Source organism: Escherichia sp. E4930 (assembly GCF_005845405.1).
Classification (GTDB): domain Bacteria; phylum Pseudomonadota; class Gammaproteobacteria; order Enterobacterales; family Enterobacteriaceae; genus Escherichia.
This window is the reverse complement of the sequence record NZ_VCDZ01000001.1, coordinates 56,688-114,358: the sequence shown is the minus strand read 5'-3', so window position 1 is coordinate 114,358 and position 57,671 is coordinate 56,688. Positions and strand designations below refer to the sequence as shown.

Sequence of the window (57,671 nt, the reverse complement as noted above, 5' to 3'; positions counted from 1 at the left end):
AGTTCCGGAAAGCTGGTTTATTCCAGCTGATGCTCTGCAAGGTATGGTTCTCGGTTATTTGAGTCATATCCTTGCTGATATGCTGACCCCTGCTGGCGTTCCCCTACTCTGGCCGTGCCGATGGCGTTTCCGTCTACCAATTCTGGTTCCACAAAAAGGCAACCAGTTAGAACGTTTTCTCTGCATGGCGTTGTTTGTCTGGTCAGTGTGGATGCCCCATTCACTGCCCGAAAACAGTGCCGTGCGTTGGTCATCGCAAATGATTAATACCTTGCAGATCGAGTTTCATCGCCTTATTAAGCATCAGGTTGAATACTAAAAAAACAAAAATCGCTTTTCTGGAATAAGCCATTCCATTTGAATATAAGAGCCAGCTCACAGTTCTGTTAATCTTGCTTCAACACTATGGCTACTGCGTAGCGATAGAAATAATAAGATCAGGAGAACGGGGATGAACTTTCCATTAATTGCGAACATCATAGTGTTCGTTGTGCTGCTGTTTGCGCTGGCCCAAACCCGCCACAAACAGTGGAGTCTGGCCAAAAAAGTGCTGGTAGGTCTGGTGATGGGGGTGGTTTTTGGCCTTGCCCTGCATACCATTTATGGTTCTGACAGCCAGGTACTTAAAGATTCTGTTCAGTGGTTTAACATTGTCGGTAACGGCTATGTTCAGCTACTGCAAATGATCGTCATGCCGCTGGTATTTGCCTCCATTTTAAGTGCGGTTGCCCGTCTGCATAACGCGTCTCAACTAGGAAAAATCAGTTTTCTGACTATTGGTACGCTACTGTTTACCACGCTGATTGCGGCGCTGGTCGGTGTACTGGTCACTAATCTGTTTGGTCTGACAGCTGAGGGGCTGGTTCAGGGTGGCGCTGAAACTGCGCGTCTGAACGCTATCGAAAGCAACTATGTCGGTAAAGTCTCTGACCTGAGCGTTCCGCAGCTTGTCTTGTCCTTTATCCCGAAAAACCCGTTTGCAGATCTGACCGGCGCCAATCCGACGTCAATTATCAGCGTGGTAATTTTTGCGGCTTTCCTGGGCGTTGCAGCACTGAAACTGCTGAAAGATGATGCGCCGAAAGGTGAACGAGTCTTAACCGCTATCGATACACTGCAAAGCTGGGTGATGAAACTGGTTCGCCTGGTCATGCAACTGACGCCATACGGCGTTCTGGCACTGATGACCAAAGTCGTTGCTGGCTCCAACCTGCAAGACATCATTAAACTGGGTAGCTTCGTTGTCGCGTCCTACCTCGGTCTTATCATTATGTTTGCAGTGCATGGCGTTCTGCTGGGCATTAATGGCGTAAGCCCGCTGAAATACTTCCGTAAAGTCTGGCCAGTGCTGACGTTTGCCTTCACCAGTCGCTCCAGTGCTGCGTCTATTCCGCTGAATGTAGAAGCACAAACGCGTCGTCTGGGTGTTCCTGAATCCATCGCCAGTTTCGCTGCCTCTTTCGGCGCGACCATTGGTCAAAACGGCTGTGCCGGGCTATATCCGGCAATGCTGGCAGTGATGGTTGCGCCTACGGTTGGCATTAATCCGCTGGACCCAATGTGGATTGCGACACTCGTTGGTATCGTCACTGTGAGTTCAGCAGGTGTTGCAGGCGTTGGTGGCGGTGCAACATTCGCCGCACTGATTGTACTCCCTGCGATGGGCTTGCCGGTAACGCTGGTGGCATTGTTAATTTCCGTTGAGCCACTTATCGATATGGGCCGTACGGCACTGAACGTCAGCGGTTCTATGACCGCAGGTACACTGACCAGCCAGTGGCTGAAGCAGACCGATAAATCCATTCTGGATAGCGAAGATGACGCCGAACTGGCTCACCGTTAACCCTGGCTTATAACGCAAAACGCCTGTCATCCCGACAGGCGTTTTTTTACTCTTCGACCTCATTCTCTTGTCGAATCTGATTCGCCCAGCGCTGGGCCGCCTCCGGCACACTAAACGCCGGTGAGCGCAAGAATGACTCCCCCACCAGAACAAACGCCACATATTTGCTACGTAGTATCCAGACATCACGAAACGAATCCATTTTAATCGCATGCTCCGGCGGCGCAGGTTCCGTGCGCGGGACATAGCTAATAATCGGGCGGTTTTGCTGACGTAGCGGTTTCTTCATTACTGGCTTCACTAAACGCATATTAAAAATCAGAAAAAATGTAGTTTAGCCGATTTAGCCCACGTCCGTCCTGCTTTGCGTACATCTTCAAATACTTTCGCCGACACCACTTCCAGAGCGAGACATCCCCGATGGTCTATAGTTAGAGGGTTTTTTGACCAAAAAAGCGGCCCTTTCAGCAATGAAATAAGGAGACGAGTTCAATGTCGCAACATTACGAAAAGAACCCACATCAGCACCAGTCCCCCCTGCACGACTCGAACGAAGCGAAACCAGGAATGGACTCACTGGCACCTGAGGACGGCTCTCATCGTCCAGCGGCTGAACCGACCCCGCCAGGCGCGCAGCCTACCGCGCCAGGCAGTCTGAAATCCCCTAATACGCGTAACGAAAAACTCAACTCCCTGGCAGATGTACGTAAAGGTAGTGAAAATTATGCGCTGACCACCAATCAGGGCGTGCGCATCGCTGACGATCAAAACTCACTGCGTGCCGGTAGCCGTGGTCCAACGCTGCTGGAAGATTTTATTCTGCGCGAGAAAATCACCCACTTCGACCATGAACGTATCCCGGAACGTATCGTTCACGCGCGTGGCTCTGCCGCTCACGGTTATTTCCAGCCGTATAAAAACTTAAGCGATATTACCAAAGCCGACTTCCTGTCAGATCCGAACAAAATTACCCCGGTGTTCGTGCGTTTCTCTACCGTTCAGGGTGGCGCTGGTTCGGCAGATACTGTGCGTGATATCCGTGGTTTCGCCACCAAGTTCTATACCGAAGAAGGTATTTTTGATCTTGTGGGTAACAATACGCCTGTCTTCTTTATTCAGGATGCGCATAAATTCCCCGATTTTGTTCATGCGGTAAAACCGGAACCGCACTGGGCGATACCACAGGGAGGTAGCGCCCACGACACATTCTGGGATTATGTTTCCCTGCAACCGGAAACGCTGCATAACGTGATATGGGCGATGTCGGATCGCGGGATCCCGCGCAGCTACCGTACGATGGAAGGTTTCGGCATTCACACTTTCCGCCTGATTAACGCCGAAGGGAAAGCGACGTTTGTGCGTTTCCACTGGAAACCACTGGCCGGTAAAGCCTCGCTGGTATGGGATGAAGCGCAGAAACTCACCGGACGTGACCCGGACTTCCACCGCCGAGAGCTGTGGGAAGCCATTGAAGCAGGCGATTTCCCGGAATACGAACTGGGCTTCCAGTTAATCCCGGAAGAAGACGAATTCAAGTTTGATTTCGACCTTCTCGATCCAACCAAACTTATCCCGGAAGAACTGGTGCCGGTACAGCGCGTCGGCAAAATGGTGCTTAACCGCAACCCGGATAACTTCTTTGCCGAAAACGAACAGGTAGCTTTCCATCCAGGGCATATTGTTCCCGGTCTGGATTTCACTAACGACCCGTTATTGCAGGGGCGTTTGTTCTCTTATACCGATACACAAATCAGTCGTCTTGGTGGGCCGAATTTCCATGAAATTCCTATTAACCGCCCGACCTGCCCTTACCATAATTTCCAGCGTGACGGCATGCACCGCATGGGAATCGACACAAATCCGGCAAACTACGAACCAAACTCGATCAACGACAACTGGCCGCGCGAAACACCGCCGGGGCCGAAACGCGGCGGATTTGAATCATACCAGGAACGTGTAGAAGGCAACAAAGTCCGCGAACGCAGCCCATCGTTTGGCGAATATTATTCCCATCCGCGTCTGTTCTGGCTAAGCCAGACGCCGTTTGAACAGCGCCACATTATCGACGCTTTCAGCTTTGAATTGAGCAAAGTTGCTCGTCCGTATATTCGTGAACGCGTCGTTGATCAACTGGCACATATCGATGTCACTCTGGCGCAGGCTGTGGCGGAAAATCTCGGTATCGAACTGACTGATGAACAACTGAATATTACCCCGCCACCGAACATCAACGGTCTGAAAAATGCCCCAACATTAAGTCTGTATGCCATTCCTGACGGTGATGTCAAAGGCCGTGTGACAGCGATTTTGCTTAATGATGAAGTGAGATCGGCAGACCTGCTGGCCATTCTCAATGCGCTGAAAGCCAAAGGCGTTCATGCCAAACTGCTTTATTCACGAATGGGCGAAGTGACCGCCGATGACGGTACGGTATTGCCTATAGCCGCTACCTTTGCCGGAGCGCCTTCGCTGACGGTGGATGCGGTCATTGTCCCTTGCGGTAATATTGCGGATATCGCAGACAACGGCGATGCGAACTATTACCTGATGGAAGCCTACAAACACCTTAAACCGATTGCGCTGGCGGGAGACGCCCGCAAGTTCAAAGCGACAATTAAGGTGGATGACAAAGGTGAAGAAGGGGTTGTGGAAGCCGACAGCGCCGACGGTAGTTTTATGGATGAACTGTTAACGCTAATGGCGGCGCACCGCGTCTGGTCACGTATGCCTAAGATTGACAAAATTCCGGCGTAAATATGGGTGGCGCAACTGCGCCACCTTTGCCTGATGCGCTGCGCTTATCAGGCCTACCGGATGTTCATAATGCTATGAAATTTCAATATATTGTATGCCGAATAAGGCATTTACGCCGCATCCGGAAAAACAGCCTTACCTACACATCCAGATAACTACCCAACCGATAACCACGCTCGGCAATGGCATACTTCAACGACGCCGACGTTAACACATCCAGTTCCGCTAACCGCGGGAAACAGTAAGCACTCTGGCGAATTGTATTATCGACAAACGCAGGATGGCACATCACTTCCAGTGAGCGTTCACCGCGATGACTGGAATCATCCAACACTTGCAGGAACAGTGATTCACTGATCTCTTCACCATAGAATGCACTACTGAAGCCCTGTGAACTGCGCAGATTAGCGGGTAAATCACCGTCGTTAAATACTGGCTGGCGATCAATACGCAACGCAATCCCCTCTTCAGCCGCAAACTTCGCCACAATCGGGAAAATCTGCGGGAACATATGCACATGATGATGACTATCAAGATGTGTTGGTTTGCGGCCAAACAATTCAATGAATCGCAGATACTGGCGGGCGAGTTCCTGAGAAATTTCTTCCAGTGGTAAGGCATCGTCTTCTGCCAGCTGCCAGATCCATTTCCCCAGCACACCTTGCCGGGTCAGCCCAGGCATTTCAGTCAGCGGCTTGCCCAGTGTAAGGACAAAGTGCATCCCAACTGCCAGACTCGGTTCATCACGACTTAACCGCACCGCATGGTCGATAGCTTCCCCATTCACCAGCGCCGTCGTTGAGGTGACAATACCATTACGACAGGCCTCGATAATGCCGTAGTTCTGGCCTTTACTTAAGCCAAAGTCATCAGCATTAACAATCAGTAAGCGTTCCATAATCAGCCTCAGTTAATGTGCTTTTTTGAGTTCTGCAATGCAGTCAGCAAAGTTTGGCAACCACTTCTCATGCGCCAGAATCATCTCTCTTGCCAGCAGTTCCGCGTCACGATCGGAATGCACCAGCGGGCTAAGGTTGAGCGCCAGTAACACATCGTTAAATTCACCGCTAAGGGCTGCGTGGCTGGCGGCAATCTCAAAACCTTTGATGGTATGAATCAAGCCCATCACTTTGTCATCGAAGTGTGTAATGCGTGGATGTGGCGTCGCGCCATCGCGCCCCAGTGTACAGGTCATTTCTACCGCCCAGTCTGCCGGGATATTATCAATATGCCCATGATGCGGGATATTAACGTAATGTTCTGCTTGCTTGTCGTTGTAGATAGCATTAATCACTTCACACGCCGCATCTGAGTAATATGCCCCGCCGCGCTGTTCCAGTTCTTTCGGCTTAACTTTCAGGTCCGGATTTTTATACAGGTCAAAGAGTTGTTTCTCGACTTTCTGTACCACCTGTGCACGTGCGCCGCCTTTATAATACTCACCCATTTCAATCGCCAGCATCTCTTTTTGCTTGAAGTAATAAAGCAGATACGAGCACGGCAACAGATTCAGTGAGCGAATTAAGCCTTCGCTAAACGGCAGATCGAAAATATTTTTTACGCCAGACGCTTTTAACTGCCCGGATGCCACACCATCAAGCAATTCGGCAAAGCGAGACTTGCCATTTACCAGCACATCTTTAATAAACACCATGTGGTTCAGCCCGAAAAGATCGATAGATAAATCATCGTTCTCATTCAACGCTAAAACATCGCTGATAAACATCTTCATGCCAATCGGAATATTACACACGCCGATAAAGCGTTTAAATCCGGTATGACGATAGACTGCTTCGGTGACCATTCCCGCTGGGTTCGTAAAGTTAATCACCCAGGCATTGGGGCAGAATTCTTCAACATCTTTGACTATGTCAAAAATCACCGGAATAGTACGCAGACCTTTAAACAGGCCACCGGCACCGTTGGTTTCCTGGCCGAGATAACCATGACTTAACGGAATACGTTCATCGAGCTCGCGTGCTGGTAATTGACCTACGCGCAGCTGGGTGGTGACGAAATCGGCATCTTTCAATGCTTCGCAGCGATCGAGCGTTTTATAAAGCTTCATTGGTACACCAGCGTTATCAATCATCCGCTGGCAGAGATCGAAAATAATATCCAGCTTCGCTTTACCCTCTTCGACGTCCACCAGCCATAATTCACTCACCGGCAATTCGTGATAACGTTTAATAAACCCTTCCAGTAATTCCGGGGTATAGCTGCTCCCGCCACCAATAGTGACGACTTTTAATTTCTGGCTCATAATTTCTCCCTTCATTAGGAAATACTGATATTCGTCGTGCCTGCCGCTAAGTCAGGAATAACCCGGAAATACCAGGTTATACAGAGCAAGCATGTAAATTTAGTGTTCTGACACAATGGCTACTGATTAAATTCAGTCAATTTTTTACGATAACTATTGGGTGTAAACGAGGTCAGTTTCTTAAACGTTTTAATAAACAAGCTTGGGCTACTATAACCGGCTTCAAATGCAATATCCGTTACCGAATAGTTGGTCATTTCCAGTTGTTTTTTGGCAAAATTAATGCGAATTTCATTAATAATCTGCATTGGTGTTTTGCCATAATATCGCTGGGTCGCACGCGTCAAATATTCCTGCGATTTCGCCGACAGTATCACCATATTTTCCAGCGCATTTTCACTAAACTGCTCTTTATCATGCATCTTTTCAACCGTGCCTTTCAGCCACTGCGGCACATCATCAATTACCTGTTCTTCACGGTAATGACGTAAGCGGTTGATAACATAAAAAGTCACTGTCTCAACAAACTCTTCCAGCCCGGTTTCACGGAAATTCAGTGAAGAGATGACCGTTTCCACATAGGTGAGAAAAGCGTTATTGGTCCGGTATACCTGTGATGCGACGAAGCAATAAGGCAACAACGGCAGATAATGTTGCTCAAAAAAACGTTTGCTGATCCCAACATTTAATATACGCGTGGCGCCAAACTCATAAAAACTTTGATGGTGCGAGCCCAACGGAATAAAGACAAAATCGCCCCGCTCCAGCAACACGCGTTTACCGTTTATCTCCTGGTAATAACGCCCCGTTAACACCAGGGTGAATTCATAATAGTCGTGTTGATGCAGCCCACTGATACTCTCAGTTTTGTTGTAGATAAACACATGGAAGTTTTTGCCATTAAACAGTTGTTGTTCACGGGCTGTGGCAATTTCCGGCGCGTTAATCACTGGCTGCATCATCAACTCCTTATGCCTTCAATTTTTCATGAAGCTCAATTAATTCGCTAATCAGTTCACGTGCAAGCATTGAGGTCATTAAATGATCCTGGGCGTGGACCAGCACCAGACTCACTTTCATCTTACCTTCGCCCGCATCGCCTTCAATCAGTTTCGTCTGTACCAGATGCGCTTCATTCAACGCCATTCGTGACTGATCCATCATCGCTTTTGCTGCAGCAAAATCGCCCTGCTTTGCCTGTTTCAGCGCCGCATACGCCAGACTGCGCGCCTGCCCGGAATTGATGATAAGCCCCATCACCACTTCTTCCAGTTCTTCGGCTTCGGTTTGCGTATCCGGGATATTGTCGAGATCCATCATACTCAGTTCCTCACTTTCCTTACCCGGCACAGCGTTACCTGTGCCGGTATCGATTAAAATTTCAGCGCGTTAGCAATATCTTCTTCACTCTCTTCTTTATCAATCACGTTTTGTGCTTTGTTAGCCACCACAACAAATGGCAGATAAATCAGCGTGGCGATACCGAGGTTGAAGAGTGCGACCAGTAAGGCGGCAACGCTACCGTTGGTGTTAAAGAAGGCTCCCAGACCGGTTGGCATGGTCCACGGCGCAATGTTGGTCACTGGTGGAATAATGCCCATGTAATATGCCGCCAGGGTGATCGCCGCCAGAATCGGTTGTACCAGCACAAACGGGATAAACATCACCGGGTTCATAATAATCGGCAGACCAAACAGAATCGGTTCGTTAATCTGGAAGATGCCGGACGGCAGTGCCAGTTTTGCCACTTGACGATAATCAGCACGGCGAGAAGCAATAAAGATAGCCAGAATCAGGCCCAGGGTCGCACCACTACCACCGAGGAAAATAAAGGAGTCCAGCATCGGCTTGGCCCAGATATGGAAGGTCTTACCGGCAGCTAATGCCGCTTCGACGGAACCATATTGCTGGTAGGTCGCGATGTTTTCCAACGCCCACGGCGTCATGATGCCGTTGTCCAGTGCAGTCAGCGCCAGCGCGCCGTGAATACCGAAGAACCACAGCAGTGGAACAAAAATCACATACGCCCAGCCAACCACACTGCCCAACGATGCCAGCGGCGTCGAGATAGTATCCATAATGATCTGATGGAAGTTTGTACCCCAGGTCGTCAGCGCCCAGGCAATAATCCCCATCACGGAAAGAATAATAAAGCCGGGAATCAATGCAGAGAAAGAACGCGATACCGACGCAGGTACGCTATCAGGCAGTCTAATTACCCAGTTGCGGCGGACAATAAAGGTAAACATTTCTGCCACCACCAGGCCGATAATAATCCCGGAGATGATATTTGCGCCGCCTAACCAATTAGCGCCGACGGCATAAGCCTCGCCGACGCTATAAGGCGTGACGGTCATAAACGCCGCAACGGATAACAATCCCGCTGCCAGCGCATCGACTTTACGCTCTTCTGCCAGCGCCATGCCGATAAAGAACGGTGCCATTAAAGACATAATCCCCAATGTTCCGTTATAAACATTTCCGCCAATACCTTTCAGACCATTGAGTGTTTCAATGGTCGAGGCGTCGAGGCGAATACCTAAGGAATAAAAAAAACGACCCCTCCCCAAAGCTAAGGAAAACGTTATTAATTAATACAAACATAGCCCCTGCGAGGGTTAACGGCATTAAGCGAATAAAACCGTTTTTGATTGCATTAACGTGCGGTTGCTTTCCTATTTTAACTGCAAAAGGGATGAGTACCTTTTCAAGCGATGCAATAACATTACTCATAGAAAAATACCCTTAAAAACCGCAATTCAAATATTGCGGTATAGATTTATGAAATAACTCTTTGACGGGAAAATTTAAAAATTAATTTGCTGCGGCTTTTTTAATTGCTGCAACTGCAGCCTTAAGCACGCCTAAACCATCGACTTTGCCATATAACAACGAGTCAATTACTTCCACCGGTTTGTTGGGTAACAAACGCTGAATTTCGGGCAACATATAAGCAATCTGCGGCCCTAATAAAACAACATCGGCATTCAGCCCTTTTTCACCAGCCAGCGTTTCTGGAAATGCTTCAATAATGACCGGAACTTCATATTTTTCTGCCTGAGCGCGCATTTTTGATACCAGTAAAGAGGTAGACATGCCCGCAGAACAAAACAGATAAATGTGTTTCTTTTCCATAAAACTGCCCTCATCAACGATTATCTGTCAGCCAGACACTCCGCAAGCCTTCACCTGCTTCCATGCTCTGGGTAACTTGCGAAACCAACATGACTTTTTTTGGTGGCTGAAAAGAGTATACGGTATTGACCTGAGCAATAGTATTTCTTTGACTATACAAATTGTCTCTCCTTGACCTGCTGTTATGACCACCTTCACATTTCGGTTAAATAATTCGCGTCAACAAATAAGAACACGCGCATAAAAAAACCGGCACAATGGCCGGTTTTCGTTGTGACTCAAGCTTTCAGATGAAGGAATTACTTCGCAGCCTGCGGATCAGTGTCGTATTCGGCACAGGTCTGATAGCCGGTGTTGATCACATGCCCGGTATCATCTAACGCGACAAAATAGGTTTCTGCTTTACCATCACGTTGACCCAGAATGTAGGTCTGGCAAGTACCACGAGCATGGATCATGCTCACTTCAGACGAAGGTTTACCCGCAATTTGTGCAACCTGCGCCCGGCTCATGCCTTTTTTGACGTCTTTCACCACAGGCTGTACAAACTGGTCTTTGGTACGATCATACGCCGTACAACCTGCCAGCATGGTTAATACCGCCGCTGCACCCAGAATTCCTGCCATATTCTTGTTCATATTCCGTCCTCTTGTTTATCAGCGTGTTAGATAAGCCTGGAATACATCGGGGGCTTTTTCAAGCCTGAGAGCGAAACGGTGTCGCTTTCAGAGGATTCCTGTATGACGTTTTAACCACCATTCAACCTGCTGTCGCTTGTCGTTTCTGTAGCAACGGGTTAGCTTTAAGGAAGTTTTATTTTTTTGTCTGGAGGGGTTCAATGACATTGCAGCAACAAATAATAAAGGCGCTGGGCGCCAAACCGCAGATTAATGCTGAAGAGGAAATTCGTCGCAGCGTCGATTTTCTGAAAAGCTATCTACAAACCTACCCGTTCATTAAATCACTGGTACTCGGCATTAGCGGTGGTCAGGACTCTACCCTTGCCGGTAAGTTGTGTCAGATGGCAATTAATGAACTGCGCCAGGAAACCGGTAATGAATCACTGCAATTTATCGCCGTGCGCCTTCCCTACGGTGTTCAGGCCGACGAACAAGATTGCCAGGACGCCATTGCCTTTATTCAGCCGGATCGCGTATTAACCGTCAATATCAAGGGCGCGGTACTCGCCAGTGAACAGGCATTGCGGGAAGCAGGTATCGAACTGAGCGATTTTGTGCGTGGCAATGAAAAAGCACGTGAGCGGATGAAAGCGCAATACAGCATTGCGGGTATGACTAATGGCGTCGTAATTGGCACCGATCATGCGGCAGAAGCCATTACTGGATTCTTCACTAAATATGGTGATGGTGGCACAGACATTAACCCTCTGTATCGTCTAAACAAACGTCAGGGTAAACAGTTACTGGCAGCGTTAGGTTGCCCTGAGCATCTCTATAAGAAGGCACCCACAGCCGACCTGGAAGATGACCGCCCGTCACTGCCAGATGAAGTCGCGCTCGGCGTAACGTATGAAAATATCGATGACTATCTTGAAGGGAAAAATGTCCCGGAACAGGTCGCCAGAACGATTGAGAACTGGTATCTGAAAACCGAGCATAAACGCCGCCCACCCATTACGGTTTTCGATGATTTCTGGAAAAAATAAACAGTGCGGCCTCCCCGCCTGAGATTGTCGACACCAAACACTTTATACATGCCGGATATGGCGTAAGCGTCTTATCCGGCCTGTAAAACTTTGCAAATTCAATACATTGCAGGAGTCGAGTAGGCCTGATAAGCGTAGCGCATCAGGCAGTGTTAGCTTTGTCATCGGCCTTGCCTCTTTTTTAATCGCCACCCACCCGCTATACTGGATAAATGACCAGCATTCGGAGTAAACAGTGGTACGGCGTTTAACTTCCCCGCGGCTCGAATTTGAAGCGGCGGCAATTTATGAATATCCCGAACATTTACGTTCATTTCTTACTGACTTACCCACCCGACCCGGTGTGTATCTGTTTCATGGTGAAAGTAACACTATGCCGCTCTATATCGGCAAAAGCGTTAACATCCGCAGCCGCGTCCTTTCCCATTTACGTACCCCGGATGAAGCGGCCATGCTGCGACAATCCCGACGCATTAGCTGGATATGTACCGCGGGCGAAATCGGCGCCCTGCTCCTTGAAGCGCGTCTAATCAAAGAGCAACAGCCTTTGTTTAATAAACGGTTGCGCCGCAACCGTCAGCTCTGCGCCCTGCAACTGAATGAAAAACGCGTGGATGTGGTGTACGCCAAAGACGTGGATTTTTCTACTGCGCCAAACCTGTTTGGCCTGTTTGCCAATCGCCGCTCGGCATTACAGGCATTACAGACAATCGCCGATGAACAAAAGCTCTGTTATGGCCTGCTCGGGCTGGAACCGCTGAGCCGCGGTCGTGCTTGCTTTCGTTCAGCGCTAAAACGTTGCGCCGGAGCGTGCTGCGGAAAAGAGAGCCATGAAGATCATGCTCAACGTCTGCTCCAGTCGCTGGAACGTTTGCGGGTGATCTGCTGGCCGTGGCAAGGTGCGGTGGCGTTGAAAGAACAGCACCCGGAAATGACCCAATACCATATTATTCATAACTGGCTGTGGCTGGGGGCGGTTAATTCGCTGGAAGAGGCGGCAACGTTGATCCGTACGCCTGCTGGATTCGATCACGATGGTTATAAAATTCTTTGTAAACCACTACTTTCCGGTCGCTATGAAATTACTGAACTTGATCCGGTGAATGGCCTGCAAGCCAGTTAATTTCACTGAACAGCAGTTTGCCTTGCGGTTGCAAAAGCCGCAGGGTGTGTTTGCCATCGTACCAGCACGCGCCCTGGTCGGTGGTTAACAATTTTTCGCCCAGTTGCCATGCCCCGCTAATCACAAACACCACCCCACCGCGTGAACCAAAAGTGGTGAACGTGCGATCGGCAATTCTGACTTTCGCCTTACAGGCATCCAGGCGCGTCATAATGTTGAAATCCATCGACATCTGCCCTTCCGTCAGTTTCGCTTTTACCACCTGGTCCGCCGCAAAAGCAAAAGGCTGTAACGGCTTTAAGGTATGACTAAAACGGTCTGCGCTTTCAAGAAGCATCTCACCGCCTTCCAGCAGCGTCACACTTCTTTCCATCCCAGGAAATAAAGAAAATTCACCATTGGCCGCAATGGACGCAATGCTGGCACGCCAGTAAAAATCACGTTTCGCAGGGGGAAAACTACAGATCTCACGAGTTTCACCGGCAGCGTTTCGCCACAGGTTCACCGACATTTTACGCATATCAAAGTATTCCATACTCGCTCCGGGCATGCTCTTTTCATTGTTATCGCTCAGGCAACCGTGGATTGTTATCGGCAACTCGTATGATTTACCTTAGCGTTTTTGCAAAAATGACAGGCACAGGCGCATAAAAGAAAACCGCCGATCCTGTCCACCGCCTTACTGCAAGGTAGTGGACAAGACCGGCGGTCTTAAGTTTTTTGGCTGAAAGATTATTCAGCAGTTGCAGGCATTTTACCTTTTCCCGCTGGGCGTTCTGTCAGACGCTTCTCAAAATTAGCATTAAATTGCTTTTTCTGCTCCGGCGTCAGGATGTTGTAAATCTTGTTCTGGGTTTCCATGTGCGCCAGCATGTTAGCTTTGCGCTGTTCTTCCATTTTAGCAATCTGCGCTTCAGCTTTTGCTTTGTCGAAAGTATCGCTGGCGATGATGTCATGCATTGCGCGGCGTTCTTCCAGCGGCGGACGTTTCATCTGGTCACGCTGGCCTTTCATGATTTCACGAATCTGCTGTTTCTGCGCGTCGGTCAGGTTCAGGTCTTTGAACATCATGTCCTGATGCGGACCGAACTTGCCTTTATGATGCATCATCGGCTTCGCGTCAGCCGGTGCTGCGGTAGTGGTGTCAGCGGCGTGGGCCAGGTTAGCCGCGCCAAGAGCCAGGGTAGAGGCAACAAACAGTGCAGTTAATTTACGCATATTCTATATCCTTCCTTTCAGTTATTTATTACGGCTTTCTTAAGTAACTTGCCGTGTTGACGAGATTAACTTTACTGAGTTTAGCGTCAATTAATCAGAGCAACGGTAAATCAATGAAAGTATAAAAAACATTTTCTCGCCAATTATGGAGAAAAAAAGAAAAATTGAAGGAAAGTGATGAACAAATATTACAACACAATGATTTTGCAGAAATTATGAAGGACTATACCTGATAAATGGTGATAAATAAAGCAAACACCCAGGATTAATCCGTATTATTCCGAAAGCCGTTATTAAATACCCGCAGAAACCTTTCTGCGGGCAAGTGCTAGGTTATTTTTTCCAGCATTAATCCCGCGCGTAATCCCAACGCCACCAGTGGATTGGGGAATAACACATATTCAATATCATGAGTCACGGTAAAACGTTCCTCACCATCCTGCGCCAATAACGTTCCTTTCTTAAACGGCGTGAAATTCAGCGTCTCGCTCGCCATATGCAACTCGAAAGCAGCAGTGTGACGGGTAATCTGCGAAACCACCCGGTAACGCTGGGGCAGTTTTCTCTCTATACCGACACTTGCCCCTGCTAACAGCGTAGCAATTGCATTGGTGGTTGGCGCAAACTGACGAAGCTCGTTTTGCCCAAACGGCAGTGCTTTGCCTAGCTCCAGCGTACACGCCAGTGCGCCAAAATGTTTGCAGCTGAAATGGGTAAACGTGCCGCCTGGCGCCTGATGAAACACCAACGCCTCCAGCCCTGCCGCGCCCAGCCATGTCAGAAAACTTTCGTCCCAGGGAAGTTCTCGTTGCGGTAAAACACCAAACCGCTGGTGATACGAACCGCGGATGGCGGTATGCAGATCAAGATGCCAGCGCACAGACTCCTTCCCCTGCTGATAAAAATCTTCCAGGCACTGTTCCAGCTCGCGGGCGCGGCAGGTTTCGCCGCTTTCGGCAAATTGCTGCCAGCGTCCGCCAAACATCCGGTTCATATCGCTATGGCAATAGCGCTTTCCTTGCTTGAGCGCAGGGGGATTTCCGAGGATTGCCAACAAGCGCCAGCGTAACTTAATTTCACCGTGATAAATTGCGCCAAGTAAGGCGTCCAGCATTTCTACAGGCGCCGTTTCATTACCGTGGATCCCCGCCGAAATCACCAACGCGCCTTGCGGTGGGGTTAATGGCGTCAGTTCCAGCACGCCATCCCCCAGCCAGCGCCAGCGAATGCCGTTGATTTCTCTCTCGGTGATGACAGGTTTTTTACCCTTTAATGTCAGAGTGAGAAAATTATCCATTCTCCCCTCCCTCGCGCTGGAACGGGTAAACCGAACCGAGATTCAGTAATTGAGTCAACGCATCCAGCGCTTCCCGCCCTTCACGCAGCAATTGCGGGTCGGCCAGATCGGCAGCAGTAAGACGATCGCGGTAGTAACGATCCACCCAGTCATTGAGCGCATTAAACAACGTATCGTTCATCATCACCGCCGGATTCACCGCCTGACGTTCTTCATCCGTCAACACCACGCGCAACCGCAGGCACGCAGGGCCTCCGCCGTTTGCCATACTTTCGCGCAAATCAAAAACTTTTAGTGAGCTTATCGGGTTGTCAGCAGTAAGGAGTTCATTGAGATAACGCCATACTCCTGCATGTTCCCGACACTCCTGTGGCAGCACCAGCATCATCGAACCATCATCGCGACTCAGCAGTTGGCTGTTAAACAGATACGTAGACACCGCATCAGACACAGAAACCTGCGACGCCGGAACTTCTATCGCCATAAAACCATTGACCCGCGCACGCAGGTTTGCCAGTAATTGCGCCTGGCGAGCAAATGCCTGCTGATGGCAAAACAGTACCTGGCGGTTGCTCACGGCAATCACGTCATTATGAAAAACGCCCTGGTCGATAACGTCCGGGTTTTGCTGGGCGAAAATCACCTGTTGGGGATTCACCTGATTCAGCCTGGCCACCGCCTCGCTGGCTTCGCGAGTCTGTCGCGCCGGATAGCGGGAAGGCCGCGTACCGTTACCCTCTTCTCGCCCGTAAACAAAAATCTGCACACCGGGTTCGCCGTAATGACCGCCGAGGCGATTGTGGTTTGCCGCTCCCTCATCACCGAGTAATGCCACCTGCGGCAACGCCGAATGGAGGGTGAATTTCTCTTTATCGTTAAAAATGGCGTTTAACAGCGATTCGGTGACGGGGGCTTCCAGCGAACGGTGAAATTTATTGTTCAGGTTGGCGACCGTGAAATGCACTTTGCCATCCAGCGTATCAGCGGATGGCGCGACCGTGGCCGCATTAGCTACCCACATTGGCGATGCTGAACTGACGCTGGAAAGCCAGTGTGGTGCCTGGCGGGCAACCTTTTCCAGTACCTGTTCATCGCTGCCGCTGAATCCCAACTGACGCAGCACCGGAATAAACGGACGCTCGTGCGGCGGGATCACCGCCTGGGGAAATCCCGCATCGGCAAGGGCTTTCATTTTCAGTAAGCCCTGCTTCGCCGCCAGTCGTGGATTAGATACCTGAAAACGATGGCTGGTGGAGGCTTCATTACCAAACGATAGGCCAGCGTAATGGTGCGTCAGCCCCACCAGTCCGTCGAAATTGACTTCCCTGGCATTCATCGCGCCACCTCATCGGAAAAATCCAGCCCGGGGTTAAGCGTTGCGGGCAACGTTAACGAGTCCGACTCCAGGCTTGCCATCGGCCAGGCACAATAATCTGCGGCATACCAGGCGCTGGGGCGATGGTTGCCGGAAGCGCCAATGCCGCCGAATGGCGCGGTACTGGCGGCTCCAGTAAGCGGTTTGTTCCAGTTAACAATCCCTGCCCGCGCTTCCAGTAACAGTTGCTCGAACTTTTCCCGTTTTGGGGAAACCAGCCCACAAGAGAGGCCAAAGCGGGTGTTATTCGCCATCTTAATCGCCCCATCAAAAGTGTCATACCGCCATACGCGAAGTAGCGGCCCAAACACTTCTTCATCCGGCACGCCTGAAACGCCCGTCATTTCAACGATCCCTGGCGTCAGCAACGATGCTCCCGCTTGTAGCAAACGTGGCGCAAGCAGCGTTTGCCCGCCCAATGCTTCCAGTTCCTGCCAGGCAGTAACCACCTGCTGTGCGGCCTGTTCAGAAATCAGCCCGCCAATAAACGGCTGCGGTTCGTCATCCCATTTCCCCGGCGTTAACCGCTGGCTGACGGCAACCAGGCGAGCAAGAAACGCATCGCCCTGCGCCCCGCTTTTCACCAATAAACGGCGGGCGCAGGTGCAGCGTTGCCCGGCAGTGACAAATGCCGACTGGATAGTCAGATGGACAGCGGCGTCGATATCCACCACGTCATCAATAATCAGCGGGTTATTGCCGCCCATTTCGAGGGCAAGAATTTTTTCCGGCTGACCGGAAAGCTGGCGATGTAACTGGTAGCCGGTATTGGCGCTGCCGGTAAACAGCAAGCCGTCGAGATCCTCCAGTGCACTGAGTGCCTGACCGGTTTCGCGCCCACCCTGCACCAGATTCAGCACGCCCGACGGCAAACCTGCCTGCTGCCATAAACGCATGACTGCCTCGCCGCTCCAGGGGGTTAGTTCGCTGGGTTTAAAGATTATCGTGTTACCTGCCAGCAGCGCCGGAACGATATGCCCGTTAGGCAGATGTCCGGGGAAATTGTACGGTCCAAACACTGCCAGCACGCCGTGTGGACGATGGCGCAAGCTCGCTGCTCCATCGGGCATTTCACTGCGCTGCTCTCCCGTACGAGCGTGATACGCCTTGATTGATATCGCGATCTTATTGATCATCGCCGTCACTTCGGTTGCCGCTTCCCAACGCGGTTTGCCGGTTTCTCTGGCAATAATCGCGGTTAATTCGGCTTTGTTGCTTTCCAGCAGTGCGGCAAATCGTTCAACTCTTACCTGACGATCGCCAAAGGAGAGCCGCGCCCAACGCGGAAACGCTGCACGAGCAGCCCGACAAGCCTGCTCAACCTGAGCAGCATCGGCATCATTGCCCTGCCATAACACCTCGCCCGATACCGGATTACGCTTCACGCGCTGTGCGCCCTGGCCCGTCACCCAGTCACCGTTGATCCATAAAGTCATGCTGTTTTCTCCTCTGCGCACAGGCGCACCAGACGAACGCGATCCCCGGCGTGGCATTTGAGGGCATCCAGTTGTGCGGCGGTTAAAATCAAACGTTCGGTCGCCGGATCGACTCGCACCAGCAACACGCGGAAATGGTGATAATTTTCATTGGCGACCAGGCAAGCCGGAAAATCGCCCTGTGCAGGTTGTCCTTCCGCTACTTCCACCAGCCGACTTTTGCGGATAGCGCGAACGCGGTCAATGTCACACTCCAGCGTCGGCCCGCCGTCGAAAATGTCGATATAGTTGCGGTAGCGAAAGCCCTCTTTTTCCAGCACCGCCCGCGCGGGCGCGGTTTGCGGATGTACCTGACCGATGACGTCCTGTGCTTCCTGGGATAAAAAGTCCGTATAGATCGGATGTTTCGGCATCAGTTCTGCAATAAATGCCTTTTGCCCTGTGCCGCAGAGAAAATCGGCGCGGCTAAAATCCATCGAAAAGAAGCGTTTACCGAGGCTTTGCCAGAACGGTGAATAGCCGTGTTCGTCAATCACCCCGCGCATTTCCGCGACCACTTTGTCATTAAACTTGTCGCGAAAAGCCGCCATAAACATAAAGCGCGATTTCGACAGCAAATAGCCGTTGCCCTCTTTGCGCCAGTCCGGGTCGAGAAACAGCGTGCACAGCTCGCTGCTGCCAGTGTGATCGTTACTGAGAAACAGCGTCGGCAACGCGTTATAGACATTCAGCTCTTTCGAAGCGTGAACCAGCGTGCCGACGCGATAGTTGTACCAGGGATCGTTCAGCCCAACCGCTACCTCTATGGCGCAAATCCCCGCCACAGTGCCTGTCTCGCTCTCTTCCAGCACAAACACATAGCCCTGCTCGCTTTTGGGCAGTTCGCCCTGCCAGGTTTTGATTGCCCTTTCGATACGCGCCGAAAGCGTGGCTTCATTGGCGGGAAGCGACGTCAGGCCGCCGCCCGTTTTGCTGGCAAGCTGCATCAGCGCCGAGACATCTGAGCGCTCAACGGGACGGATGACCATCATGATGAACCTCGGCTAACAAAGTGTTCGCAGGCCGCAGCAAAACGATCCAGGCCGGTCGTCACCTCTTCTTCGCTGACATTGAGCGCAGGCGCAAAACGCACCACGTTGCCACCCGCAATCAGTACCATCACGCCCGCTTTCGCCGCTTCCTGAGAAATTTGTTTCGCTTGCCCGGCGTAATCCGCATTCAGCACACAGCCAATCAGCAGACCTAAGCCGCGAATTTCACTGAACAAACCGCAGCGGTGATTAATGGTATTAAGACGTTCAACAAACCAGTCGTGACGCTGCTTAACACCGTTAAGCATTTCTGGCGTGTTGATAAGTTCGAGCACTTTACCCGCCACCGCCGAGGCCAGCGGATTACCTCCATAGGTGGTGCCATGAGTGCCAACGGTCATCACGCTGGCGCATTCTTCGGTTGCCAACAGAGCGCCAACGGGGAAACCGCCGCCCAGCGCTTTGGCGGTAGTTAACAGATCTGGCGTCACGCCGTAGTGCATATAGGCATACAGTTCCCCGGTGCGCCCGACGCCCGTTTGTACTTCATCAAAAATCAGCAAAGCATTGTGGCGGTCACACAATTCACGCAGACCTTGTAAAAACGCGTTGCTGGCTGGCACCACACCGCCTTCCCCCTGGATGGGCTCAACAATCACCGCACAGGTGGAGTCATCAATCAGCGCGCTGGCAGAGTTAATATCGTTATACGCGGCATGACGGATATCCGGCGGCAGTGGCGCAAAATCCTGTGAATAGGCTGGCTGCCCACCTGCGCTGACGGTAAACAGCGTGCGCCCGTGAAACGCATTTTTGAACGCCACGATACCGCTCTTATGGCTGCCGTAGCGGTCGTGAGCGAATTTACGCGCCAGTTTTAGCGCCGCTTCGTTGGCTTCCGCACCGGAGTTACAAAAGAAAATGCGATCGGCAAACGTTGCGTCGATCAATTTTTTCGCCAGTCGCAGTACCGGCTCGTTGGTGTAACCGTTGCCGGTATGCCAGAACTTACTCGCCTGTTCGTTCAGCGCCTCGCGCAGTTCGGGATGCGCATGACCCAATGCGTTTACCGCAATGCCACCCGCGAAGTCGATATACTCTTTCCCCTGCTGATCCCACAAGCGCGAACCTTCGCCACGTACCGGTATAAACGGTGCCGGAGCGTAAACAGGTATCATCCATTCATCAAAGTTTTCACGCGTAATTGGCTGAGACATAGCGACCTCTACAGTAAATAATTCGTTATTTATATGTTAATTATAAGTAATGTTTGCGCTGTAAATGTAGATTGCAGGGTTCATGCCAGCCAGGGGGAAAAGTGCATAAATGACGGTCACTAACTGGAAATCAATGTGTTACAACCGAACGATATGCACCTTAAGTGCATATAAAGTGAATGTGTTTGCCATGTGGATGAATAAATAGAATAAAAAACGCAATGTTATGCAGAAGTAAAATATAATTCTGGAATTGTGATCTTTGACGAAATTTACTGGAAATTACTGCGCCATTCTGACGCAGCGCGCACCAAAAGCGGGCATTTTTTGCGCCATCGTTGACATCATTAACAACCATCGATCAAATCACTTAACAACAGGCAGTAAGTCAGACGAATTTCTGCTAACATCCACGCACTCATTATCAGAATAAATGGCAGCGACTATGAAATTTGTCTCTTTTAATATCAACGGCCTGCGCGCCAGACCACACCAGCTTGAAGCTATCGTCGACAAGCACCAGCCTGATGTGATTGGCCTGCAGGAGACAAAAGTTCATGATGATATGTTTCCGCTCGAAGAAGTGGCAAAGCTTGGCTACAACGTGTTTTATCACGGGCAGAAAGGCCATTACGGCGTGGCGCTGTTGACCAAAGAGACGCCGATTGCTGTGCGTCGTGGCTTCCCAGGCGACGGCGAAGAGGCACAACGGCGGATTATTATGGCGGAAATCCCCTCACCGCTGGGCAATGTCACCGTGATCAACGGCTACTTCCCGCAGGGCGAAAGCCGCGACCACCCCATAAAATTCCCGGCTAAAGCACAGTTTTACCAGAACCTGCAAAACTACCTGGAAACCGAACTCAAACGTGATAATCCAGTGCTGATTATGGGCGATATGAATATCAGCCCCACCGACCTGGATATCGGCATTGGCGAAGAGAACCGCAAACGCTGGCTGCGTACTGGTAAATGTTCTTTCCTGCCGGAAGAACGCGAATGGATGGACAGGCTGATAAGTTGGGGGCTGGTCGATACCTTCCGCCATGCGAATCCGCAAACAGCAGATCGCTTCTCGTGGTTTGATTACCGCTCAAAAGGTTTTGACGATAACCGGGGTCTGCGTATCGATCTGCTGCTTGCCAGCCAGCCGTTGGCGGAATGCTGCGTAGAAACCGGCATCGACTATGAAATCCGCAGTATGGAAAAACCGTCAGATCACGCACCTGTCTGGGCCACCTTCCGCCGCTAATTTCTCCGTTCTCCTGGCTCGCACGGGGTCAGGAGAATTAACCTTGAGAAAAATCAACAAACTGTCAGTAATGATTTGTTGCCCGCCGTCCTTTGTTATACCGTCACTGCGTTTTTTAGTTGTCTGACCACTTCTCTATTATCAAGTTTGATATAGGAAACTCCACGATGAACGCTGAGCGTAAATTTCTTTTTGCCTGTCTATTTTTTGCGCTGGTCATTTACGCTATCCATGCTTTCGGTTTATTCGATCTACTCACCGATTTACCCCACTTACAGACATTCATTCGCCAGAGCGGATTGTTCGGTTATAGCCTCTATATTCTGTTATTCATCATCGCCACCCTCTTTCTGCTACCGGGTAGCGTACTGGTGATCGCCGGTGGAATAGTTTTTGGTCCGCTAACTGGAACCCTACTTTCGTTAATTGCCGCCACGCTAGCCTCGTCGTGCTCATTCCTGTTGGCGCGCTTTCTGGGGCGTGATTTACTGCTGAAATACGTTGGCCATAGCCACACTTTTCAGGCTATTGAAAAAGGCATTACGCGTAACGGTATCGATTTTCTTATTCTGACCCGCTTAATCCCGCTATTTCCATACAATATTCAAAATTACGCTTACGGATTAACCGCCATCGCCTTCTGGCCTTATACCCTTATTTCGGCATTAACCACTCTGCCTGGAATAGTGATTTATACCGTGATGGCCAGCGATCTTGCCAGTGAAGGCATTACGCTGCGCTTTATTTTACAACTCTGTCTGGCGGGCCTGGCGCTGTTTATTCTCGTCCAGCTCGCCAAACTCTACGCTCGTCACAAACACGTGGATCTGTCTGCTTCGCGCCACAGCCCACTTACTCACCCTAAAAATGAAGGATAGAACGATGTTGCAACATTATTCAGTGTCATGGAAAAAAGGACTGGCTGCACTGTGTTTACTGGCCGTTGCGGGGCTTAGTGGCTGCGAGCAAAAAGAGAATACGGCGGCAAAAGTGGAATACGACGGGCTTTCGGACAGCCAGCCGCTGCGTGTCGATGCCAATAACCATACGGTAACCATGCTGGTGCAAATTAATGGGCGTTTCCTAACCGACGATACCCGCCACGGTATTGTGTTTAAAGATGGCTCCAACGGACATAAATCGCTGTTTATGGGTTATGCCACGCCGAAAGCATTTTATGAAGCCCTGAAAGAGGCCGGAGGTACGCCGGGCGAAAACATGACGATGGATAATAAAGAAACGACTCATGTCACAGGCAGCAAACTGGATATTTCAGTTAACTGGCAAGGAGCGGCAAAAGCGTATTCCTTTGATGAAGTGATTGTTGACAGTAATAGCAAGAAACTGGATATGCGCTTTGGCGGTAATTTAACGGCAGCTGAAGAGAAAAAAACGGGCTGCCTGGTATGTCTGGATAGTTGCCCGGTCGGTATCGTCAGCAATGCGACATACACTTATGGTGCGGTGGAAAAACGCAGCGAAGTGAAATTCAAAGGCAATGCCTCGGTTCTCCCGGCAGATAACACGCTGGCAACGGTTACCTTTAAAATCACCGAATAAAACCAGGATAAAGGATGATGAAGATGCAATCGCGTAAAATCTGGTACTACCGCATAACCCTCATCATCCTGTTGTTCGCTATGCTGCTGGCATGGGCGCTGCTTCCCGGCGTCCATGAGTTTATCAATCGCAGCGTTGCGGCGTTTGCCGCCGTGGATCAACAGGGTATAGAACGCTTTATTCAGTCTTACGGCGCACTGGCGGCAGTTGTTTCGTTCTTGTTGATGATTCTACAGGCCATTGCTGCACCGCTACCTGCGTTTTTGATCACCTTTGCCAATGCGTCGCTGTTTGGCGCGTTCTGGGGCGGCTTGCTGTCGTGGACCAGTTCGATGGCCGGCGCGGCGCTGTGCTTTTTTATCGCCAGAGTGATGGGCCGCGAAGTGGTGGAAAAATTAACCGGCAAAACCGTGCTTGACAGTATGGACGGCTTTTTCACTCGCTACGGCAAACACACCATTCTGGTCTGTCGGTTATTGCCTTTTGTCCCTTTCGATCCAATCAGCTATGCTGCCGGTTTGACTTCAATACGTTTTCGCTCGTTTTTTATCGCCACCGGGCTTGGTCAGTTACCGGCGACTATTGTTTATTCCTGGGCGGGCAGCATGTTAACAGGCGGTACTTTCTGGTTTGTCTCCGGACTGTTTATTTTGTTTGCCCTGACCGTGGTGATTTTTATGGCGAAGAAAATATGGCTTGAGCGCCAGAAGAGGAATGCCTGATGGGTTTACCGCCGCTTAGCAAAATTCCTTTCATTTTACGTCCGCAGGCGTGGCTGCACCGTCGCCATTACGGCGAGGTGCTAAGCCCCATTCGCTGGTGGGGGCGGATCCCGTTTATCTTTTATCTGGTGTCGATGTTTGTTGGCTGGCTGGAGCGCAAACGCTCACCGCTCGATCCAGTGGTACGATCGCTTGTCAGCGCGCGTATCGCGCAAATGTGTCTGTGTGAGTTTTGCGTGGATATCACCAGTATGAAAGTCGCCGAGCGTACCGGCAGCACCGATAAATTGCTGGCGGTAGCTAATTGGCGACAAAGCCCGCTCTTCAGCGACGAAGAGCGGCTGGCGCTGGAGTACGCCGAAGCCGCAAGCGTAACGCCGCCAACGGTCGATGATGCCCTGCGCACCCGACTGACTACGCATTTTGACGCCCAGGCGCTCACCGAGCTGACGGCATTGATCGGCTTGCAAAATCTGTCAGCCCGTTTTAATTCTGCCATGGACATTCCCGCTCAGGGGCTGTGCCGTATTCCTGACAAACGTTCTTAAGGAGAGATGATGCGCCATTGTGTATGGTTGCTGGGATTGTTATCGCTGTTTTCTTTGGCAACACATGCCAGTGACTGGCAGGAAATTAAAAATGATGCCAAAGGGCAAACCGTCTGGTTTAACGCCTGGGGCGGCGATACCGCAATTAACCGCTATCTCGACTGGGTTAGCTACGAGATGAAAACCCATTACGCTATAAACCTGAAAATCGTCCGTCTGGCGGATGCCGCAGACGCGGTGAAGCGCATTCAGACCGAAGCTGCTGCCGGACGTAAAACGGGCGGCTCGGTGGATCTGCTCTGGGTGAACGGCGAAAACTTTCGTACCTTAAAAGAGGCTAATTTACTGCAAACTGACTGGGCGGAGACTCTGCCCAACTGGCGCTATGTCGACACACAGCTGCCGGTGCGGGAAGATTTTTCAGTGCCGACACAAGGTGCGGAATCGCCCTGGGGCGGCGCGCAATTGACGTTTATCGCTCGCCGCGATGTTACGCCACAGCCACCACAAACGCCGCAAGCCTTGCTGGAATTTGCCAAAGCCACCCCTGGTACGGTTACCTATCCGCGCCCACCAGACTTTACCGGCACCGCGTTTCTTGAACAGCTGCTGATTATGCTGACGCCCGATCCCGCTGCATTAAAAAAAGCGCCGGACGATGCCACTTTCGCCCGTGTCACTGCGCCCTTGTGGCAATATCTTGATGCGCTGCATCCGTATTTATGGCGTGAGGGAAAAGATTTCCCCCCCTCGCCCGCGCGAATGGATGCCCTGCTGAAAGCCGGCACATTGCGCCTGTCGCTGACTTTTAATCCTGCTCATGCGCAGCAAAAAATCGCCAGCGGCGATTTACCCACCAGCAGTTACAGCTTTGGCTTTAGCGAGGGAATGATTGGCAACGTGCATTTCGTCACCATTCCAGCCAACGCAACTGCCAGTGCTGCGGCAAAAGTCGTCGCCAACTTCCTGTTGTCACCTGAAGCACAACTGCGTAAAGCGGATCCCGCTGTCTGGGGCGATCCTTCAGTTCTCGATCCGCAAAAACTACCTGCCGGGCAGCGTGAAACATTGCAATCAAGAATGCCGCAGGATCTGCCGCCGGTCCTGGCGGAACCGCATGCTGGTTGGGTAAATGCGCTGGAACAAGAATGGCTACGCCGTTACGGTACGCATTAATTTCTTTGCTGTGGGTGGTGATGGCGGTGATTTACGCACCGCTGGTACCGTCGGCTTTCACGCTGATAACACCTGCCATGTCGCTGACGCACTGGCAGGCGTTATTTGCCGATCCGCAGCTACCGCAGGCATTACTGGCAACACTGGTGTCGACAAGCATTGCGGCGGTCGGCGCTTTGTTTATTGCCCTGCTGGTGATAGTAGCGCTATGGCCTGGGCCGAAATGGCAGCATCTGTGCGCCCGTCTGCCGTGGCTACTCGCCATCCCCCACGTGGCTTTTGCCACCAGCGCCCTGCTGCTCTTTGCTGACGGAGGGCTGCTTTATGACTATTTCCCATATTTCACTCCGCCAATGGACAAATTGGGTATTGGGCTGGGCTTCACGCTGGCGGTGAAAGAAAGCGCATTTCTGCTGTGGATCTTATTGGCAGCACTGAGTGAAAAACGCCTGGTACAGCAAGTTATTGTACTGGATTCGCTGGGCTACAGCCGCTGGCAATGCCTGAACTGGTTGTTATTGCCCTCCGTCGCGCCTGCGCTGGCAATGGCGATGCTGGCGATTGTCGCCTGGTCGCTGTCGGTCGTGGATGTGGCGATTATTCTTGGGCCAGGTAATCCACCGACGCTTGCGGTAATTAGCTGGCAGTGGTTAACCCAGGGCGACATTGACCAACAAACAAAAGGCGCGCTTGCCAGCCTGCTGCTGATGCTGTTACTCGCCGCCTACGTTTTGCTTGGTTATCTGTTATGGCGTAGCTGGCGGCGTACTATTCCCCGCGTAGATGGCGTTCGTAAGCCTGCCACGCCTTTATTGCCAGGCATTACGCTGGCGAGTTTTTTACCCTTAACCGGTGTGCTGTGTGTGGTTCTGCTGGCGATCCTCGCGGATCAGTCGACGATCAATAACGAGGCGCTGCTCAATAGCCTGACGATGGGACTGGTGGCAACATTCATCGCTTTGGTTCTGTTGTTGCTGTGGCTGGAATGGGGGCCACAGCGTCGCCAGTTGTGGCTATGGTTGCCCATATTATTACCCGCCTTGCCGCTAGTGGCGAGCCAGTACACGCTGGCGCTATGGCTGAATCTGGATGGCTGCTGGACTGCGGTGGTGTGGGGGCATCTGCTGTGGGTGATGCCGTGGATGCTGTTCATCCTGCAACCGGCCTGGCGTCGCATCGATTCACGATTAATATTGATTGCGCAGACGCTGGGCTGGTCACGGGCCAAAATCTTCTTTTACGTGAAATGTCCGCTAATGCTGCGCCCTGCGCTGATTGCCTTCGCTGTCGGATTTTCAGTCAGTATTGCACAGTATATGCCGACGCTGTGGCTGGGAGCAGGACGTTTCTCGACGCTCACCACCGAAGCGGTAGCGTTAAGTAGCGGCGGTAGTAACAGCATCCTCGCCACCCAGGCCTTATGGCAACTGCTATTGCCACTTATTATTTTTGCCCTGACCGCGTTAGTCGCAAAATGGGTAGGTTATGTCAGACAAGGACTCCGCTAATGCTCTGCGTGAAAAATGTTTCGCTGCGTTTGCCTGAAACCTGTTTACTGGAAGACGTTAACTTTACAGTCAATAAAGGTGACATTGTCACGTTAATGGGGCCGTCTGGCTGTGGAAAATCTACACTGTTTTCATGGATGATTGGTGCGCTGGCCGGGCAATTTTCTTGTACAGGTGAGCTATGGCTCAATGATCAACGTATCGATACCCTGCCTACCGCCCGGCGTCAGATTGGCATTCTTTTCCAGGATGCGCTGTTATTTGACCAGTTCAGCGTCGGACAAAATTTACTGCTGGCGCTACCGGCGACACTTAAAGGGAATGCCCGACGTAATGCCGTGAATGATGCACTTGAGCGTTCAGGCCTTGACGGAGCTTTCCATCAGGATCCTGCCACTTTGTCTGGCGGTCAGCGAGCGCGGGTGGCCCTGCTGCGCGCCCTTCTCGCACAGCCAAAGGCATTATTGCTTGATGAACCGTTCAGCCGTCTTGACGTAGCTCTGCGCGATAATTTTCGTCAGTGGGTATTCAATGAAGTTCGCGAGCTGGCGATCCCCGTCGTTCAGGTAACCCACGATCTTCAGGATGTTCCTGCCGATAGTCCCGTTATGGATATGACGCAGTGGTCAGAAAATTACAACAAACTGCGATAACGCAAAGTTTTTCCAAATGCGTCAGTTCAGAATGGCGCACTCAAAACTACAATGTCGGGATTTTCGATGAAACGTGTTTCTCAAATGACCGCGCTGGCAATGGCTTTAGGGCTGGCTTGCGCTTCTTCGTGGGCCGCTGAACTGGCGAAGCCTCTTACACTTGACCAGCTTCAACAACAAAATGGCAAAGCGATTGATACTCGCCCCAGCGCGTTTTATAACGGCTGGCCACAAACCTTAAATGGCCCTTCCGGTCATGAACCTGCCGCCTTAAACCTTTCTGCTAGCTGGCTCGACAAAATGAGCACCGAACAGCTCAACGAGTGGATTAAGCAACATAACCTGAAAACCGATGCTCCGGTGGCGCTGTACGGTAATGACAAAGATGTCGATGCCGTCAAAACGCGACTGCAAAAAGCAGGCTTTACGCATATCTCCATCCTGAGTGACGCACTGAGCGAACCTTCCCGACTGCAAAAACTGCCGCACTTTGAGCAGCTGGTTTATCCGCAATGGCTGCATGACCTACAACAAGGTAAAGAAGTTACGGCGAAACCTGCGGGTGACTGGAAAGTCATTGAAGCGGCCTGGGGCGCTCCTAAGCTTTACCTTATCAGCCATATTCCCGGCGCTGACTACATCGATACCAACGAAGTGGAAAGCGAACCGCTGTGGAATAAAGTCTCTGACGAACAGCTTAAAGCAATGCTGGCGAAGCACGGCATTCGTCATGACACCACGGTCATTCTCTACGGGCGTGATGTTTACGCCGCAGCGCGCGTGGCGCAAATTATGCTCTACGCTGGCGTGAAAGATGTGCGACTGCTGGATGGCGGCTGGCAAACCTGGTCCGACGCAGGTCTGCCCGTTGAGCGCGGTACGCCACCGAAAGTGAAACCGAAACCGGATTTCGGCGTGAAGATCCCGGCGCAACCGCAACTGATGCTCGATATGGAACAGGCCCGCGGCCTGCTACATCGCCAGGATGCCTCACTGGTCAGCGTACGTTCCTGGGCGGAATTTATCGGCACCACCAGCGGCTATGACTACATCAAGCCAAAAGGTGACATTCCGGGCGCACGTTGGGGCCATGCGGGCAGCGATTCAACGCATATGGAAGATTTCCATAACCCAGACGGCACCATGCGTACTGCCGATGACGTCGCGGCCATGTGGAAAGAATGGAATATCCTGCCGGATCAACAAGTCTCGTTCTACTGCGGCACCGGCTGGCGCGCGTCCGAAACCTTTATGTATGCGCGCGCAATGGGCTGGAATAACGTCTCCGTTTATGACGGTGGCTGGTACGAATGGAGCAGCGATCCAAAAAATCCGGTAGCAACTGGTGAACGCGGCCCGGACAGTAGCCAATAACACGGCAATTACTGACGCTGAAGCGACTTCAGCGTCAGATACCCACTCCAAATCCGCGTTAATGTCGTCATCCAACAAAGCGCGCCAAAAATCCAGGCAAACCACGGGAAATATTCCGGAAAGAGACAACTTAAAACAAACAGCAAAATCGTCTCGCTGCCTTCTGTTAACCCGCCCAGATAGTAAAACGATTTGTGCGCATAACCGGGATTATCAATCTGATGTTTCGCCGCCAACGCAGCAAATGCGAGAAAACTGCTGCCCGTGCCGATAAACGCAAACAGCAGCCAGCCGCCCGCCAGCGCATTTTGTTCCGGTGCGGCGAGAATAAACCCGAACGGTACCAGCGCGTAAAAAAGAAAATCCAGCGAAATATCGAGAAAGCCCCCCGCGTCGGTTAACCCTCTGCGCCGCGCCAGCGCACCGTCCAGACCATCAAGCAACCTGTTCAGTAAAATGGCAATCAGCGCCGCCAAATACCAGCCCAGTGCCAGAAACGGCAGCGCCAGCACGCCGATGGCAAACCCCACTAACGTTAAACCATCAGGTGTAATGCCCGGTTTATCCAGAACTCGCACGCACTGATGCAACAAAGGCTTAATTCGGGGATGAAGATGGCGGTCTAACACGGGTACTCCTTAAGAAATAAAACCCTTCAGCTCGGGCAACACTGCGGATATTATGGCATTTTTCCTGTATTCGACCGTGTGTAATTTATGGAAATGATTGATGTTGTTGCCGCCATTATCGAACGGGATGGCAAAATTTTAATCGCGCAACGCCCTGCGCATAGCGATCAAGCGGGATTATGGGAATTTGCTGGCGGTAAAGTCGAACCTGGAGAAAGCCAGCAACAGGCGCTGATACGCGAGCTGCGTGAAGAGCTCGGTATCGATGCTATCATCGGGAAATATGTAGCCAGCCACCAGCGGGAAGTTTCAGGGCGGATTATCCATCTTCATGCCTGGCACGTACCCGACTTCCACGGGAAGTTACAGGCACATGAACATCAGGCGTTGGTCTGGTGCTCACCTGAAGAGGCAATGCAATATCCGCTGGCCCCTGCTGACATTCCGCTTTTACAGGCGTTTATGGCTTTACGCGCCGCCAGACCAACGGATTAGTGCTAATGGTTTTATCATCCCGCTGGCATTGCAACAGTATTCCCTCTGCTTTAATCACTGCCCCTTCAGAATAGTTTTGATCCTGATAAACGCAGCACTGGCTACAGGGCTGCGCCGACTGTCCGCCAGAATTAAACACTTCCGGCGGCACATTCACTTCCACATCCGGACGATAATGCTGATTAGCCAGCGCAAAAAACGGGAATACCAACGCTACGGCGAACAATGCTCGACTCACTGGAAACTCCTTATATTTCGTTGCCTATGTACTGATATCGGTAGGCTGACGGCAAAACTTAAGCGTCTGGTTGCCGGATGCGGCGTGAATGCCTTATCCACCAAATGTCCCCATTTTGGTAGGCCGAAGAAGATGTATCCGACATTAGGCGGCGTTTATAAATTCCTCACATTATTAATTTGCTTTCCGGTGTCATTTTTTACTTGCTTACCGTCACATTCTTGATGGTATAGTCGAAAACTGCAAAACAAACAACATACGCACAATCGTCTTAATATATAAGGGTTTTATATCTATGGATCAGACATATTCTCTGGAGTCATTCCTCAACCATGTACAAAAGCGCGACCCGAATCAAACCGAGTTCGCGCAAGCCGTTCGTGAAGTAATGACCACTCTCTGGCCTTTTCTTGAACAAAATCCCCAGTATCGTCAGATGTCATTACTGGAGCGCCTGGTTGAACCGGAGCGCGTGATCCAGTTTCGCGTGGTATGGGTTGACGATCGCAACCAGGTGCAGGTCAACCGCGCATGGCGCGTGCAGTTCAGCTCCGCCATCGGCCCGTACAAAGGCGGTATGCGATTCCATCCGTCAGTTAACCTCTCCATTCTCAAATTCCTCGGCTTCGAGCAAACCTTCAAAAATGCCCTGACTACCCTGCCGATGGGCGGTGGTAAAGGCGGCAGCGATTTCGACCCGAAAGGGAAAAGCGAAGGCGAAGTGATGCGTTTCTGCCAGGCACTAATGACTGAACTGTATCGCCACCTGGGCGCGGATACCGACGTTCCGGCAGGTGATATCGGCGTTGGAGGTCGTGAAGTTGGCTTTATGGCAGGGATGATGAAAAAGCTCTCTAACAATACCGCCTGCGTCTTCACCGGTAAGGGTCTTTCTTTTGGCGGCAGTCTTATTCGCCCGGAAGCCACCGGTTACGGTCTGGTTTATTTCACAGAAGCGATGCTAAAACGCCACGGTATGGGTTTTGAAGGAATGCGCGTTTCCGTTTCTGGCTCCGGCAACGTCGCCCAGTACGCTATCGAAAAAGCGATGGAATTTGGCGCTCGCGTGGTCACGGCATCAGACTCCAGCGGCACAGTGGTTGATGAAAGCGGATTCACAAAAGAGAAACTGGCGCGTCTTATCGAAATCAAAGCCAGCCGCGATGGTCGAGTGTCAGATTACGCCAAAGAATTTGGCCTGGTCTATCTCGAAGGCCAACAACCGTGGTCCGTACCGGTTGATATCGCCCTGCCTTGCGCCACCCAGAACGAACTGGATGTTGACGCCGCGCATCAGCTTATCGCCAATGGCGTTAAAGCCGTCGCCGAAGGGGCAAATATGCCAACCACCATCGAAGCGACTGAACTGTTCCAGCAGGCAGGCGTACTGTTTGCTCCGGGTAAAGCGGCTAATGCTGGCGGTGTAGCAACATCGGGCCTGGAAATGGCGCAAAACGCTGCGCGCCTGGGCTGGAAAGCCGAGAAAGTTGACGCACGTTTGCATCACATCATGCTGGATATCCACCACGCTTGTGTTGAACACGGCGGTGAAGGTGAGCAAACCAACTACGTACAGGGCGCAAACATTGCCGGTTTTGTGAAGGTTGCGGATGCGATGTTAAGCCAGGGCGTGATTTAATCGTTATTACAATCGTCTGGTTTTCCTTATAACCAGACGATTTTCCCTGAGTTAATTAAATCCTTAGCAGACGTTTGCAATTTGCAGCCGTTTGTTCTGCATCCTGAATATCCTGTTCAGACATTAAGCATCGCAACGCATCTTTTTCAATCCAGGGGTTGTTATTTCCGGCAATTGTTAACCACATCCATGCTTGTTTATTATCAATTTTAGTGCCTGTCCCCTGAGCATACATTGCCGCAGTCTGGTGTTGCGCTTCGGTCGACCCTAAACGCGCCGCTTTTTCGTACCAGTGCAGCGCATGATTTTCATCTTTTGCGATATCTGTTGTACCGTAGAGATACATTTCGGCTAACAAAAATATCGCCTCTATTCGCCCACGCTGCGCTGCACCAGTAAGCCATTGAATAGCCTCAGCGTTATTTTCAGGATCATCATTGTTGGTTAAATAATATTTCCCCAATTCATACATGGCATCCCCGGAACCATTTTTTGCAGATCTGGTAAACCAGTACAGTGCTTTTTCCGGATCCTGAGGAATTTTTTCACTTTCACTATACAACCTGGCAGTATGATATTGTGCGTCAGGATGGTCCTGTTCCGCCGATTGCAAAAACCAACGATGGGCCTGTACCTCATCGCGCTCCACGCCAATACCTTGTATATACATTTGTCCCAACTCATATTGGGCCAGTTCATGTCCTTGTGTGGCGGCAGATAAATACCACCGTAATGCTTCTTCATAATTTCGTAATGGCGCAACAGCAAAGCGGGAGATACAGGCAAGTTCATATTGCGCAGATGTTTTGCCATTTTCGGCTGCAAGTAAAAACCATTTTCTTGCCTCACTAATGTTCTTGTCCGTCCCCTTTCCATCGTTATACATAACGCCCAACGCATACTGAGCATCGATAACATTATGCTGCGCGGCGCGGGTAAACCAGTTAAAAGCTAATTTTAGATCCTGTGAAACTTCATCACCTTCGTAATACATTTTGCCAAGAGAATACCAGGCAAGTGAATAGCCTTGCTCTGCAGCATGTAAGCAAGACTGGAATACAGAAGATGGATAATAATAAAGACCTTTTAATTTTATAGCATTTAACAACTTTTCATATCCACTATGATGTTGCATTGCTAAATTATTGAAGCGTTCAGTTAATTTCCACTTGCGAATCATTTTTTCTTTTCGCCAGGAGTACGATAAATGCTCTATTAACAATGCCATATAGTTGTCTGACAGTTCAAATTCAGCAACTTTATTTAATACTGCGATATCAAACCATTTCAGGCTCTCTTCATTATCCTTTAATGATTGATAAATCGTAGCCATTTCCTTCCCGTTTTCCATTTCTTCCAGTGGAGACAAGTTACTGGCAAAGAAAGGGGTAATTTGTTTTTCGATGCGATAATAAAGAAGACAACTTTCGTTAATTTCTGTCTGGATTACGGGTTGACGACTGCCTGCAACTAAATGCCATCTGAACGTTTGTGATGCAGCGAGAGTTAATAGTGGCCGGAATACCCGATGAAGATGCAGTAATAACGCTTCTTCAAAGCACATTCGTGAGCTGAGATCTTTATGCTCAAGGAAAGATAACGCCTTAGCAAGTTGCATGGGGGCGTGTTCGGGAATAGCTTCATTCTCCTCAAAGAGCATATCCAGAACGGCTTGCCAGGTGAGTTCCCCCTCTGATTTAATAGTGACATCAGGAAGTGGATGACCAGAAAAGGTGTTGGGTGCGCGAAATGTCATCACAGGACGAGGATGAACAATACCCCTGGACATGTTGATCGGTTGCTCTTCTTCCTCTTCTTGCCACTGTTCTTCTTCATCTTCTTGCCACAGCTCTTCGTCGTCATAACGTAAAGCCTGTTCATAGGCATCGTGCAATTGTTGCCAGGCTTCGGGAGAATCTTCCGGGCGGCAATTTTTTACCAGTTGCGCATAACGACGCTTAATATCTCGTTCTTCCACGCCAGGTTGTAAACCTAATATTTCCCAGCAGTTCATTGCAGACGCTCCCATTCCAGAGAGTCTAATGTCGGTTCAACTTTAGCCCGAAAATCAGCAAGTTGATCAGGATCCTGCTTCTCGAGTAGATAACTGAATTGACGAGAGCAATTGCTTATCCAGTCTCGTGTTTCCGCAAGCGTAAGTTGATAGAGGTTATCAAGACGGGCAATAAAGGCCTGGTTTATCTGTTCATCGCGTGGGTGAATTTTTAACAGGCTTAATTTGGACAACGACTGCTGTATTTGTTCTTCCGTTAATGCCCCTGGATTCTGTTCAATAACCAGACTATTTTTAACCCCTGTCAGTGGCACGCTGATATCAACATCAAGAATACCGTTAATGTCGTACGTAAAACGAACATCAATACGCACAACACCGGCCGGTTTTGGGGGAACATTCACTGACAACTCCGCAAGGAAAATATTATCAGCCACCATCCTGCTTTCACCCTGGTAGATTTTAAAATTAACCTCTGTTTGTTGATCATGTGCCGTGTAAAAGGCACGAACGCGACTACAAGGAATACTCCTGTTACGCTCAATAACGGGTGCAAAATAGCCTGATTCGCGGGTATGCCCCAGCGATTTAGAGGTATCAACGCCCAGCGTATAAGGGCAAACATCGGTCACTACTACATCTTGTAATTCGCTGTGGCGCGCTTTAAGTGCTGCCTGAATAGCCGCACCCTGAGCAATGACTTCATCAGGGTTTAAATGCATTGCCGGTATACGACCAAAAAGTCGTGTCACAAGTTTGCGAATCAGCGGCATACGTATAGTGCCACCCACAAGAACAACCTGGTCTAATTGGCTAATATTAATTTTGGCATCGCGAATTGCCCTCTCCAGTGGCATACGGATTCGCTCGAAAAAGGTCTGTAATAAAAATTCAAATTTTTCTGTGGTCAGATGCCAGTAATATCGCCTTCCTTCAATCTCCATACTGAAAGTAGCTTCGTCGCGCATACTTAGCACGCGTTTGACACGCTCAGCCTCGATGCGTAAATGGCGCTGGAGTGTCGGTTCACGCCATTCAATATTTTCAGGAAGATCCATACGTGAGCAATATGCATCGATCAGGATATCGACAATATCTTCACCACCTAAAAAGTTATCCCCGGCACTGGCACGTACTTCCATAATATTGTCAAACAACTCCAGTATGGAGACATCGAATGTACCGCCACCTAAATCAAATACCAAAAATTGATGTTCATCATCTTTATTATGCAAACCATACGCCAGTGCAGCGGCGGTTGGTTCGTTAATTAAACGTTCGACGTTTAAGCCTGCCATTGAAGCTGCCAATTTTGTTGCTTTGCGTTGCATATCACCAAAATATGCGGGAACGCTAATCACCGCTTCAGTGACTTCTTCGCCCAAATAGTTTTCTGCATCTTCTTTTAGCTGACGTAATATCAACGATGAGAGTTCTTCTGCCCGAAATTCACGTCCGCCCAGTTTTAACGTCTTTGATGTGCCCATCATGCGTTTAAAATTTGATGCGCAGTTTTGTGGTTTGATGAGTTGCAGGTCACGAGCTGCCTCCCCTGTCAAAACCATACCATCTTCGTCAACACAAACTACGCTGGGTGTTAAAAACTTACCTAACGCATTGGGGATCAGTTCACTTTGTCCATTTCGCCAGACAGCTGCCAAACTGTTAGTTGTACCCAGGTCGATACCGATAATCATCGTAATTCCTTTTAATATCCTTATAAAATAATTGTTTTAAATGGTGGTATTTAAACCACCATTTTGTTCTTAATTTTTGTATAAAGACCAGGTACGTTCCAGTATTTTTAATGCAGCAGGTAACTGCTCAATCATTTTACCAGAAACTTCATAATCGCTTTCTTTGTTGTTTAATGGATTAACAGCAACGTAGGAAATCGTTGATGTTGGCTTAATTATTTTAAAAACTTCCTTTGCAGATTCACCATAGATGAAAGGTAACTTTGAATTAATAGAGATTTCTTGTTTATCGACCATAAACCTGGTAATAGCAGAGAAATGAGTCTCCCCATGACTTATAACATAGCCTTTCGGAACGTTAATTTCTTTCAGCTCAGGAATATACTGAACATAAAACTGTAAATCTTTCACATAGCAAAATTTTGCACTACTATCATTATTCTTCGATTTACGGTTTTCGCATTCCATTTCCCATGAAAATAGTCCGTCTCCGATGTAACCTGCAACTACGCGTCCATGACTTAAATGGTATGCAACGCCGTCAACAGTGCCTTGCTCTTCTGAAGAAAAACTGAATTCTTTATTTTCTTCATTATACGGACTGATAGAACAAACTATCTTTCCTTGAGGAAAAATTGGTCTTTTGGTGAATAACATATCCTCCGACAAAATGGTAAAACCATCAATGGTGGTAATTGTTTTTTTAATTAAATACTCACTGCAATTGACTTCCTTTAAGGCTTCTTGTTTTTGAGCCCATGATAATTCTGCAGTTGTTAATTTACGATAAAATTTTTCAGTGTAACTTTCAGCCGCCGCAAAGTGTGACAGTGACGATAAAACAATAATTCCCATGAATGTTTTTTTCATGTATATATCCTTATAGGTATGCTTATCAAATAATTCAATGGAAGTATATCGATAAAAATAAAGCCGAACATGTTAATAAACATACTCGGCTTTATTTTCGGAATTACACCCCTATTGTTCAGTCACGCTTAACTGTAGCATCCTTTTTCTGCGCAGTTTTTTTGACCCTTTTTTTCACGTCTTTATTTTTCTCGTCTCCGTTCCTTGGTACCACAATTCCTTTAAACCGTCTGACCGGAGTGCTGCGAGCCTGATCAATCAGTTGGTAAAGCGTCCCCACCAGCGGCTGCATAAAGTCCTGGTAGCGACACTGCTTTTCGCTGATTTGCGTCAGCACCGATTCCCAGTGTGCGGTCATGTCCGGTCGCGTCGCCATCTCTGGCAGCGAATGGAATAACGCTTTTCCGGCGTCGGTGGAGTGGATATAGCGCCCTTTTTTGGTCAGGAAACCACGCTTGAACAACAGTTCAATAATCCCGGCTCGGGTCGCTTCTGTCCCCAGACCATCGGTCGCACGGAGGATCTTTTTCAGATCTTTATCCTGAACAAAGCGCGCGATCCCGGTCATCGCCGAAAGCAGTGTTGCATCGGTAAAATGGCGTGGCGGCTGGGTTTGCCGCTCTACCACTTCGCCCTTCTCGCACAGCAACTCATCACCTTTCGCCACCACAGGCAGTGGCGTGCCGTCGTTTTCTTCATCGCGCTCTTTGCTGCCTAACAGCGTGCGCCAGCCTGCTTCGGCAAGAAAACGGGCTTTAGCGACAAATTTGCCTTTGGCTATTTCCAGTTCGATAACACACTTGCGGAACACCGCATCCGGGCAGAACTGCATCAGGTATTGACGAGCAATCAGGTTATAGACCTTCGATTCGTTCTCCGTCAGGTTGATGGCAGAACTACGCGAGGTCGGGATAATGGCGTGGTGAGCATCGACCTTTTTGTCATCCCAGCAGCGGTTGCGTAAATTCGGGTCAACCACCGGCTGCGGCAATAGTCCCGGCGCATGAACGCTGATGGCATTCATCACCGCGTGGCGTCCGGCAAAATGTTCTTCTGGCAAATAACGACAATCGGAACGCGGATAAGTGATTAGCTTGTGTGTTTCGTACAGCTTCTGGCAGATATCAAGCACGTTCTGCGCGCTCAGACCAAAGCGTTTTGCCGCTTCAATCTGCAACGCCGAAAGCGAAAACGGCAGCGGCGCGGATTCTGATTCCCGTTTATCGTTATAGCTGGTGACGATCGCCGGTTGACCACTGATGCGGTTAACCACATGCTCCGCCAGCGGGCGATGCAATAAGCGCCCTTCTTCATCCTGGTACGGCTCGCACGCTTCACTCGGCTGCCAGATAGCGGTAAACCGCTCATCGGCAGGTGTCACGATATGCGCTTTGACTTCAAAGAAATCTTTTGCCACGAAGTTTTCTATTTCTTCATCGCGCCGCACCACCAGCCCAAGAACGGGAGTCTGTACGCGCCCAACGGAAAGCACACCCTGATAGCCAGCATTGCGACCGAGAATGGTATACGCGCGGGTCATATTGATACCGTATAGCCAATCGGCACGCGCTCGCGCCAGTGCAGAAACGCATAGCGGTACAAACTCGCTATTGGAGCGAAGACGATCGATCGCCCGCTCAACCGCCTGCGGGTTCAGGTCGTTGATCAAGCAACGCTGAACTTGCTGGCGCTTTTCCGGTGCCAGTTGCAGGTAGTCGAGCACTTCATCCACCAGCAATTGCCCTTCACGATCCGGGTCACCGGCATGAACAATTTCGCTGGCTTCATGCAGAAAGCGTTTAATGACGTTAAGTTGTTTGGTTACGGAGGGGCGCGGTTGCAGTTGCCACTTTTCCGGGACAATCGGCAAATCCGCCAGATTCCAGCGCGCATAGCGGCTGTCGTAGACGTCTGGCTGCGCCTGCTCAAGCAGGTGACCGATACACCAGGTCACCACCTGACCATTGCCGCACTCGATAAAGCCATCGCCTTTACGGTGCGGTTTGGGCAGGACATCAGCAATAGCGCGTGCCAGACTCGGTTTTTCGGCTATAAACAACCGCATTGAATTAACGGATCTCAACCATGGCACGACCGCCACGCGCAGGCACCAGTTCGCCAATCGCCGTCAGTTCAATGCCAAACTCGGCTGCGGTAGCTTTGACTTCGTTTTCTGCATCCGGCATCACCGCCAGCAGCAGACCACCAGAGGTTTGCGGATCGCACAACAGATCGCGTACTTCACGCGGCATTTCGCCCATCAAATGGCCGTAGCTGGCAAAGTTGCGTTCGGTGCCACCCGGCACAGCGCCCAGTTTAATGTACTCTTCCACGCCCGGCAGTTTCGGAATCGCTTCATAATCGACGCGCGCCTGCACCCCTGCGCCCTGACACATTTCGCTCAAGTGGCCCAGCAGACCAAAGCCCGTAACGTCGGTCATCGCTTTTACGCCTTCAATGTTGGCAAATGACGCACCTGCGATATTCATCCGGCACATCACTTCCGTCGCCAGCCCCTGATGCTCTGGCTTGAGCAGTGATTTTTTCTCAGCCGTGGTGAGAACGCCAATTCCCAGCGGTTTCGTCAGGAACAGTTTACATCCGGCTTGTGCGGTACTGTTTTTCTTCACTCGCTCGGTCGGTACGATCCCCGTCACCGCCAGACCAAAAATCGGCTCCGGCGCATCGATGGAGTGACCGCCTGCCAGCGCAATCCCCGCCTGACGGCACGCATAGCGGCCACCTTCAGTCACTTCGCGGGCAATTTCCGGGGAAAGTTTGTTAATCGGCCAGCCGAGGATCGCAATGGCCATGATCGGTTTGCCGCCCATCGCGAAGATATCGCTGATAGCATTAGTCGCCGCAATGCGGCCAAAATCGAAAGGATTATCAACGATCGGCATAAAGAAATCGGTGGTGCTGATGACACTGGTGCCATTACCAAGATCGTATACTGCCGCATCGTCGCGGGTTTCGTTTCCCACGAGCAAATTCGGATCAACAAACTTCGCCTGCTCGCTGTGCAGAATGGTTTCCAACACTTTTGGGGAAATTTTACAGCCGCAACCTGCTCCGTGGCTGTATTGGGTCAAACGAATCGAGTTCTCGCTCATGGACATCTCCTGTCAATGCAATCCGGGTATGGTAACCTTCATTCCGTGAAGTGATAAGTGAGAGTGTCTGAATTCCTGCGCCTTTGCTCATAATCCAGACAGTTTTGCGAAAATTATCAAAAATAAGTCACAAACGGCGTCGGATCCGGAACGTTAATCGACGTTGACGCTTTCAATTGCGGCGTGCCGAGATAGAGAAAGCCGACAATTTTATCCTGCTCCCGACAACCGAACGCCTCGCGCACCACCGGACTTTCGGTTAACCCACCACTACGCCAGATGCCGCCAAAGCCCTGGGCAACCGCCGCCATTTGCATCGCCATAACCGCGCAACCCGCAGACATCTCCTGTTCCCAACGCGGGACTTTATGATTTTCTTCGCATTTCGCCACCACGGTGATGATGAGCGGCGCACGGAACGGGGCATTACGGGCTTTGTCGATAGCTTTATCATCACTACCCGCAGCAATTGCACCCTGTTGCAGCACGGTACTGAAACGTTCGCGGCCTTCCCCTTCGATCACAAAAAAATGCCACGGTTGCATGGACTTATGGTCCGGTGCACGCATTCCGGCACGCAGGATATTTTGCAGTTGTTCGCCAGTCGGAGCAGGTTCAGCCAGACGTGAGGCGCTGCGGCGGTTGATCAATAGTTCGAGTGCATCCATTTGATTAACTCCTGTCATGATATTTATTCACAAAATTAACACGAGAGTGGATTTTGTTACAGCACAGTCCGCGATTCCTGCTGACAAGTGCCGGTTGGGTCATTACGATAACCACATCTATTGCACCTGCAACAGGTGTGACCTTTAGTCTGGGAGAATACATGCGAACCCTTTGGCGATTTATTGCCGGATTTTTTAAATGGACGTGGCGTCTGCTCAATTTTGTCCGTGAAATGGTACTTAACCTGTTCTTTATTTTCCTCGTGCTGGTTGGCGTGGGGATCTGGATGCAGGTCAGTAGTAGCGATACCAAAGAAACCGCCGGTCGTGGCGCATTACTGCTCGATATTTCAGGCGTGATCGTCGATAAGCCCGACAGTTCGCAGCGGTTTAGTAAGTTAAGCCGCCAGCTGCTTGGCGCCAGTTCCGATCGTCTGCAGGAAAATTCACTGTTTGATATCGTGAACACGATTCGCCAGGCTAAAGATGACCGGAATATCACCGGTATCGTGATGGATTTGAAAGATTTTGCGGGCGGCGACCAACCGTCTATGCAGTACATCGGCAAAGCCCTGAAAGAGTTTCGTGACAGCGGTAAACCGGTTTATGCCATTGGCGAGAACTACAGCCAGGGGCAATATTATCTCGCAAGTTTCGCCAACAAAATTTGGCTGTCCCCGCAAGGCGCGGTTGATCTGCACGGTTTTGCCACCAACGGTCTGTACTACAAATCGTTGCTGGATAAGCTGAAAGTTTCCACCCATGTGTTCCGCGTGGGTACGTATAAATCTGCCGTTGAACCGTTTATTCGTGATGATATGTCCCCGGCGGCTCGCGAAGCCGATAGCCGTTGGATTGGCGAACTGTGGCAAAACTATCTCAACACCGTTGCCGCTAACCGCCAGATCTCTGCCCAGCAGGTATTCCCTGGGGCGCAAGGGCTACTTGCTGGCTTAACCAAAACGGGTGGCGATACTGCGAAGTACGCGCTGGACAACAAACTGGTCGACGCGCTGGCAACGAATGCCGAAATTGAAAAAGCCCTGACCAAAGAGTTTGGCTGGAGCAAGGCTGATAAAAATTATCGCGCCATCAGTTATTACGATTACGCACTGAAAACTCCGGCAGATACCGGCGACAGCATCGGTGTCGTCTTCGCTAATGGCGCGATTATGGATGGCGAAGAAACTCAGGGGAATGTTGGCGGCGATACGACTGCGGCACAAATCCGTGACGCTCGCCTTGATCCGAAAGTGAAAGCGATCGTTCTGCGCGTAAACAGCCCTGGCGGTAGCGTAACGGCTTCTGAAGTGATTCGCTCTGAACTGGCAGCCGCCAGAGCCGCTGGCAAACCGGTTGTTGTGTCAATGGGCGGTATGGCGGCATCCGGTGGTTACTGGATCTCCACGCCGGCCAATTATATTGTGGCTAACCCGAGCACCCTGACCGGTTCTATCGGGATCTTCGGAGTGATCACCACTGTAGAAAACAGCCTGGATTCGATTGGTGTACATACCGATGGCGTGTCTACATCACCATTGGCAGATGTTTCCATCACTAAATCACTGCCGCCAGAAGTGCAGCAGATGATGCAATTGAGCATTGAGAACGGCTATAAACGCTTTATCACGCTGGTTGCTGATTCGCGTAATTCGACGCCAGAGCAGATTGATAAAATCGCCCAGGGCCATGTCTGGACCGGTCAGGATGCAAAAGCGAATGGGCTGGTCGATAGTCTCGGTGATTTCGATGATGCAGTTGCCAAAGCGGCTGAACTGGCAAAACTGAAACAATGGCATCTGGAATATTACGTCGATGAACCGACCTTCTTCGACAAGGTGATGGACAACATGTCAGGTTCAGTACGGGCGATGCTGCCAGATACACTCCAGGCCATGCTGCCTGCGCCGCTGGCCTCGGTCGCTTCAACCGTTAAAAGCGAAAGCGACAAGCTGGCGGCCTTTAACGATCCGCAAAACCGTTACGCGTTTTGCCTGACCTGCGCCAACGTGCGTTAATTCCTGCAAATATGTGGCCGATATGTTGTCGGCCACACTCCTGAACCGGACTGTCTTTCACTCCCTCTCTCCACTACATTCCCTTGCTCATTTAGCATCTGTCATGGAGTCATCAGTGAATAAGGCACCCTCTTTAATTGCCGCTATTGTCCTCGGACTGGGGATCAGCGCCTGTGGTTATTTTGTTGGCGATGGTGTTAAACATCTAAAAACCAACAACCGTTATGTGAACGTGCGGGGGCTTTCAGAAAAAGAAGTTCGCGCAGATACGGCTGAATTAACAATTGCTATCAACTTTAAGGGTAATGTTCCTGGCGAGCTGTTCCCGAAACTTGAAGATGCGCAGAAAAAGATTGTTGCCGAATTCCACGCTCAGGGGATTAACGACAAAGAGATCAACGTGGGTCAATGGACAAGTAAGCGAACGGATGCCTTTTACCTCAAAGATGATCCGACGATGCCACGCTATAACGCTGACGGGTCTGTTACGATAAAAACGCATAACGTTGCTGCTGTCGAAAAAGTCGTCGCGAAACTAAACGACCTGCAAATCGCCACAGATGGCGCGATCGCTGATAGCAAAATCGCCTATCGCTTTAATGGTATTGGCGCAGTTCGCGCGGAGATGATTGCTGCCGCAACGAAAGACGCACGCAACGCAGCATTACAGTTTGCGACGGATTCAGGTAGTCAGGTGGGGTCCATTAGCGATGCGTCACAAGGCGTATTCCAGATCTTCGCCAGTGGCAGTGACGAAGATGATCCCTCGGCGATTAACAAAACGGTGCGCGTAGTCACGACCGTAACCTATGCGTTGCAGGATTAACCATTTTTCTCCGGCGGAACGCTAATCCCTCTGTTCCGCCGGACTTTTCTCATATCCACAGAGTATCCAGGTGCGCTCGCTGCCCCTCACGTATATACTTTTGCTCTTTCGGTATCATTCATATCAATATCATGCAAAAGAAAACAATTTACGTTGCCTACACGGGCGGGACCATCGGGATGCAGCGTTCCGAGCAGGGATATATTCCGGTGTCGGGCCATCTACAACGCCAGCTGGCGCTGATGCCAGAGTTCCATCGCCCGGAGATGCCGGATTTCACCATTCATGAATACACGCCGCTGATGGATTCTTCTGATATGACGCCAGAGGACTGGCAGCATATTGCTGAAGATATTAAAGCGCACTATGACGAGTACGATGGTTTTGTCATTCTGCACGGCACCGACACGATGGCGTATACCGCCTCTGCGCTGTCGTTCATGCTGGAGAACCTCGGAAAACCGGTTATTGTGACAGGGTCACAAATCCCATTAGCCGAGTTACGCTCTGACGGACAAATCAATTTGCTGAATGCGTTGTACGTTGCGGCGAACTATCCCATCAACGAAGTCACACTCTTTTTTAATAATCGCCTGTATCGCGGCAACCGCACCACCAAAGCCCATGCCGATGGTTTTGATGCCTTCGCGTCACCAAACCTTCCACCGTTACTGGAAGCGGGTATTCATATTCGCCGTTTAAATACACCGCCCGCCCCACACGGCACTGGTGAGCTGATCGTTCATCCGATTACACCACAGCCGATCGGCGTAGTGACGATTTATCCAGGGATTTCTGCTGACGTCGTACGTAACTTCCTGCGTCAACCGGTTAAGGCGTTGATTCTGCGCTCTTATGGCGTGGGTAATGCGCCGCAAAACAAAGCATTCCTGCAAGAATTACAAGAAGCCAGCGATCGCGGAATTGTGGTGGTTAACCTGACACAATGCATGTCCGGTAAAGTGAATATGGGCGGTTATGCCACCGGTAACGCCCTCGCCCATGCCGGTGTTATTGGCGGTGCAGATATGACCGTAGAAGCCACGCTAACCAAACTGCACTACCTGCTCAGCCAGGGACTGGATACCGAAACCATTCGCAAGGCCATGAGCCAAAACCTACGCGGCGAACTGACGCCGGATGATTAAGGAGACTGTAATGCCCCAACGCGCTCTGTTACTGGTCGATTTACAAAATGATTTCTGCGCTGGCGGTGCGCTGGCTGTTGCCGAAGGCGATAGCACGGTTGATGTTGCTAATGCCCTGATAAGCTGGTGCAAAGCGCGCGGTGAAGCGGTCGTCGCTAGTCAGGACTGGCATCCGGCCAATCACGGCAGCTTCGCCAGCCAGCAAGGTGTAGAGCCTTATACACAGGGTCAGCTTGATGGCCTACCGCAAACCTTCTGGCCCGATCACTGTGTGCAACACAGCGAAGGTGCAGCGTTGCATCCTCTGCTGGCGCAAAAGTCGATTGATGCCGTGTTTCACAAAGGCGAAAATTCTTTAGTCGACAGTTACAGTGCCTTTTTTGATAACGGGCGGCGGCAGAAAACCGAGCTCGATGGTTGGTTGCGCGACCATGAAATCAATGAATTGATCGTTATGGGGCTGGCTACGGACTATTGCGTGAAGTTTACCGTCCTGGACGCATTACAGTTAGGTTATAAGGTGAACGTGATTACCGATGGCTGTCGTGGCGTGAATATCCAGCCGCAGGACAGTGCGCACGCGTTTATGGAGATGTCAGTTGCCGGAGCAACATTGTACACGCTGGCAGACTGGGAAGAGACGCAGGGATAAAATTAGTCAGATCCATCTCTGGCCTACAATTCCTTAATTACATCGTAGGCCAGATAAACACGCCAGCGTTGCATCTGGCAATTGACACAATCAGCGAAGATTCAATTCACACCAGAAATTCGTTCCAGCGACACCTTCCGCGTTTCGATGCCAAAAATGGAGAGGACCAGCGCACATAACACCAACATGACACCAAGCACCATAAAGACCGTTATCGAACCATAATGCGTTAATAACGCCGCGACGCCATAAGGAGTGAAGACCGCGACGATTCGTCCTACTGCATTAACAAATCCCGAGCCGCGCAGGCGTAAATGGGTTGGCCAAAGTTCCGGGATATACACCGCCGACGCGAAACAAACATACATATAAAGAAAGAAGATCATCACCAGGCCATAGCCTAAAATAGCCCATTCTGTAGTTTGTATCGAATATATATATCCCAACACAGCAATAATTATAAGCAAAGACGAGCCAAATAATCGGCGAGGAAAGTGATCAATAACTAACGCAGCAATGAATATTCCCACCGGAGCACCAATCATAATAACAGCGGTCATTAATATCGATTTATCAACATCAATACCAGAGTTAACAAATATGGTCGGTATCCATACGGTGATAGTATAAAGCGAAATATTCATTGCAATTAAAACCGTAATCGCGACTAACGTGCGCCGCAACATCTCGCCTTTAAATAGCAACCAAAAAGTACCACTGATTTCATGACTCCGACTTTCGCTTTGCCTCAAAGCAAGTGGTGGTAGATGAATACCCTTCTCTTTTTCGATTTGCTGCTCTACTTCACGAAGTTGCCTTTCTGCTCCCGTTAATTGTCCAATACCCGCCAGCCAACGAGGCGACTCAATAAAATATTTACCAGAAAGTAACCATGCTAATAATATCCCAACACCGCCCAGCAGAAACATTATGCGCCAACTGAAGAAAGCGATAACGACAACGCCAATCGCCGCAGACAACATGGGCGACCAGTTGCCGACAAATGAGAGTCGCGCGGACCATTTTCCACGAACCAGTGCGGGAATAAACTCAGTAAATGAAGCATAGCCAACCATAATCAGCGCCCCCATACCTGTCCCCATAAGGAAGCGAAAGAAGATGAGCCAGTACATATCAGGGACGAAAGAAGCGCCTGTCGCCGCAATACCGACAATCAGAAGGTTTATGCGGAATGCCCGGCGCCGTCCACAGTAATCACCAATGAATCCACCGGCAAGCGAACCGATGAAATAACCAAACATCAATGCCGACGTAAAAGCAGCATTGAGGAAATTATTTGACCATCCATTGCTTACCAGCTTTGCTAAAACAACATTGCCTGAATAACTTAAAAACCCCGTTAATAACAGACTAAAACTTATAATGCCAAATATACGATAATGAAACCGGGCCAAAGGCAAGCGGTCCAGTCTTGCGCCAATTTGATCATATTGTTCCATTTGGTGCCTCGAATTTTGCTAAAAAAGGTAGCAATTGCGGCAAATTTACTTGCCGCATTTTTATCATCATTTTATTTCACAGGCGCTGGAACAAATAACATTGACAACGTGTGTTTAAGCTACCACACCAGCTGGATATTATTGTCTTTGCAAAATTCTTCCCATTCTGCACCCGGTGATTTATCAGTTATTATGTAATTAATATGACTAAAGTCAGCTAACTGGACAAAAGCTTTGCGATCAAACTTGGAGTGATCGACTAATAACGCGACTTCTGCCGCCTGGCGGATCATTGTCTTTTTGATTTCAGCTTCAGCTTCGTTCGAATCCAGCGCGCCACTGTTAATATCAAGACCTTTACAACTCATCACCATAATATCGACGTGATAACGACTGATGATCTCTTTAGTAATTCGCCCTTGCAGAGAAAGTGTATTTTTGTTTAGTTCCCCACCGGTTGAAACAACTTTAATTTCTGACTGAGCCAGAACATGAATGGCTTCCGCCGAGTTTGTCAGCAACGTCAGGTCACTACGGTCCTGTAACAATTTGAGCAATTCCATAACGGTACTACTGGAATCGGCTGCCATCGTCGTTTTATTGTCGATAAAGGGTAATGCTTTGCGAGCAATAAGCTGCTTCTCTTCATAAAACGACGAAGCGCGCTTATAAAAATGAATATTTTCCGTCAGCATCGCTGTATTTAAAACAGCGCCACCATAAGTTCTGGTCAAAAAACCTTCATCTTCCAGCTTCTCAAGATCGCGGCGAATGGTTTCTTCGGTTACCTGAAAAATCGAGCTCAAATTCGAAACCGTTACTTTTTTATCGTTGGCAACCATCTGTTTAATTGCCTGAATCCTGTCTTTTGCCGCCACGATTACACCCCTGTCTCTTTTACATCACATTAGCGCGATTATCGCATAAGCGATGTTTACTTTCAAAATAACCTGTTTGAATCACAGATTTTCATCACAGTTTTCAAAGAAACAGAGGTGGATCGTGTGGAGTAGTTAACGCCCCAGGGCCTCTGCCATTCCCCTCATCAATATTGCATCAGCATCCGATAAGTTGATATTCAGTGCCGCCACGTTTTCGCGTACCTGTTCCGGCGCGGTTGCTCCACTAAGAATGGAGATTAAATCACTCTGTTTTAATATCCACGCCAGCGCCAGAGTAGGAATTGTGCACTGATAACGCGCACAAAGTGGCCGCCACTGTTCAAGCATATCAATCACTTTGAGCATATTTTCACGCTGGAACCAAACTTTATTTGCCCGTGCTCCGCCCGGAATATAATCGCGAGTGATGGTACCTGTCAGCAGTCCCTGCTCTAACGGTGAATAGACCTGAACCACAATGCCGTTATCCTGACATAGCGGCAGCAGTTCGTTTTCCATTGCCCGATCGAGGATGCTATATTTCGCCTGAATAATATCCAGCTCACCATATCGCAGATATTCGCGTATATGGTCAGCTTCGACATTAGCAGCGCCTATCGAACGAATCTTCCCCTCAGCCTTCAGTTCATTAAGTACTGCTACGGTTTCTGCAATCGGCGTAAAACAAGGCGGCACCGACTGCCAGTGCGTCATGTAAATATCGATGTAGTCAATGCCGAGACGTTGCAAGCTGGCATCGACTTCTTCGCGGATAGATTCAGGAGAGAGGTTTTTGTACAACTGACGATCGCCGACTTTGTTGAATAAACTGCCTTCTCGTTCCCAGACAATACCGCATTTCGTTTCGACGACAATTTGTTCGCGAGGCAATTGTTTTAACGCCTGCCCGACAATAACTTCACTATTCCCAAAGTTATATCCTGGCGCAGTATCAATCAGGTTAATACCGCAACGATGAGCTTCAATAATTGTATCAATACAAATTTGCCGATCGAGATCGCCATTCCATGCAGGGCCACCGCCAATGGCCCATGTCCCCAACCCCATCCGAGAAAGCGTTATATCCGTTGTGCCTAAAGGTATCATTTTCATTTGCCTTCATTACCCTTCATATTCTTCCAGCAATTGTTCGACCAGCTTTCTGTTTTTCACACCGGTGGTGGCACCAACACTCAGTACCGATATAGCTGCCGTTGCATTGGCAAAGCGCGCGCATTCACGCAGTTCTTTACCTTCCAGCAGTGCCGCAATAAAACCTGAAGCAAAGTTATCGCCCGCGCCAATGGTGTCGATGGCCGTAATTCCCGCTACTGCGGGTACCGTCATCGTCATTTCACCACGCTTGATGTAACAGCCGTTCTTACCCGTCTTAATTACTACCGTTTTTACACCGCACTCAAGAAAGCAGTCAGCAATTTCATCCAACGTATCTTTCCCTGTGAGTAATTTTGCCTCGGCAAAATTTGGAAACAGATAATCGACATAACTCAATGCTTCGCAAATATCATCCAGCGTTTCATTCAACCGCGGTTTGATCATATCGGCACAAATGATCATCTGCCGGGCTTTCGCTTGCGTAAAAATTTCTGTTAGCGCTTTACCATCCAATAGAGGACTGTTGAAAATACTGGCCAGTGATAATAATTTCGCCTGAGGAAACCGCACAAAATCAACATCGTCAATATTCAATTTCCACAGACTGCCGTTACGGTTCGTGACAAACGTCCGCTCGCCATCCTCCGTCACCAGTCCAACGTTAATAGAGGTATCTATGCTGACATCCTGTTTCAGGCTTTGAATATCAATATTCTCTTTGCGACAATGGTCGAGAATAAATTGCCCTGCGGCATCTTTACCAATGCGGCTCATTAATGCGGTACGATGCCCCAGACGAGAAATAATTGTTGCTTCATTTATTGCATCGCCCCCAGTGGTCATTGCGATTCTTTCAAGAGGATAAGAATCTACATCAAAGATATTTTTACTGACCGGTTGTAATGGAATATCAACAATAGCGGCACCTATACAAATAACATCGAGATTATCCATATCATCATTCCGCTTTGCCATCAGAACCAAACAGTTTAATTTTTTCCAATGCCCGTTCTTTTACGGCTTTACGCACTTCACGCTCTAAATGCAGGAAAGGCTGATCCTGGTTTTCTTTCACTGCCACCATTGCGGCCTGACACAGTTCCGTATGAATGTTGATTTTCGCGATACCCAACGAAATTGCAGTTTTAATGTCAGCATCACTGATCCCCGATGCGCCATGTAAAACCAGCGGAACAGAAACGGCATCGCGCACGCGTTTGACGACCTCAAAGTTCAATTGCGGCTCTGACGTATAAACCCCATGCTGGTTGCCAATGGCGACAGCCAATGAGTCACAGCCCGTGCGTTCAACAAATTCTGCGGCCTGGTCAGGATCGGTATAGTGATAGCCCGCCAGCGCTTCCTCATAAACGGTTTCATTACCGACATGCCCTAATTCCGCCTCTACCGGAATACCCAGCGGATGGAAGAAATCAACAGCCTCTTTGGTTAAACGAATATTTTCTTCGAAATCAAACGCGGATGCATCGCGCATTAAGGAGTTCATTCCATGAGTCCAGGCGTTATGGATAATTTCCATACTCCGCCCATGATCCCAGTGGGTAATTACCGGTACCGTTGCTTTTTGTGCCATCGATACCATCATATGCGAGAAATCTTCGAATGAGGTATTTCCGACAAATCCCGTACCAAAAGAAATAATAACCGGTGATTTTGCTTCTTCTGCTGCGTCGATAACACCCATTAACATTTCAGCATTCCATACATTAAAATGGGCAATAGCATAATGTTTATTGGTGGCATCGTTTTCCCAAAATCTGATATCTGCTAGCATATTCCGTTCTCCCGTAGTAATTAATCGCTAAGTTTAATAACGCCTTTAATAATGTCGCGTTTATTGTTAACCGACTCTTCAAATGCCTGTTGTACATCCTGGTAATCGTAAATATGCGTTACCATCGATTTCACATCGAATCGCCCTGATGAAATAGCTTCAATCGTGACCGGATAACGGTTGGCATAGCGGAAAACCGTCTGGATGGTGACTTCCCGATTGATTTTGAGAAAGTTGATGGCCGAATCGCCGGGTACTGTGCCGACAATCATAATTTTTCCACCGCGCATCACCAGATAGGGAGCTTGTTTTACCGTTACCGCAGAACCCGCTGTTTCAAAAACAATATCTGCACCCATGTCTTCGGTAAATTGCTGACAGCACGCAATAGTGTCTTGTTTAGCGCCATTGATGACCATTGCCGCGCCAAGCTGTTCCGCCATTGCCAGACGTTTTTCCAGCACATCGACCACGGCAATTTCCGTTGCCCCGAGGCACTTGCACGCTTGCAAAGTCATTAAACCAATACATCCCGCGCCCAGAATGACAATCTTTTTGCCAGGTTTAACATCTGCCAGCATGGCGGCGTGCATCCCGACCGCCGCAGGCTCCACCAGCGCCCCTTCCATCGTGTCCATGTTGTCGGGCAGTTTGTAAGTAAAGCTCTCCGGATGACACAGATAGTGCGTTAATGCACCACGGTAGTTCGGTTGCGTCGCCATAAAATCGACATCCGGGCAAATGTTGTATTTGCCTTCCAGGCAGTAACGGCAGTGGCCACAAGGAACGCCAGGTTCGATATTTACCCGATCCCCTGGTTTAAATTTACGCACGCGGCTTCCCACAGCCACAATCGTCCCCGCACATTCATGGCCCAGGCCAATTTCCTGATTTGGGTCTTTAGGTGGAATAAACGGCCCTGATTCAAAACCATGTACATCTGAACCGCAAATACCGACATATTCCACTTTAATCAGCACTTCATCTTCTTTGGGTACGGGTATATCTGCAGCAATAATTTTCATGGTGCCAGGTACTTGTAATATTGCTTTTGAATTTTTCATTTCTCCCCCTAAAAATTATTTATTAGTCACAGCTTCAATACTTAGACTTTCAACCGAGACACCTTTGGTTTCAATTCCAATGGTGGCGATAGCAATTGCAACAATAATTGAAACAGCGCCAAGCAGGATAAATACCCCAGTAACACCATAGCTGCTTAGTAACACTGCGACGGCATAAGGTGCGGCAATACCACTGATCCGCCCTACTGCATTCGCCAGGCCCGAGCCACGCAATTTGGCTTCTGTCGGCCAGATTTCAGGTACATACACTGCCGAGGCATAGCAAACGTACATATAGACGAAAGTAATCAGGAAGAAACCAATCAACGTTATGAGCAACATACTGGTTTGCAGTGAATAGATATATCCGAGCACCGCAATCAGAATTAACAGCCCAACACCCATTGTTTTGCGCGGAATTTTATCCATCACCAGCATGGCAATAAAAATGCCAAACGGCGCGCCAAACATACTCATAGTATTTAAGACAATGGAGTCTTTTAAATTAATTCCCTGGGTCATGAAAATTGTTGGTAACCAGTTAATTAACGTGTACTGCACAACGTTCATGGCAATAAGTACACAAGAGCCTAAAATAACCCGTCTCAGTAATACTCCCGTCAGTAAGGCAGAATAAGGCACCACTTGTGGCACTTTACCGTCATCAGCAATAACCACTGGCGGTAAGGGTTTACCCGTCTGGCGAATGACCCCTTCTTCAATGTTCCGCATGACTTGTTCTGCTTCCTGATACCGTCCGCGCGATTCCAGCCAGCGCGGGGATTCAGGAAAGTAACGCCAGGCCAGCGCGGTAGCGATAAGCGACAATATTGCGGGAATGAGCAGTTGTACTCGCCAGTTCCACTCGGCACTAATTAGCGGTGTAAGTCCCATCGCAATCAATGAACAGAGCGGATATGACCAGTTGCCAATAAATGAAACCCGACTGGACCACGTTCCACGATTTCTACCGGGCATATATTCGGTGAAGCCGGCAAACAGAGTAACCAGTAATGCCCCCAGCCCGACCCCCATCACAAAGCGGCAGGCAATCAAGAAATCCATATTCGGCGAGAAAGCGCCAATAACCATAGAGACAATATGAATGGCCTCATAGAGGATGAACGCGTTTCTGCGTCCGGTTTTATCTCCGATAATGCCGCCCACCAGCGCACCCAGAAACATTCCGGCGGTCGTAATTGCCGAGAAGGTGGCGGTGGTGGAGTTATCTGTCCAGCCCAACGCTTTTAACTGCGCGAGAATCAAGCCTCCTACGGCATTACTCCAGCAGACAAGCAAGCCAAAAGCGACGACGGCAAACATTGATGAATGCCAGCGACAATCCGGTAAACGATCCAGCCGGGCGCCGCAATGCGGTTTTGTTATCTGTTCCATGCGATAACGTTCCTTCAGGAGAGTAGTTATTCATCAAAGTCGTAAGTCATAATCACTTTGATTGCGGTTTTATCGACCATCGCATCAAACCCTTCGCGCCATTGCGAAAGGCCGATACGATGCGTGATCATCGGTTTGACGTTGATAGCGCCGCTGGCTAATAGCCGGATAGCGTTACGCCAGGAGGTGGAGTCATAGGCCATATGCCCAATGATGCTTTTGTTCCATGCGGTAATGTCATTAATCGAGAAATCAAGAGGTTTGAAGCCCATTCCAACGCGTACCACTTCCCCATTCGGGCGCAGCATTTCGATGGCTTGTTTCAGTGCGATATTGGCACCGGAGCATTCAATCACCAGTCCGAGATTGTCTTTGCCACAAATTTGCTGGCAGCGCGCCACCACATCTTCGGTAGAACCATTTACTACTGCCGTCGCCCCCAGTTCTTTTGCAACCGGGAAGCGGACCGCCACATCTTCTTGCAGACCAACGACGACGATATTTACCGCCCCCATAATCCGCGCCATTTGTACAGAGAACAGCCCGAGCGGGCCAGTGCCGATGACGACCACATCCTGACCAGGAAGGAATTTCGATTGCTGCGCGATGGATTTGTAGGCATTACAGATAGGGTCAAGTACGGCTGCGTCCTCATAATCAACACCATCAGGGATTTCCCACAGCGCATGGCGATGAATTTTGAGGATTTCGCCAGGAACCAGACAATATTTGGAAAAGCCACCGCCCCAGGTATTGTTATCCAGACCAAGATTCATTTTTTCTGTACAACACAGAAAATCACCTTGTTCACAGGCAGGACAAACGCCGCAAACATGACCACTGTTATCAGAGACGACGCGCTGCCCCACTTTCCAGTCTTTGACTTTTTCGCCAACCTGCGCAATTCGGCCTGCAAATTCATGGCCACGAATCGAGTTAAACTCATCTGAACCGCTATCAACGTTGTAGTGTTTCATGTCTGCACCACAGATAGCTGCGGCTTTAATTTCAATCACCACATCTTCCGGGCCACAAACGGGCCGTGGGACATCAATCATCTTGTAGCCGCCAAAGGCCTTGCCAAACCGAGCCAGTGCTTTCATTGCGTCATCCTCTGTGTTTTGTTTTGCTTAGATGACCGTCATACTTACCCACATAATTTTTGAGGTCAACATTAAATCTTTAAAACACAGATAATGATCTGCGATTTACAACTTAGATCACAAATACGCAGAAAACCTGAGAACGGGTTACAGATTGATGGAAGGCGGTACGCAAAAGAGGGAAATTCGGCAGTGATCCCTCTTAACGAAAGAAAGGATTCAGGGATGAAAAATTCAGGGAGTTAATACAGACGAGAAGCTCCGGAAAGGTTTAAAGCTACAAACGAAATCAACGAAGGGTTGGACAATTAATTTCAGGCAATCCCCTTTATTAATTACCTGTAAAGGGGATAACTCCATCACTTAAACATAGCAATTGGCTTCGCCGTAATACCAAAATCTTCTTTCAGCTGCTGCTTGCTCTTCATCACCATCTGACCATTGGTGTCGATGGTCATATGCTGCGCGTCGGTATTGTTTCGGGCTTGCCACAGCATAACCAGTTGCAGGCAGTTCTCTTTTTGTTGTTCGGTCAGCACAACGCCATCTGGCCATTTCCCCAGTTCAACAGCGGTCGATAAACGCTGGTAAACCTCAGGCGTCATGCTGTTGATCATTTCATCAAGATTCATGATTTTTCCGCTCCTGTGGAATAAGTTGCTGAATCGTTTTTTCAACCGTTGATTTCTTCGCCATTTTCACCATCAGTGAAACGTAAAGAGGCTGAGTTAACACAATAACGTTCGCCTGTGGGCTGCGGCCCATCAGGAAAGACATGTCCAAGATGGGCATCACAGTTACCGCAACGAATCTCGATGCGTTGCATTCCATGTGACAAGTCTTTGATATAACGAATTGAATCTTCACTCACCGGTTCGTAGAAGCTCGGCCAGCCACAACCTGAATCATATTTAGACTGGGAGTGAAACAGAGGGGCATCGCAGATCAAACAGTGGTAAACGCCGTCACGCTTATTGTGCAGTAAACGGCCAGTAAATGGCGGCTCCGTCCCGTGATTCTGTGTCACGTAAAACTGCATCTCGGACAATTTGTTTTTCAGTTCGTCTGCCGAAGGTTTGTTAGCCATTTGCTCACATCTCACTTTAATCACGCTCACATTACGCGACCAATTCTAACAAAACATTAACACCAACTGGCAAAAATTTGTCCTAAACTTGATCTCAGCGAAATGGTAGCGCCTGAATCGTGATGAAAATCACATTTTTATCATAATTGCCCTTTAAAATTCCCGGCGCCGCCCTCATGTGGTTTCAGGCACAAAGGAAGAGTGAGGCAAGTCAGTCGCGTAATGCTTAGGCAGAGGATTGATTTGTCGCAATGATTGACACGATTCCGCTTGACGCTGCGTAAGGTTTTTGTAATTTTACAGGCAACCTTTTATTCACTAACAAATAGCTGGTGGAATATATGACTATCAAAGTAGGTATCAACGGTTTTGGCCGTATCGGTCGCATTGTTTTCCGTGCTGCTCAGAAACGTTCTGACATCGAGATCGTTGCAATCAACGACCTGTTAGACGCTGATTACATGGCATACATGCTGAAATATGACTCCACTCACGGCCGTTTCGACGGTACCGTTGAAGTGAAAGACGGTCATCTGATCGTTAACGGTAAAAAAATCCGTGTTACCGCTGAACGTGATCCGGCTAACCTGAAATGGGACGAAGTTGGTGTTGACGTTGTCGCTGAAGCAACTGGTCTGTTCCTGACTGACGAAACTGCTCGTAAACACATCACCGCTGGTGCGAAAAAAGTGGTTATGACTGGTCCGTCTAAAGACAACACTCCGATGTTCGTTAAAGGCGCTAACTTCGACAAATATGCTGGCCAGGACATCGTTTCCAACGCTTCCTGCACCACCAACTGCCTGGCTCCGCTGGCTAAAGTTATCAACGATAACTTCGGTATCATCGAAGGTCTGATGACCACCGTTCACGCTACCACCGCTACTCAGAAAACCGTTGACGGCCCGTCTCACAAAGACTGGCGCGGCGGCCGTGGCGCTTCTCAGAACATCATCCCGTCCTCTACCGGTGCTGCTAAAGCTGTAGGTAAAGTACTGCCAGAACTGAATGGCAAACTGACTGGTATGGCGTTCCGCGTTCCGACTCCGAACGTATCCGTAGTTGACCTGACCGTTCGTCTGGAAAAAGCTGCAACTTACGAGCAGATCAAAGCTGCCGTTAAAGCTGCTGCTGAAGGCGAAATGAAAGGCGTTCTGGGCTACACCGAAGATGACGTAGTATCTACCGATTTCAACGGCGAAGTTTGCACTTCCGTGTTCGATGCTAAAGCTGGTATCGCTCTGAACGACAACTTCGTGAAACTGGTATCCTGGTACGACAACGAAACCGGTTACTCCAACAAAGTTCTGGACCTGATCGCTCACATCTCCAAATAAGTTGAGATGATACTGTGATCTATAAAGAGCGACTTCGGTCGCTCTTTTTTTTACCTGATGAAATGAAGTTAAAGGACTGCGTCATGATTAAGAAAATTTTTGCCCTTCCGGTCATCGAACAAATTACCCCTGTCCTCTCCCGTCGTAAACTGGATGAACTGGACCTTATTGTGGTCGATCATCCCCAGGTAAAAGCCTCTTTTGCATTACAGGGCGCTCATCTTCTCTCGTGGAAACCTGCGGGTGAGGAAGAAGTTCTGTGGTTGAGCAACAATACCCCGTTTAAAAATGGTGTCGCCATTCGCGGTGGCGTACCGGTTTGCTGGCCGTGGTTTGGTCCGGCTGCACAACAAGGTCTGCCTGCGCACGGTTTTGCCCGTAACCTGCCGTGGACGCTGAAATCACATCGTGAAGATGCCGATGGCGTGGCGCTGACTTTCGAATTGACACAAAGCGAAGAGACGAAAAAATTCTGGCCGCACGACTTTACGCTGTTAGCGCATTTCCGCGTGGGTAAAACCTGTGAAATCGATCTTGAATCACATGGCGAATTTGAAACCACCTCTGCCCTACATACCTACTTTAACGTGGGTGATATTGCTAAGGTAAGCGTCAGCGGACTGGGCGATCGCTTCATTGATAAAGTAAATGACGCGAAAGAAGATGTACTGACCGACGGTATTCAGACCTTCCCTGACCGTACCGATCGCGTGTATCTGAATGCGCAGGATTGCAGTGTGATTAATGACGAGGCGTTGAATCGTATTGTCACCGTAGGCCACCAGCATCATCTGAACGTCGTTGGCTGGAACCCAGGACCGGCGCTTTCAGTCAGCATGGGCGATATGCCGGATGATGGCTACAAGACCTTTGTTTGTGTAGAAACAGCTTACGCCTCAGAAACTCAAAAAGTCACCAAAGAGAAACCTTCACATCTGGCGCAATCCATTCGCGTTGCCAAACGTTAATTTGCGTTAGTCGCTGTGCCGGATGCATGCATCCGGCCTTGCAGCAAATCACACCATATCCAGTGCAGTTTTTCCTTTTGGTGCCGGGTACGCTTTTTCCAGCATCGCCAGTTCTTCCCCTGAAAGCGTCAATTCCAACACTGCCGCATTTTGTTGGACATGTGCGACAGTTGCCGCTTTCGGAATCGCCATCACGCCCTGATGGCTGATCACCCACGCCAGCAAAACTTGCGCGGCAGTGGCATTGTGAGCATGAGCTATTTCGTTGACCACTGCGTTTTTTAGCAAGCCATTACGTAAGCGCCCG

55 protein-coding genes and 1 pseudogene (2 of these 56 cut by a window edge) are annotated in these 57,671 nt (G+C 49.7%); 22 read left to right on the top strand and 34 right to left on the bottom strand.

All coding sequences use genetic code 11. The features are described from left to right. Together FFT88_RS00585 and tcyP are read left to right on the top strand one after the other, a co-directional pair. Window positions 1-319, top strand: the 3' portion of a protein-coding gene (locus tag FFT88_RS00585) for a metal-dependent hydrolase (protein ID WP_064529159.1). Its footprint begins 272 nt before the window's first position; the window shows 319 of its 591 coding nt (coding positions 273-591); the start codon falls outside the window, past its left edge; it ends in the stop codon at window positions 317-319. A gap of 132 nt (window positions 320-451) precedes the next feature. Continuing rightward, window positions 452-1,843, top strand: coding sequence for a cystine/sulfocysteine:cation symporter (gene tcyP, locus FFT88_RS00580; RefSeq protein ID WP_135405827.1), 1,392 nt, complete (start codon window positions 452-454; stop codon window positions 1,841-1,843). Window positions 1,844-1,889: 46 nt separating this feature from the next. On the opposite strand, the gene cedA is transcribed toward tcyP, so the two are convergent. After that, a complete protein-coding gene (cedA, locus tag FFT88_RS00575; protein ID WP_130236587.1) occupies window positions 1,890-2,153 on the bottom strand; it encodes a cell division activator CedA in 264 nt (87 codons plus the stop codon). Window positions 2,154-2,335: 182 nt separating this feature from the next. Between cedA and katE the strand changes: the two genes are divergently transcribed. Next, window positions 2,336-4,597 (top strand): catalase HPII, encoded by a 2,262-nt coding sequence (gene katE, locus FFT88_RS00570; protein ID WP_135405826.1) that lies wholly within the window; start codon window positions 2,336-2,338, stop codon window positions 4,595-4,597. A 139-nt stretch (window positions 4,598-4,736) separates the two neighbouring features. On the opposite strand, the gene chbG is transcribed toward katE, so the two are convergent. The 7 genes and pseudogenes from chbG to osmE all read right to left on the bottom strand — a co-directional run bounded on the left by chbG (window position 4,737) and on the right by osmE (window position 10,633). Beyond that, complete coding sequence (gene chbG / locus FFT88_RS00565; protein ID WP_130218875.1) at window positions 4,737-5,495, bottom strand: chitin disaccharide deacetylase; 759 nt, start codon at window positions 5,493-5,495, stop codon at window positions 4,737-4,739. 12 nt (window positions 5,496-5,507) lie between these two features. Beyond that, the gene (celF, locus tag FFT88_RS00560; RefSeq protein WP_135405825.1) at window positions 5,508-6,860 is read right to left on the bottom strand and encodes a 6-phospho-beta-glucosidase; all 1,353 of its coding nucleotides are present in this window, start codon (window positions 6,858-6,860) and stop codon (window positions 5,508-5,510) included. 119 nt (window positions 6,861-6,979) lie between these two features. Next, window positions 6,980-7,822, bottom strand: coding sequence for a transcriptional regulator ChbR (gene chbR, locus FFT88_RS00555; RefSeq protein ID WP_171020845.1), 843 nt, complete (start codon window positions 7,820-7,822; stop codon window positions 6,980-6,982). Between the two features lie 7 nt (window positions 7,823-7,829). Next, on the bottom strand, window positions 7,830-8,180 hold the full coding sequence (gene chbA / locus FFT88_RS00550; RefSeq protein ID WP_064529165.1) for a PTS N,N'-diacetylchitobiose transporter subunit IIA: 351 nt from the start codon (window positions 8,178-8,180) through the stop codon (window positions 7,830-7,832). A 53-nt stretch (window positions 8,181-8,233) separates the two neighbouring features. Then, window positions 8,234-9,593 (bottom strand): annotated as a pseudogene (gene chbC / locus FFT88_RS00545) (PTS N,N'-diacetylchitobiose transporter subunit IIC). An 81-nt stretch (window positions 9,594-9,674) separates the two neighbouring features. Further along, on the bottom strand, window positions 9,675-9,995 hold the full coding sequence (gene chbB / locus FFT88_RS00540) for a PTS N,N'-diacetylchitobiose transporter subunit IIB (RefSeq protein WP_000412160.1): 321 nt from the start codon (window positions 9,993-9,995) through the stop codon (window positions 9,675-9,677). A gap of 299 nt (window positions 9,996-10,294) precedes the next feature. After that, window positions 10,295-10,633, bottom strand: a complete 339-nt coding sequence (gene osmE, locus FFT88_RS00535; RefSeq protein ID WP_064529167.1) for an osmotically-inducible lipoprotein OsmE — start codon at window positions 10,631-10,633, stop codon at window positions 10,295-10,297. A gap of 200 nt (window positions 10,634-10,833) precedes the next feature. Here osmE and nadE point away from each other — a divergent pair, with 200 nt between their 5' ends. Together nadE and cho are read left to right on the top strand one after the other, a co-directional pair. Further along, complete coding sequence (gene nadE, locus FFT88_RS00530; RefSeq protein ID WP_135405824.1) at window positions 10,834-11,661, top strand: ammonia-dependent NAD(+) synthetase; 828 nt, start codon at window positions 10,834-10,836, stop codon at window positions 11,659-11,661. Window positions 11,662-11,896: 235 nt separating this feature from the next. After that, the gene (gene cho / locus FFT88_RS00525) at window positions 11,897-12,784 is read left to right on the top strand and encodes an excinuclease Cho (RefSeq protein WP_130208310.1); all 888 of its coding nucleotides are present in this window, start codon (window positions 11,897-11,899) and stop codon (window positions 12,782-12,784) included. On the opposite strand, the gene ves is transcribed toward cho, so the two are convergent. From ves to astC, 7 genes are all read right to left on the bottom strand, one after another. Then, window positions 12,744-13,319, bottom strand: a complete 576-nt coding sequence (gene ves / locus FFT88_RS00520; protein ID WP_130218867.1) for an environmental stress-induced protein Ves — start codon at window positions 13,317-13,319, stop codon at window positions 12,744-12,746. The genes cho and ves overlap by 41 nt on opposite strands. A 197-nt stretch (window positions 13,320-13,516) precedes the next feature. Continuing rightward, window positions 13,517-14,002 (bottom strand): ATP-independent periplasmic protein-refolding chaperone Spy, encoded by a 486-nt coding sequence (gene spy / locus FFT88_RS00515; RefSeq protein WP_130208314.1) that lies wholly within the window; start codon window positions 14,000-14,002, stop codon window positions 13,517-13,519. 328 nt (window positions 14,003-14,330) lie between these two features. Further along, the gene (gene astE, locus FFT88_RS00510) at window positions 14,331-15,299 is read right to left on the bottom strand and encodes a succinylglutamate desuccinylase (RefSeq protein WP_135405823.1); all 969 of its coding nucleotides are present in this window, start codon (window positions 15,297-15,299) and stop codon (window positions 14,331-14,333) included. After that, on the bottom strand, window positions 15,292-16,635 hold the full coding sequence (astB, locus tag FFT88_RS00505) for an N-succinylarginine dihydrolase (RefSeq protein WP_135405822.1): 1,344 nt from the start codon (window positions 16,633-16,635) through the stop codon (window positions 15,292-15,294). Before astB ends, astE begins: the two co-directional genes overlap by 8 nt. After that, complete coding sequence (astD, locus tag FFT88_RS00500; RefSeq protein WP_135405821.1) at window positions 16,632-18,110, bottom strand: succinylglutamate-semialdehyde dehydrogenase; 1,479 nt, start codon at window positions 18,108-18,110, stop codon at window positions 16,632-16,634. Before astD ends, astB begins: the two co-directional genes overlap by 4 nt. Beyond that, window positions 18,107-19,141, bottom strand: coding sequence for an arginine N-succinyltransferase (gene astA, locus FFT88_RS00495; protein ID WP_135405820.1), 1,035 nt, complete (start codon window positions 19,139-19,141; stop codon window positions 18,107-18,109). The genes astD and astA overlap by 4 nt, the downstream gene beginning before the upstream one ends. After that, window positions 19,138-20,358 carry a succinylornithine/acetylornithine transaminase gene (gene astC, locus FFT88_RS00490; protein WP_135405819.1) on the bottom strand — a complete coding sequence of 407 codons (1,221 nt, stop codon included), beginning with the start codon at window positions 20,356-20,358 and terminating at the stop codon, window positions 19,138-19,140. The genes astA and astC overlap by 4 nt, the downstream gene beginning before the upstream one ends. Before the next feature lie 445 nt (window positions 20,359-20,803). Here astC and xthA point away from each other — a divergent pair, with 445 nt between their 5' ends. The 9 genes from xthA to ynjE all read left to right on the top strand — a co-directional run bounded on the left by xthA (window position 20,804) and on the right by ynjE (window position 29,151). Further along, the gene (xthA, locus tag FFT88_RS00480) at window positions 20,804-21,610 is read left to right on the top strand and encodes an exodeoxyribonuclease III (protein WP_130257710.1); all 807 of its coding nucleotides are present in this window, start codon (window positions 20,804-20,806) and stop codon (window positions 21,608-21,610) included. A 167-nt stretch (window positions 21,611-21,777) separates the two neighbouring features. Then, the gene (locus FFT88_RS00475) at window positions 21,778-22,488 is read left to right on the top strand and encodes a TVP38/TMEM64 family protein (RefSeq protein WP_135405818.1); all 711 of its coding nucleotides are present in this window, start codon (window positions 21,778-21,780) and stop codon (window positions 22,486-22,488) included. Window positions 22,489-22,492: 4 nt separating this feature from the next. Continuing rightward, window positions 22,493-23,170 carry a lipoprotein YdjY gene (ydjY, locus tag FFT88_RS00470; RefSeq protein WP_135405817.1) on the top strand — a complete coding sequence of 226 codons (678 nt, stop codon included), beginning with the start codon at window positions 22,493-22,495 and terminating at the stop codon, window positions 23,168-23,170. Between the two features lie 14 nt (window positions 23,171-23,184). Further along, complete coding sequence (locus tag FFT88_RS00465) at window positions 23,185-23,892, top strand: TVP38/TMEM64 family protein (protein ID WP_135405816.1); 708 nt, start codon at window positions 23,185-23,187, stop codon at window positions 23,890-23,892. After that, window positions 23,892-24,440 carry a carboxymuconolactone decarboxylase family protein gene (locus FFT88_RS00460; RefSeq protein WP_135405815.1) on the top strand — a complete coding sequence of 183 codons (549 nt, stop codon included), beginning with the start codon at window positions 23,892-23,894 and terminating at the stop codon, window positions 24,438-24,440. The genes FFT88_RS00465 and FFT88_RS00460 overlap by 1 nt, the downstream gene beginning before the upstream one ends. A 9-nt stretch (window positions 24,441-24,449) precedes the next feature. Then, a complete protein-coding gene (locus tag FFT88_RS00455; protein WP_135405863.1) occupies window positions 24,450-25,616 on the top strand; it encodes an ABC transporter substrate-binding protein in 1,167 nt (388 codons plus the stop codon). After that, a complete protein-coding gene (locus tag FFT88_RS00450; RefSeq protein ID WP_135405814.1) occupies window positions 25,589-27,124 on the top strand; it encodes an ABC transporter permease subunit in 1,536 nt (511 codons plus the stop codon). The genes FFT88_RS00455 and FFT88_RS00450 overlap by 28 nt, the downstream gene beginning before the upstream one ends. Then, window positions 27,124-27,777, top strand: coding sequence for an ATP-binding cassette domain-containing protein (locus FFT88_RS00445; RefSeq protein WP_135405813.1), 654 nt, complete (start codon window positions 27,124-27,126; stop codon window positions 27,775-27,777). Before FFT88_RS00450 ends, FFT88_RS00445 begins: the two co-directional genes overlap by 1 nt. 66 nt (window positions 27,778-27,843) lie before the next feature. Continuing rightward, a complete protein-coding gene (gene ynjE / locus FFT88_RS00440; protein WP_135405812.1) occupies window positions 27,844-29,151 on the top strand; it encodes a thiosulfate sulfurtransferase YnjE in 1,308 nt (435 codons plus the stop codon). 8 nt (window positions 29,152-29,159) lie between these two features. Here ynjE and FFT88_RS00435 read toward each other — a convergent pair whose 3' ends face one another. After that, window positions 29,160-29,780 (bottom strand): CDP-alcohol phosphatidyltransferase family protein, encoded by a 621-nt coding sequence (locus FFT88_RS00435; protein ID WP_130218839.1) that lies wholly within the window; start codon window positions 29,778-29,780, stop codon window positions 29,160-29,162. An 87-nt stretch (window positions 29,781-29,867) separates the two neighbouring features. Here FFT88_RS00435 and FFT88_RS00430 point away from each other — a divergent pair, with 87 nt between their 5' ends. Then, window positions 29,868-30,275 carry a pyrimidine (deoxy)nucleoside triphosphate diphosphatase gene (locus tag FFT88_RS00430; protein ID WP_135405811.1) on the top strand — a complete coding sequence of 136 codons (408 nt, stop codon included), beginning with the start codon at window positions 29,868-29,870 and terminating at the stop codon, window positions 30,273-30,275. Here the strand turns inward: FFT88_RS00430 and FFT88_RS00425 are convergent. After that, window positions 30,241-30,513: a YnjH family protein gene (locus FFT88_RS00425; protein WP_130218835.1), complete on the bottom strand. Its 273-nt coding sequence runs from the start codon at window positions 30,511-30,513 to the stop codon at window positions 30,241-30,243. The two genes, FFT88_RS00430 and FFT88_RS00425, sit on opposite strands and share 35 nt — an antisense overlap. Window positions 30,514-30,808: 295 nt before the next feature. Here FFT88_RS00425 and gdhA point away from each other — a divergent pair, with 295 nt between their 5' ends. Continuing rightward, window positions 30,809-32,152 (top strand): NADP-specific glutamate dehydrogenase, encoded by a 1,344-nt coding sequence (gene gdhA / locus FFT88_RS00420; RefSeq protein ID WP_135405810.1) that lies wholly within the window; start codon window positions 30,809-30,811, stop codon window positions 32,150-32,152. A gap of 55 nt (window positions 32,153-32,207) precedes the next feature. Here the strand turns inward: gdhA and FFT88_RS00415 are convergent, their stop codons facing one another. The 6 genes from FFT88_RS00415 to FFT88_RS00390 form a co-directional block, all read right to left on the bottom strand. Beyond that, window positions 32,208-34,166 carry an SEL1-like repeat protein gene (locus FFT88_RS00415; RefSeq protein ID WP_135405809.1) on the bottom strand — a complete coding sequence of 653 codons (1,959 nt, stop codon included), beginning with the start codon at window positions 34,164-34,166 and terminating at the stop codon, window positions 32,208-32,210. Then, window positions 34,163-35,863, bottom strand: coding sequence for a molecular chaperone HscC (locus FFT88_RS00410; protein ID WP_135405808.1), 1,701 nt, complete (start codon window positions 35,861-35,863; stop codon window positions 34,163-34,165). Before FFT88_RS00410 ends, FFT88_RS00415 begins: the two co-directional genes overlap by 4 nt. Window positions 35,864-35,932: 69 nt before the next feature. Further along, complete coding sequence (locus FFT88_RS00405; protein WP_000750708.1) at window positions 35,933-36,733, bottom strand: hypothetical protein; 801 nt, start codon at window positions 36,731-36,733, stop codon at window positions 35,933-35,935. Between the two features lie 118 nt (window positions 36,734-36,851). Beyond that, a complete protein-coding gene (gene topB / locus FFT88_RS00400) occupies window positions 36,852-38,798 on the bottom strand; it encodes a DNA topoisomerase III (protein ID WP_135405807.1) in 1,947 nt (648 codons plus the stop codon). Window positions 38,799-38,802: 4 nt separating this feature from the next. After that, window positions 38,803-39,846: a selenide, water dikinase SelD gene (gene selD, locus FFT88_RS00395; protein WP_024212065.1), complete on the bottom strand. Its 1,044-nt coding sequence runs from the start codon at window positions 39,844-39,846 to the stop codon at window positions 38,803-38,805. Between the two features lie 116 nt (window positions 39,847-39,962). Then, window positions 39,963-40,514: an NAD(P)H nitroreductase gene (locus tag FFT88_RS00390; protein ID WP_130218825.1), complete on the bottom strand. Its 552-nt coding sequence runs from the start codon at window positions 40,512-40,514 to the stop codon at window positions 39,963-39,965. 161 nt (window positions 40,515-40,675) lie between these two features. Here FFT88_RS00390 and sppA point away from each other — a divergent pair, with 161 nt between their 5' ends. The 4 genes from sppA to pncA all read left to right on the top strand — a co-directional run bounded on the left by sppA (window position 40,676) and on the right by pncA (window position 45,158). Beyond that, window positions 40,676-42,532 carry a signal peptide peptidase SppA gene (sppA, locus tag FFT88_RS00385; protein ID WP_135405806.1) on the top strand — a complete coding sequence of 619 codons (1,857 nt, stop codon included), beginning with the start codon at window positions 40,676-40,678 and terminating at the stop codon, window positions 42,530-42,532. Window positions 42,533-42,647: 115 nt separating this feature from the next. Then, the gene (locus FFT88_RS00380) at window positions 42,648-43,358 is read left to right on the top strand and encodes an SIMPL domain-containing protein (RefSeq protein WP_130208358.1); all 711 of its coding nucleotides are present in this window, start codon (window positions 42,648-42,650) and stop codon (window positions 43,356-43,358) included. Window positions 43,359-43,489: 131 nt separating this feature from the next. Then, window positions 43,490-44,506 carry an asparaginase gene (gene ansA / locus FFT88_RS00375; RefSeq protein ID WP_135405805.1) on the top strand — a complete coding sequence of 339 codons (1,017 nt, stop codon included), beginning with the start codon at window positions 43,490-43,492 and terminating at the stop codon, window positions 44,504-44,506. Window positions 44,507-44,516: 10 nt separating this feature from the next. Further along, window positions 44,517-45,158: a bifunctional nicotinamidase/pyrazinamidase gene (pncA, locus tag FFT88_RS00370; RefSeq protein ID WP_130218817.1), complete on the top strand. Its 642-nt coding sequence runs from the start codon at window positions 44,517-44,519 to the stop codon at window positions 45,156-45,158. A gap of 101 nt (window positions 45,159-45,259) precedes the next feature. Here pncA and FFT88_RS00365 read toward each other — a convergent pair whose 3' ends face one another. The 10 genes from FFT88_RS00365 to msrB all read right to left on the bottom strand — a co-directional run bounded on the left by FFT88_RS00365 (window position 45,260) and on the right by msrB (window position 55,059). After that, entirely contained in the window at window positions 45,260-46,618 is a 1,359-nt protein-coding gene (locus FFT88_RS00365; RefSeq protein WP_135405804.1) for an MFS transporter, read from the bottom strand. Window positions 46,619-46,737: 119 nt separating this feature from the next. After that, a complete protein-coding gene (locus FFT88_RS00360) occupies window positions 46,738-47,496 on the bottom strand; it encodes a DeoR/GlpR family DNA-binding transcription regulator (RefSeq protein ID WP_130218813.1) in 759 nt (252 codons plus the stop codon). A gap of 135 nt (window positions 47,497-47,631) precedes the next feature. Further along, on the bottom strand, window positions 47,632-48,612 hold the full coding sequence (ydjG, locus tag FFT88_RS00355) for an NADH-dependent methylglyoxal reductase (RefSeq protein WP_130223451.1): 981 nt from the start codon (window positions 48,610-48,612) through the stop codon (window positions 47,632-47,634). Between the two features lie 9 nt (window positions 48,613-48,621). Continuing rightward, window positions 48,622-49,569, bottom strand: coding sequence for a sugar kinase (locus FFT88_RS00350; RefSeq protein WP_135405803.1), 948 nt, complete (start codon window positions 49,567-49,569; stop codon window positions 48,622-48,624). Window positions 49,570-49,573: 4 nt separating this feature from the next. Further along, window positions 49,574-50,410 carry a ketose-bisphosphate aldolase gene (locus FFT88_RS00345; protein ID WP_130223455.1) on the bottom strand — a complete coding sequence of 279 codons (837 nt, stop codon included), beginning with the start codon at window positions 50,408-50,410 and terminating at the stop codon, window positions 49,574-49,576. Window positions 50,411-50,430: 20 nt separating this feature from the next. Next, window positions 50,431-51,474, bottom strand: a complete 1,044-nt coding sequence (locus FFT88_RS00340) for an NAD(P)-dependent alcohol dehydrogenase (protein WP_135405802.1) — start codon at window positions 51,472-51,474, stop codon at window positions 50,431-50,433. Between the two features lie 15 nt (window positions 51,475-51,489). Continuing rightward, on the bottom strand, window positions 51,490-52,869 hold the full coding sequence (locus tag FFT88_RS00335) for an MFS transporter (protein WP_135405801.1): 1,380 nt from the start codon (window positions 52,867-52,869) through the stop codon (window positions 51,490-51,492). 26 nt (window positions 52,870-52,895) lie between these two features. Continuing rightward, entirely contained in the window at window positions 52,896-53,972 is a 1,077-nt protein-coding gene (locus FFT88_RS00330; protein ID WP_135405800.1) for a zinc-binding dehydrogenase, read from the bottom strand. A 359-nt stretch (window positions 53,973-54,331) separates the two neighbouring features. Further along, window positions 54,332-54,604: a YeaC family protein gene (locus tag FFT88_RS00325; RefSeq protein ID WP_135405799.1), complete on the bottom strand. Its 273-nt coding sequence runs from the start codon at window positions 54,602-54,604 to the stop codon at window positions 54,332-54,334. Window positions 54,605-54,645: 41 nt separating this feature from the next. Next, window positions 54,646-55,059, bottom strand: a complete 414-nt coding sequence (gene msrB, locus FFT88_RS00320; RefSeq protein WP_130218799.1) for a peptide-methionine (R)-S-oxide reductase MsrB — start codon at window positions 55,057-55,059, stop codon at window positions 54,646-54,648. Between the two features lie 341 nt (window positions 55,060-55,400). On the opposite strand from msrB, the gene gapA reads away from it, so the two are divergent. Together gapA and FFT88_RS00310 are read left to right on the top strand one after the other, a co-directional pair. Next, window positions 55,401-56,396, top strand: coding sequence for a glyceraldehyde-3-phosphate dehydrogenase (gene gapA, locus FFT88_RS00315; protein WP_000153502.1), 996 nt, complete (start codon window positions 55,401-55,403; stop codon window positions 56,394-56,396). Between the two features lie 83 nt (window positions 56,397-56,479). Continuing rightward, complete coding sequence (locus FFT88_RS00310; RefSeq protein ID WP_130223465.1) at window positions 56,480-57,364, top strand: D-hexose-6-phosphate mutarotase; 885 nt, start codon at window positions 56,480-56,482, stop codon at window positions 57,362-57,364. Between the two features lie 48 nt (window positions 57,365-57,412). Here the strand turns inward: FFT88_RS00310 and FFT88_RS00305 are convergent, their stop codons facing one another. Beyond that, window positions 57,413-57,671 carry the end of an aldo/keto reductase gene (locus FFT88_RS00305; protein ID WP_135405798.1) on the bottom strand. The gene runs 596 nt beyond the window's last position, so 259 of the gene's 855 nt are visible here — the last part of the coding sequence; its start codon lies beyond the right edge, outside the window; it ends in the stop codon at window positions 57,413-57,415.

Bases quoted from the DNA above. Each gene is read 5' to 3' on its own strand.
- tcyP (WP_135405827.1), top strand. From the start codon at position 452: ATGAACTTTCCATTAATTGCGAACATCATAGTGTTCGTTGTGCTGCTG.
- cedA (WP_130236587.1), bottom strand. From the start codon at position 2,153: ATGCGTTTAGTGAAGCCAGTAATGAAGAAACCGCTACGTCAGCAAAAC.
- katE (WP_135405826.1), top strand. From the start codon at position 2,336: ATGTCGCAACATTACGAAAAGAACCCACATCAGCACCAGTCCCCCCTG.
- chbG (WP_130218875.1), bottom strand. From the start codon at position 5,495: ATGGAACGCTTACTGATTGTTAATGCTGATGACTTTGGCTTAAGTAAA.
- celF (WP_135405825.1), bottom strand. From the start codon at position 6,860: ATGAGCCAGAAATTAAAAGTCGTCACTATTGGTGGCGGGAGCAGCTAT.
- chbR (WP_171020845.1), bottom strand. From the start codon at position 7,822: ATGATGCAGCCAGTGATTAACGCGCCGGAAATTGCCACAGCCCGTGAA.
- chbA (WP_064529165.1), bottom strand. From the start codon at position 8,180: ATGATGGATCTCGACAATATCCCGGATACGCAAACCGAAGCCGAAGAA.
- chbB (WP_000412160.1), bottom strand. From the start codon at position 9,995: ATGGAAAAGAAACACATTTATCTGTTTTGTTCTGCGGGCATGTCTACC.
- osmE (WP_064529167.1), bottom strand. From the start codon at position 10,633: ATGAACAAGAATATGGCAGGAATTCTGGGTGCAGCGGCGGTATTAACC.
- nadE (WP_135405824.1), top strand. From the start codon at position 10,834: ATGACATTGCAGCAACAAATAATAAAGGCGCTGGGCGCCAAACCGCAG.
- ves (WP_130218867.1), bottom strand. From the start codon at position 13,319: ATGGAATACTTTGATATGCGTAAAATGTCGGTGAACCTGTGGCGAAAC.
- spy (WP_130208314.1), bottom strand. From the start codon at position 14,002: ATGCGTAAATTAACTGCACTGTTTGTTGCCTCTACCCTGGCTCTTGGC.
- astE (WP_135405823.1), bottom strand. From the start codon at position 15,299: ATGGATAATTTTCTCACTCTGACATTAAAGGGTAAAAAACCTGTCATC.
- astB (WP_135405822.1), bottom strand. From the start codon at position 16,635: ATGAATGCCAGGGAAGTCAATTTCGACGGACTGGTGGGGCTGACGCAC.
- astD (WP_135405821.1), bottom strand. From the start codon at position 18,110: ATGACTTTATGGATCAACGGTGACTGGGTGACGGGCCAGGGCGCACAG.
- astA (WP_135405820.1), bottom strand. From the start codon at position 19,141: ATGATGGTCATCCGTCCCGTTGAGCGCTCAGATGTCTCGGCGCTGATG.
- astC (WP_135405819.1), bottom strand. From the start codon at position 20,358: ATGTCTCAGCCAATTACGCGTGAAAACTTTGATGAATGGATGATACCT.
- xthA (WP_130257710.1), top strand. From the start codon at position 20,804: ATGAAATTTGTCTCTTTTAATATCAACGGCCTGCGCGCCAGACCACAC.
- FFT88_RS00475 (WP_135405818.1), top strand. From the start codon at position 21,778: ATGAACGCTGAGCGTAAATTTCTTTTTGCCTGTCTATTTTTTGCGCTG.
- ydjY (WP_135405817.1), top strand. From the start codon at position 22,493: ATGTTGCAACATTATTCAGTGTCATGGAAAAAAGGACTGGCTGCACTG.
- FFT88_RS00465 (WP_135405816.1), top strand. From the start codon at position 23,185: ATGATGAAGATGCAATCGCGTAAAATCTGGTACTACCGCATAACCCTC.
- FFT88_RS00460 (WP_135405815.1), top strand. From the start codon at position 23,892: ATGGGTTTACCGCCGCTTAGCAAAATTCCTTTCATTTTACGTCCGCAG.
- FFT88_RS00455 (WP_135405863.1), top strand. From the start codon at position 24,450: ATGCGCCATTGTGTATGGTTGCTGGGATTGTTATCGCTGTTTTCTTTG.
- FFT88_RS00450 (WP_135405814.1), top strand. From the start codon at position 25,589: ATGGCTACGCCGTTACGGTACGCATTAATTTCTTTGCTGTGGGTGGTG.
- FFT88_RS00445 (WP_135405813.1), top strand. From the start codon at position 27,124: ATGCTCTGCGTGAAAAATGTTTCGCTGCGTTTGCCTGAAACCTGTTTA.
- ynjE (WP_135405812.1), top strand. From the start codon at position 27,844: ATGAAACGTGTTTCTCAAATGACCGCGCTGGCAATGGCTTTAGGGCTG.
- FFT88_RS00430 (WP_135405811.1), top strand. From the start codon at position 29,868: ATGGAAATGATTGATGTTGTTGCCGCCATTATCGAACGGGATGGCAAA.
- gdhA (WP_135405810.1), top strand. From the start codon at position 30,809: ATGGATCAGACATATTCTCTGGAGTCATTCCTCAACCATGTACAAAAG.
- FFT88_RS00415 (WP_135405809.1), bottom strand. From the start codon at position 34,166: ATGAACTGCTGGGAAATATTAGGTTTACAACCTGGCGTGGAAGAACGA.
- FFT88_RS00410 (WP_135405808.1), bottom strand. From the start codon at position 35,863: ATGATTATCGGTATCGACCTGGGTACAACTAACAGTTTGGCAGCTGTC.
- FFT88_RS00405 (WP_000750708.1), bottom strand. From the start codon at position 36,733: ATGAAAAAAACATTCATGGGAATTATTGTTTTATCGTCACTGTCACAC.
- topB (WP_135405807.1), bottom strand. From the start codon at position 38,798: ATGCGGTTGTTTATAGCCGAAAAACCGAGTCTGGCACGCGCTATTGCT.
- selD (WP_024212065.1), bottom strand. From the start codon at position 39,846: ATGAGCGAGAACTCGATTCGTTTGACCCAATACAGCCACGGAGCAGGT.
- FFT88_RS00390 (WP_130218825.1), bottom strand. From the start codon at position 40,514: ATGGATGCACTCGAACTATTGATCAACCGCCGCAGCGCCTCACGTCTG.
- sppA (WP_135405806.1), top strand. From the start codon at position 40,676: ATGCGAACCCTTTGGCGATTTATTGCCGGATTTTTTAAATGGACGTGG.
- ansA (WP_135405805.1), top strand. From the start codon at position 43,490: ATGCAAAAGAAAACAATTTACGTTGCCTACACGGGCGGGACCATCGGG.
- pncA (WP_130218817.1), top strand. From the start codon at position 44,517: ATGCCCCAACGCGCTCTGTTACTGGTCGATTTACAAAATGATTTCTGC.
- FFT88_RS00365 (WP_135405804.1), bottom strand. From the start codon at position 46,618: ATGGAACAATATGATCAAATTGGCGCAAGACTGGACCGCTTGCCTTTG.
- ydjG (WP_130223451.1), bottom strand. From the start codon at position 48,612: ATGAAAATGATACCTTTAGGCACAACGGATATAACGCTTTCTCGGATG.
- FFT88_RS00350 (WP_135405803.1), bottom strand. From the start codon at position 49,569: ATGGATAATCTCGATGTTATTTGTATAGGTGCCGCTATTGTTGATATT.
- FFT88_RS00345 (WP_130223455.1), bottom strand. From the start codon at position 50,410: ATGCTAGCAGATATCAGATTTTGGGAAAACGATGCCACCAATAAACAT.
- FFT88_RS00340 (WP_135405802.1), bottom strand. From the start codon at position 51,474: ATGAAAAATTCAAAAGCAATATTACAAGTACCTGGCACCATGAAAATT.
- FFT88_RS00335 (WP_135405801.1), bottom strand. From the start codon at position 52,869: ATGGAACAGATAACAAAACCGCATTGCGGCGCCCGGCTGGATCGTTTA.
- FFT88_RS00330 (WP_135405800.1), bottom strand. From the start codon at position 53,972: ATGAAAGCACTGGCTCGGTTTGGCAAGGCCTTTGGCGGCTACAAGATG.
- FFT88_RS00325 (WP_135405799.1), bottom strand. From the start codon at position 54,604: ATGAATCTTGATGAAATGATCAACAGCATGACGCCTGAGGTTTACCAG.
- msrB (WP_130218799.1), bottom strand. From the start codon at position 55,059: ATGGCTAACAAACCTTCGGCAGACGAACTGAAAAACAAATTGTCCGAG.
- gapA (WP_000153502.1), top strand. From the start codon at position 55,401: ATGACTATCAAAGTAGGTATCAACGGTTTTGGCCGTATCGGTCGCATT.
- FFT88_RS00310 (WP_130223465.1), top strand. From the start codon at position 56,480: ATGATTAAGAAAATTTTTGCCCTTCCGGTCATCGAACAAATTACCCCT.